The following is a 57671-nucleotide window of genomic DNA, read 5'->3' as shown; positions in this document are numbered from 1 at the left end:
CTCAACGGCATCATGTGGGCGCTGATTATTGGCGGCATTGTTGTCGCTTGGAAAGGTAACTGGATGCTAGGGGGAATCATTTCCGCCGCGATGCTGACTAACTTATTGGTCGCTGGGGTTGCCGGAGTAACGATTCCAATCCTCTTAAAGAAAATGAACATCGACCCAGCTTTAGCTGGTGGTATGGCGTTAACGACCGTAACGGATGTAATTGGTTTATCAGTATTCTTAGGGCTTGCCACAATACTGATTACCTAACTGCAAAAACTAAAAAGCCTGATGAACACATCAGGCTTTTTTAATTCTGAATTAGGAAAGCTTACTCACCCGCAACTTTCATCGCATCCAGTAAGATTGAACCCGTTTGAATTTGCGAGCGCGTTTCAACGTCGCTACCTACGGCAACAATCTTATTGAACATGTCTTTTAGATTACCAGCAATGGTAATTTCCGATACTGGGTATTGGATTTCACCGTTCTCAACCCAAAAGCCTGCAGCACCGCGAGAGTAATCCCCCGTTACCACGTTCACGCCTTGCCCCATCACTTCTGTCACTAGCAAACCAGTGCCGAGCTCTTTAAGCATTTGTTCGAAGTTTTGACCAGTCGATTTCACGTACCAGTTGTGGATGCCACCAGCGTGACCTGTCGGCGCCATCTTCATTTTACGTGCGGCATAACTGGTTAACAGGTAAGTCGCTAGCACACCGTCAGTGATGATCTCACGATCTTGAGTGTACACGCCTTCGCTATCGAAGGGGCTTGACGCCAAACCACGTAATACATGTGGACGCTCCGAGATATTGAACCACTCAGGAAGCACTTGCTTACCAAGGTGATCAAGTAGAAAAGAAGATTTACGGTACAGGTTACCACCGCTGATCGCCATAACAAGGTGACCAATCAAGCCAGTTGCAACATCAGCGGCAAACATGATTGGGTATTTACCTGTCTTTAAGCGCTGCGCATCTAAGCGGTTAATCGTATTCTCTGCCGCCTTACGACCCACTGTTTCTGGTGTCCATAAGTCATCGCGATGACGTGCCACTGTGTAGCTGTAATCACGCTCCATTTCGCCATTTTGACCAACGCCAATCACACAACAGCTGGTACTGTGGCGGCTAGACGCATAGCTTGCTAATAAGCCATGGCTGTTACCATACACTTTTACACCGTAGTGGCTATCATAACTCGCGCCATCACTTTGCTTGATTGCACTGTCATAACTTAACGCTTCTTTCTCAGCGGCGATCGCCACATCGGCAGCATAATCGGGATCAGGGGCGTCTGGGTGGAAAAGATCAAGCTCAGGGATCTCTTGCACCATGTATTCTTTGGCTGCGGGCCCTGCAAATGGATCTTCAGATGTGTAATGTGCAATATCCAGCGCCGCAATAACGGTTTGCTCGATAGCAGCTTCACTTAAATCAGACGTGGAAGCACTGCCTTTACGTTGACCTCGGTAAACGGTAATGCCCAGCGCACCATCGCTGTTGAACTCGACATTTTCTACCTCGCCCATGCGAGTAGATACACTTAAACCAGTGCTTTTGGTAATTGCGACTTCGGCGGCGTCAGATTTTGCCGATGCAAGCTTTAAGGCTCTTGCGACGGCTTGCTCTAGCTCGGTACGTTGCTCAGCAACCTGCTGTTTAATATCCATTGTCTTTCACATCTTGTCTTTGATGAACAATAGGATAACAAGAATTTCGCTTTCTCCCCACGATTCTTGTTAAAATAGTCATAATATTAATCAAAACACAGGCAACTGAAATGGCACGTAAGAATCAAAAAGCGCCATGGGAACCAGAAGAAGAGATCATCTGGGTAAGCAAATCCGAGATGAAGCGAGACATGGAAGAACTGCAAAAGCTAGGTGAGGAGCTTGTCGGCCTCAAACCTGCAGTTCTAGAAAAGTTTCCATTGAGCGAAGACCTGCGAGAAGCAATTGCAGACGCACAACGCTTTAAAAACGAAGCACGTCGTCGCCAATTACAACGTATTGGTAAGTTGATGCGTTATGAAGATCCAGAGCCAATCCAAGCGGCGTTGGATAAGATTCGTAACAAGCACTCTCAATTAACGGCGGTATTCCACAAGCTTGAAGCTCTGCGTGATCGCGTGGTGGAAGAAGGCGACAAAGCCATTGATGACGTAATGGAAATGTACCCAGAAGCGGATCGTCAGCGTCTACGCCAATTGGCTCGCCAAGCAGCGAAAGAGAAAAAGGCTGGGAAACCAGCAAAAGCGTACCGCGAAATCTTCCAGATCCTAAAAGGTCTGAACGAAGAAGAGTTTTAATTCGACGGTTCGATGCCAACGAGCATTCAATTAACGAAAAAAGCAGACATGATGTCTGCTTTTTTATCTTTTACTTAATCAGCGTTACACCAAGCGATTAATACGCTCTCCGCGCTCGAAAGCGTTAATGTTCTCAATCAAGATTTCCACTAAACGTTGAATTGATGAGTCGCTGCCCCATGCAACATGCGGTGTAAGTAACAAATTAGGTAAACCCATATTGGCAATCAGCGGATTGCTCTCATCAGCTGGTTCTTGGGTAAAGACATCAAAGCCAGCCGCAGCGATTTCTCCCTGCTTTAGGGCATCCACCAGTGCTTCCTCATTCACCAAGCCTCCACGCCCCGTATTAATTAGAATGGCGTTGGACTTCATTTGTTGCAACTCTGCTTGACCAATTAAATTCTGAGTATGCTCGTTGAGCGGACAGTGCAAAGTCAACGCATCAGAACGTTTCAACACTTCCTCAAGCGGTACATAACCAGGTCGACATTCCGGTGCACCTTTACGCTCAGCAAAGATCACCTGCATGCCTAGCGCATTCGCTAACTGTGCTGTCGCTTGCCCTAAAGCGCCGCTGCCAATAACACCTAGTGTGCTACCACCTATATCCCCGATTGGGTGCGTAAAAAAGCAGAACTGCTTATTACGCTGCCATTCGCCAGCGGCAATATCTTGATGGTAACCAAATAAATTTCGGCGTAAAGCAAACAGCATCGCAATCACGTGCTCAGGCACCGAACGCGTCGCGTAACCACGTACATTGGCAACCGCAATATCATGCTTAGCACAGTAGTCTACATCGACGTTGTTAAAACCAGTTGCGGCAACCGCGATCATCCGCAATTGTGGTAGTTGCTCTAATATATTTTGGTCAAGCAGGACTTTATTGCTAATCACGATATCTGCACCTGCTAACCTTTCTATTACCTGCTCTGGCGCGGTTAAGTCGTACTCACGCCAGTAGTGCTGAAAGCTAGGTCGTGGAATCTCAATATGTTCTGGGATGGTCGCACGGTCCAAAAATACGATGGTCGGCAAAGACATAACAACTCCTTGTTCACGGCTGAAAGACAGGATACATCAACCACAGTAACGAAATAGCGAACTAGAAAGAACCGTTGTTGACTGCGGTTGGCATTAAGGGTGTGGCAACGTTTTATAATCAGGCAATGTACGTTCTGGCGAAAAATAGTTAAAGATCGCCGCCTCGGCTTCAGGATAAAAGTCACAAGGTACAAAAATACTACTCAGCTGATCCGTGGCTGGGTGATAAAAACTTAGCTCCGCAGCGTGCAACTCTAAACGTTCTGAAAACTGATACGCCTCTTCGCTTGCATAAAACTCATCACCCACAATCGCATGACCAATCGCCATCAAATGCACGCGTAACTGATGCGATCGACCAGTAATGGGCAGTAGTCGCACAACGGTTGTATGGGTGCCATCAGGGTGCACTTCACGCTTCACCACTTGGAATAAAGTTTGAGATGGTTTGCCGTCGTCGAAGCATACTTTTTGTCGCGGACGATTTGGCCAATCACAAATTAATGGAAGATCAATATTCCCTTCTTGCGGCTCAACATGCCCCCAAACACGTGCGTAATACACCTTGTGGGTGAGACGATATTGGAACTGCTTTTTTAATGCTCGCTCCGAAGGCTTGTTTTTCGCCAGCAGCATCAACCCTGATGTCGACATATCCAAGCGATGCACTACTTGGATTTCTGGATGCACTTCCTTGAGGCGGCTCCACATGCTGTCGTAATGCTCTGCAAGTCGACCAGGAACAGACAGTAACCCAGATGGCTTATTCACTGCCAGAATGTCGTCATCCTCAAAAACGATATCGACCCAAGGATCGGTGGGAGGGGTATATTCAAGCATTGCCATGGGAGATCTCTACAAAATAAAAACGCCGCGATTATATACCCAAATAGCACCCAAATGCAGGGTGCTGAAGAAAAGTTCAAACCAATAAAACAAAGTCAATCCTTTAGCATAAAAACTAAAAATAGCACGTTGTAAATTTAGTTTGACAACAAGACGCATAACTGAATAGAGTGCTAGATGCACACAGCATGATATTCGCAAAGAATACTTAAAATAAATACATCAAAACACAGCATTTAAAAGACATTACCGTTGCGCAGTATAGGGCGAGCGCTCAGCTTGTCATGTACTGCGGTATGTATCTCTTTAGAAAGATACATAAGATAAAAAGGACAATAAGCAATGGACTCCGCCGTTATAGATAAACCCCAATCCAAACTTTCCTTATTTTTTCGTTCGCTAGGCCCCGGCATATTAATGGCATCTGCTGCGGTCGGTGGCTCTCACCTCGTCGCATCAACCAAAGCTGGTGCGATTTATGGCTGGCAACTGGCGGCGCTGATTCTGCTCGTAAACCTGTTTAAATACCCTTTTTTCCGAGCGGGCGTACAGTACACCATGGGGACAGGGCTCACCTTGGTTGAGGGCTACGCGAAATTAGGTCGGCCTTATCTATGGCTATTTCTATTTCTGAGCGTGGTCTCAGCCGTAATCAATACCGCCGCTTTGTTGATGTTTAGTGCTAGCTTGCTGGGCTACTTCATTCCGTTTTCACTATCAATGGCATCACTCAGTATCATTGTGATTGTCACCTGCCTGATCATATTATTTGCTGGTCATTACAAAGCGCTCGATACGTTATCTAAGGTGATCATGTCGGTGTTAACCATCGCGACTTTACTTGCCGTTTCTATCGCCTTTGGTAACCCTGTTGAGCAAGTGGCCAACTTCGAGCCACCGTCACCTTGGTCGATTGCGGCAATTGGCTTTATCGTCGTAACAATGGGCTGGATGCCAGCACCGATAGAGATCTCCTGCTTGACCTCTGCGTGGTTAAAACGCCAATCAAGCCAGCAAGAAGTAACGTATCGCTCTGCTCTATTTGACTTTAATGTCGGTTACATTGGCACGGCTTTTCTTGCCATTATCTTTGTATCGTTAGGTTCTTTGATGCTCTATGGCTCTGGCGTTGCACTTGAAAGCTCAGGCGTTGGCTTCTCCCACCAATTGGTTGGCTTATATGCGGCAACAATTGGCGAATGGTCTCGTTACTTAATCGCGGTAATTGCGTTTTTCTGTATCTTTGGCAGCACGATTACCGTTATTGATGGCTACTCACGCGTTATTTCTGACTCTCAACGTCTACTGCGCTCACAACCAGACACTAACCCTAAAGCCACGTCAGCGATCATGCTGGTGGTCGCCTTACTTGCATTAGGTATTGTGGTTTTCTGGGCTTCTGCGTTATTGCCTATGCTGAACTTTGCGATGATCCTCGCCTTTATGACCACGCCATTCTTTGCTCTGCTAAATTACACATTAGTGAGCAAAACCGAGTTACCTGAACCTTTGGCTGTTGGACCTAAATTGAAGTGGTTGTCGATTGCAGGCCTGATTTACTTGTTTGGCTTCTTGGCTGTATTTATCTGGTGGAAATGGTTGATGTAAATGAGTTAGCTATGAGTGAGTAATGCATTCTGCATAAAGAAACTAAACCGCAAATAAAGAAAAAGGTCTTCAACTGAAGACCTTTTTTAATGAACAATAAATGCTTACTTAGTTGTGGCTCACCACAATCAAACGTAGCGAATCGAGCTGCACTTGAGCTTGGTTGATGTAACCAGTGAGCTCCTTAATTTGTGCATCAATGGCTTCAATTTCTTCATCACGAATATTTGGGTTTACCGCTTTCAGTGCTTGCAAACGCTCAAGTTCTGCATTCAAGCTATGCTGCATATCTTGATGAGCTTGCTTGCGTACTTCCTCAACCTTCGCTTCGATAAGACTATCCCCCGCTTCAATTAAGCGGTGTACGTCTTTCTGTACCGACGTGACCAACTTGCTACCTAAGTGACGGTTTACAGGACTGAGTTGGCGGTTAAAGCTTTCAAACTCCACTTGAGCAGACAAATCATTACCACGCGAGTCCATCATTAAACGGATTGGCGTTTTCGGTAAGAAGCGCGCGATACCACTGCGTTTTGGCGCTTGCGCATCTACCGCGTAAATCAACTCAAGAAGAATAGTCCCGACTGGTAACGCTTTGTTTTTCAGTAGAGATACCGCAGACGTCCCCACTCCTTCACTCATCAGAAGATCGATACCACCCTGGATCATTGGGTGCTCCCAACTGATAAAGTGCATATCTTCACGAGATAAAGCCGTATCACGATCAAACGTGATCGTCGCCCCTTCGTATGGCAGGCCTGGGTAGCTTGGTACCATCATGTGCTCAGATGGGGTCACAATCAGTGCGTTTTCACCTTTGTCGTCTTGGTTCAAGCCAATCGTATCAAAAAGAGAAAGTGCGAAGGTGACCAAATTGGTATCGCCGTCGGTTGATTCAATTTTCTCAACGATTTGTTGTGCTTTTTCCCCGCCATTTGAATGCATTTCTAATAGGCGATCACGGCCTTGCTCTAATTGGGATTTCAGCTCTTTATTCATTTTTGCTGACGCTTCAATAATCTCATCTAGCGTGCTGGTATCACCAGAAGCAAGAATTTCAATCAGATCATCAGAGTACTTATCGTAAACAGCACGGCCTGTTGGGCAGGTTTCCGCAAAAGCGTTCAGGCCTTCATCGAACCAACGTGCTAGGATCGCTTGCGATGTGCCTTTCAGGTAAGGAATATGAATGTCGATGTCACGGTTTTGGCCGATACGGTCCAAACGACCGATACGTTGCTCAAGCAAATCTGGGTTGAATGGCAAGTCGAACATGACAAGTTGGTTGGCAAACTGGAAGTTACGGCCTTCAGAGCCGATTTCACTACAGATAAGAACCTGTGCACCACCTTCTTCTTGCGCAAAGTAAGCGGCTGCTTTGTCACGCTCAAGGATCGACATACCTTCATGGAAGACGGTCGCACGAATGCCTTCACGCTCACGCAGCGCTTGCTCCAATTGCAGAGCCGTACTTGCACGAGAGGCAATCACCAGAATTTTCTCGCTGCGCTTCTCTTTTACCTTTTCAAGTAACCAATTCACGCGCGAGTCAAACTGCCACCAGCTTGCATCATCGCCTTCAAATTCTTGGAAGATCTCTTCTGGGTAAAGGTTCTTCATTGCACGTGCTTCCGAACTCATCTTACCGCCGATCATCCCAGCAACACGCATTGACGTGGTGTATTGCGGTGGAATATCCATTGGCATCAGGTGCACGTTACGCGCAGGGAACCCTTTGATAGCCGCACGTGTGTTACGGAACAGAACTCGTCCCGTACCGTGACGATCCATCAAGTTGTCGATCAACTCTCGGCGCGCTGACGCTTTCGCTTCTTCGTCCGCTTCACTTTCGATAATGCGGAAAAGTGGTTCTACGTCTTGTTCAGACAACAACTCAGTAATCTGGTTTTTCGCTTCATCAGGCAGTTTTTCACCAGAGAAAAGTGAAGTAATCGCATCCGCTACAGGTGCGTATTGCTCTTCTTCCTCGACAAACGCTTCATAATCGTAGAAACGGTCAGGATCCAGCAAACGCAGACGAGCAAAGTGGCTCTCACGACCAAGCTGTTCTGGCGTTGCCGTCAGTAGCAGTACGCCCGGAGTGCGTTCAGCCAAGCCTTCCACTACTTGGTATTCACGGCTCGGTTTATCTTGGCTCCACTCAAGGTGATGCGCTTCATCGACAACCAGTAGGTCCCATTCGCCTTCCAGTGCTTGTTCAAAACGCTTGCGGCTCTTGCGTAGGAAGTCCAAAGAACACAGCACGTATTGCTGGGTATCAAATGGGTTTTCTGCATCCGCGAATGCTTCGATACAGCGCTCTTCGTCAAAGATAGAGAAATGCAGGTTGAAACGACGCATCATCTCAACCAGCCATTGATGTTGCAGTGTTTCAGGTACCACAATCAAAATACGTTCTGCACGGCCAGACAGCACTTGCTGGTGGATGATCATGCCCGCTTCGATGGTTTTACCCAAACCAACTTCATCCGCCAGTAATACGCGTGGCGCGTGGCGACGGCCAACTTCGTGCGCGATGTAAAGCTGATGAGGGATCAAACCTGCACGCATACCACATAGGCCACGCATTGGGCTCTTATGCTGCTCAAACTGGTTGGTCAGCGCACGGTAACGCAGAACAAAGTTGTCCATGCGGTCGATTTGACCGGCGTACAACTTATCTTGAGGTTTATTAAAACGAATTTGGTTGCTCAGAAAAATCTCACGCAGAACGACGGCGGTTTCTTGCGTGTCTTCACGAGTACCGAAATAGGTGTATAGACCTTCATCTTCCAGTACTTCTTCAACTTTTAGAGACCAACCTTCTTGGCAGTCGATGACATCACCAACGTTAAAGGTGACTCGGGTAACAGGTGCATCGTTACGTGCGTAAACTCGGTTTTCCTCTGACGCTGCAAACATCAATGTCACAGTACGAGCATCCATTGCTACAACGGTACCTAAACCTAAATCGCTTTCCGTATCGCTAATCCAGCGCTGCCCCAAAGCAAATGTCATGAATTGACTACCTCGTTATTAGTTCTTGATTCGTGTTTCTTGTTGGTCTACTCATGCCCGTAGGCATGGGTAATAGTTTAGATCTGATTCTGGCTTCTGCTATGCCGATAGCATTCGTCATTCCAGTATGAACTGAGTATTTTTAAGCCAGCTCAACATGATAAATCGGACGTAGCCTATACGCAGAAAAAGGTCGCTAATCTTACTTGAAGCTGTGATTTAGGTCACGCCGAAACCGCGTCAAGCGGAAACTTTTTTTCCCAAACTATAAATGCAATCAAATTGTAAAATACTCATGCCAATTATTAAGTTGTAGAACGTAAATATTACGTATACTTCTAGTGAGGGGCGTTTAAAACCATTGCATATGATTTAAGCGCGTTAGTACACGATTAGGATCAACACGGGTTTGCAGTAAGTTGTCTTGCTACTCGGTTGCACACTAACCGACATCAGCCCGACAACCTCTATTGCAAGCAATCAGAGTTAGGCCGCTTCATACCTATTTGAGAACGACCTAACCACTCGCATGCAGAGCCGTATTACGGCAAGGAGACGCTATGGGCGATACCGATCGGAAACTGTTTGTACTTGATACCAACATTCTTCTTCATGAACCCTTTGCCATCTTCTCTTTCCAAGAACACGATGTCGTTATCCCCATGACCGTGTTGGAAGAACTCGACCGAATCAAAGACAGCAAACGCGATGTCGCAAGAGACGCTCGCGTGGCTATTCGCGCTTTGGAAGATTTGTTTAAAGAAGCAACGCCCGATGAAATTTCTGAAGGTATTCCTGTTTCTAAAGACAGCCCCGACCAAGGCACCATTTCCATTTTGGCGGATTTTGAACTGCAGGAAACCGTCAAAGCCTTCGCCGACAAAGCCGGTGACAACCGCATACTCAATGCGGTGCTTTATCTGCAAAACAAACGAGCACCACGTGAAGTGGTACTGATCACGAAAGACATTAACATGCGTCTGCGCGCCAAAGGCGCTGGCGTACGTTTTGTTGAAGACTACCGAACCGATCAACTGATTGACGACATTCAATACCTCACCAAAGGTTTTCAATTACGTGAGGGGAACTTCTGGAATGATATTGAGGAAGTAGAAAGTTATGCACTGGGCGGAAAAACCTATCACAAACTCAGTCGTGAACCTTTTGAACCAACCTTTATTAACCAATATGTGATTGATGAAGACAGCGACTTTGCTGGCCGCGTGGAAACCATCAATGAAGACAAATTAACGCTACTCGACCTGAGCCGAGAACGCATGATGCACCGTAAGGCTTGGGACATCACACCAAAAAACATCTACCAAGGAATGGCGTTGGATGCCTTACTTGACCCGGATATTGACCTAGTGATTTTAACTGGTGCAGCAGGTAGTGGTAAAACGTTATTAGCCATGGCAGCAGCACTGGAGCAAACCATTGAAAAAGGCATGTTCGATAAAATTATCGTGACGCGTAACACGCCAGATATCGGTGAATCCATCGGCTTCCTACCCGGCTCAGAAGAGGAGAAGATGATGCCGTGGTTAGCGGCGGTGACCGATACCTTGGAAGCGCTACATAAACACGATCACTGCACTGAAGGCTCACTGAAGTACATCTGCGATAAAGCCAATATTCAGTTTAAATCGATCAACTTTATGCGTGGCCGTTCGATTCAAAATGCGTTTGTGCTGCTTGATGAGTGTCAAAACCTCACCGCTTCACAAATCAAAACCATCATCACCCGCTGCGGCGAAGGAACCAAAATCGTCTGCTCCGGTAACTTGGCGCAGATTGACTCCCATTACCTCACCCCTGTGACCTCAGGTTTGACCTACATGGTTGAACGCTTCAAGAACTTTGAAGGCAGCGCGAATATTCACCTTAACGGCGTGGTTCGTAGCCGCTTGGCAGAGTTTGCCGAAGAGAACCTCTAGTCGACATCGACTCACAAAAACAAAAGAGCGCTCTAATGAGCGCTCTTTTTATAACGATTCGAATGAGTTACTCAGTACCACCCACCGTCAGTGAATCCAATTTCAAGGTCGGCTGACCAACGCCAACTGGCACACTTTGTCCAGCTTTACCACATACGCCAACGCCCTTGTCGATACTTAAGTCGTTACCAACCATCGACACTTGTTGCATGGCTTCAATACCAGAGCCAATCAACGTCGCACCTTTAACAGGGCGCGTAATTTTGCCGTTTTCAATTAAGTACGCTTCCGATGCGGAGAACACAAACTTACCCGAAGTAATGTCCACCTGACCGCCACCAAAGTTTGGCGCATACAACCCTTTCTCTACCGTCGAGATGATTTCTTCTGGCGTATGTTCACCTGGTAGCATGTAGGTGTTGGTCATACGCGGCATTGGTAAATGTGCATAAGACTCACGACGACCGTTACCTGTTGGGTTCACACCCATTAACCGCGCGTTTAGCTTGTCTTGCATGTAACCTTTCAGCACGCCATTTTCGATGAGCGTGTTGTACTGGCCATTCACCCCTTCATCATCCACATTCAGTGAACCACGAAGGTCTTTTAATGTACCGTCATCAACAATGGTACACAGTGAAGACGTCACTTGTTGACCCATTTTGCCAGAGAAGACCGAAGATTCCTTACGGTTAAAGTCACCTTCTAGGCCATGACCTACCGCCTCATGTAGCAATACGCCTGGCCAACCTGAGCCCAATACCACTGGCATCATGCCTGCTGGTGCGGCTTCTGCTTCAAGGTTTACCAACGCCATTCGAATCGCTTCGTCTGCGTAATGGAAAGCTTGTTTCACACCATTGCTTTCCGTTAAAAAGAAATCGTAACCGAAACGGCCTCCGCCACCAGCACTACCGCGTTCACGTCGTTCGCCTTTTTGTGCAAGCACACTAATAGACAAACGCACCAAAGGACGAAAATCGCCTGCATAAGTACCGTCTGTTGCCGCAACAAGCATCTGCTCATGCACACCGCTGATGCTGATCGAGACTTCTTTAATCAATGGTTCTTTAGTGCGGATGTAAGCATCTAGAGATTTGAGCAATTCTGTTTTTTGCTGCTTTTCCCACCCAGCTAATGGATTCACAGCGGCGTAGTACGCTTGGTTTTCGGTGCGTTTAAACGCTTGGACTTTACCATTCTGCCCTTGTTGAGCAATACCGCGCGCCGCCATTGCACTCTGCTTCAGACCTTCAGGCTGGATTTGATCAGAGTAGGCAAAGCCGGTTTTTTCACCAGTTACCGCACGGACACCAACACCACAATCAATGTTAAAAGAGCCATCTTTGATGATGCTGTCTTCTAGAACCAGAGACTCGTGCCAGCTGGACTGGAAGTAAATGTCCGCATAATCGATCTGGCGTGTCGCAATGCTGGCAAGCGTGTCAGCAATGTCTTGCTCTGTCAGACCATTTGGGGCAAGGAGTGCCTGTTCTATTTGGTTTGTGCTCATAGTTAGCTCTTTTATTTCCGTCTCAATTCATTTTGAAAGCGACTGTGTTGAGTCAGCGGCATATTCTGCCTTACTTGTTGGCTCTGTGACAAATCTATCTCTGTCACCAATAAGCCTACTTCATCCTGAAGCTGTTTATGAATACGTCCCCAAGGGTCAACGACCATTGAGTGTCCCCATGTTTTTCGTCCACATGGATGCGTTCCAGTTTGTCCGCTCGCCAAAATCCAACATTGTGTCTCAATCGCTCTAGCTCGCAATAATACTTCCCAGTGAGCTTGCCCCGTCACAGCGGTAAACGCAGCAGGCACCACAATGATATCCGCGCCTTCTTGGCGTAATACTTTATAAAGCTCAGGGAAACGAAGATCGTAACAGATGCTCAATCCAACGCTGCCGATATCGGTTTCCGCCACGACTATTTGATTACCCGCCATAAACGTATCCGACTCACGATAACTACCATAACCATCGGCTACGTCGACATCAAACATATGCAGTTTGTCATAGTGAGCAATGCATTTACCGTGCGGCGGCAATACAAGCGTTGTGGTCGTGACACCTTTTGCGGTTTGAATGGGCATGCTTCCGACAATCAGTGTTAACTGGTTCTTTCTTGCGATTTCAGAGAGCCGCTGTTGAATCACGCCACTCCCAAGTGGCTCTGCATGTTGATGGTACGCTTCGCGGTTGGCAAACAGCACCGTATTTTCAGGGGTAAGGACAAGCTTGGCACCTTGCTTACTCGCCAAAGCACACTGTTTTTCAATAAAGTCCAGATTCGCAGTGATATCTGGACCCGATGTCATTTGAATAATGCCAACACGTTCCATGTGTTTCCTCCCTATTCCATTTTAGTCGGTGAGTTATTTCGCCTGTTCACGCAGCTTTTCTGGTAGTTTGTATTCACCTTTACTTCGCGAAATTTCTTTTACCGTTGGTGAGTCTAGTGGGCCTTTCACTTCATAATTGACTTGAGTGAAGACCTCAACCACCGGAGAAATCACTGTTGAGATGGCTAAAACATACAACGCGGTTTGTGGCGCTACTGCAAACGCGGTCAGCATTGGTAGGCCTGATGTGATGTCTGGGGTGAACTTCACTTCCGCATCGACCATTCTGCTGTTCATATTGGCGATGCCGCGGATCTGCATTTCTCCTGCTAAGGCATCCATCACGATATCGTTGGTGATAAACACGCCATCTTGGATTTTGCCCGTGCCCGTGATCGAGTTAAACGCCATGCCTTTATCGAATACGTCGGTAAAATCGAGCTGCATCTTACGGATGATAGAATCCAAACTGAACAAGCCTAACAAGCGTGCCGCACCACTGACTTCACTGATCACGCCTTTACCAAATTCCGTTGAGACATGCCCTTGCAAGGTTTGTGTCTTCATCGACCAAGGCGCGCCGTCCCATTCCATATTGGCGTTGATCTCAAATGGTGCCTGCTGAATACCCGATGTGATACCAAAGCGCTCCATAAGGTCAGAGTTGTTATCACCTTTCATTTTCATGGTTAAGTTGGAATGGCTACTCTCTTTTGTCAGGTCCCACCAACCGCTCATATCAATGCGGTTTTTGCCGCTGCTAAAGGTGATATTTTTCCACTCCAAACGATTCTCGCGACGCTGCAAATCAACATTCACCTTCCCCACTTTGTAACCTTGCAACCAAAAATCATCGATGTTCAAAGTTAAGTTTGGCATCTCAGCGTGAAACTGGCGGTCAAAATTGGTAATCAAAGGCGCATTTTGGTCTTCACTGGCAAAGAGCGAGCTGCGCTCTTTGGTCATCTCTTCAAACCCTGGAATATACAGGTGCAAGTGCTCCAAAGAGACCGATAAGTCATAAGGTTTCAGATAGTTAGCCTTACCCTTAACCTCTTGACTGTCCACATCGAGTTGCCAGCTCAAATTCTTTTTGTTTGCGGAGAAGTCCACATCATGAAACTCAATCCCACCAAGCTGCAAGTTTGGCGTTTCAACATCAATCCGTGTCGGCAATGGAATACTCGGCGTCTTCATGCTTGCCAGAACAGACGATGACGGCTTACTTTCTGAGCCCTGAACCAGCTCTGCCCACTGGTCTAAATTAAGCTCACCGACACGCACTGATGCATCGTGTCCGACAATAGGGCTGATCCTGAAACCACCTTTACCGACCATTAAATGAGTCGCCGTCAGAACAGGTACGTCGCCAGTTATATCTATCTCGGTTTGATACTTAGCATTTGGGATCTGTAATCTTGCGGAAATGCTTTCTTGGTTGCCGGATGCCTGCAGTTTTGCTTGCCCGGACTCGCCAACTTGTTTCGCTAGCGGATAGGGATATTGACTCGCTAAACGATTTAGCTGCGCCAACACATCAAGTTGATAGGTGAAGCCTACATCATTAAGTTGTAAATCAATGTCCATTTGCCACGGCGCATGCCCAGAAACAAGCTTTAACCAACGCTCACCAACATAAGGTTTGAGAGGCTCAACGTCCCAATCCCCTAATGTATTAATCGTCACATTGTAGCCCTGTTCCGCACTCTCACCACGAAAATCGAGGGAGATAGGCTGGGTAAGCAACTCTGCAGACAAACCCGATGTGGTGACCACATCATTATCGAAGTGGATACGCCCTGTGGCTTTCTCCAGCGTCATTGGCGGCGCTTCAATATCGACACGGTTTTCTGTTAAATCGGCATAACCCCAAGCACGGGACTCTTTTTCAAAGTCAAACGGAATGTTGAGCTGGAACTCAGAGTAAACCGGACCACTCACTTGCAGCGCCGTCAACGCTGCCCCGACCGAGTCCACCAATGGCGTCGCCATCATGTAGTCACGAACTTCATTGCCCGGCGCGCTCGCTTTAGCTTCAATCTCAATGTGTCCACCTTCCGCCAACTCAGGGATTCGCCCAGTAATACGCTTGGCATGAACACCATTTAGCGTAGCGGACTTTGAATCCAAATACATGGCATCATTTTCAAACAGCAAGTCCAGCTGCAGATCAGTGATGGTTGGCCACGCCGTATCAAAGCTAAATTTCGCGTCTTTTAAACCGACCCACGCCTGAAACATGCCATTATGATCTTTGTAAGGAAAATCCCCTAACTCGCCATACCACAGCAGCTTAGCCGTATTCACTTTACCGCCTTGAATCGCAGTCGATAGGTAATCCGTTAAGTCTTGTCCAAGTGCCAGAGTCGGCAGGTAACGCCATGTTTCACCTGCGTTATAAAGATCCGCCTCAGCATAAAACGATAAAAATGGGCTTTGTTCTTTTGGAAAATCAAGACGGAATGCTCCTAGTACTTGAAGATCCGGTGTCGCTGCCGTCACTTTATCAGACCACAAGCGCCAGCCACTCTCATCTTGTTGCCAGATAATATCGACTTCACCTTGTTTGATATTCAGCGGAGCTTGAAATACATCACCGTACGGAAATACATCATCAATGACGGTTACTTTCGCTTTTGCCTGATCTAAATCACCAGATACACTGCCCTGTACATGATGGAATCCTGGTAGCAGTTCCCATTGCGTCATCGCAAGTTCATCCAGTTCCGCGGAGTAGCGTAACGTGTCTAAACCACCGTTCATGGACAAGCGAACATCTTCAACTCGGCCTTTCGGTGCCAATTTGTTGATAAGGTCACTGGTCGACTCCGACTCTGGAGCCAATTTGATGAGCGGAATAAGTGCTTCTATATCGAGTTGAGAAAGGTTGAGCATCCAACCATTCGGTTGCCAATCAAACGCTGCGTCTAATTCCGGCCAAGGGGTGTTGTCGGTTCGGATCCGAAGTGAGTGACCATTTACTTTCCAACCTTGTTTATCTGGTCGAAGATTGAAAATACCTGACTCGATAAACAGCTCATGACGACCGTTTTCATTCCACACGAGCTCAGAAGGCAACAGTTCAACATACGCATCATTCGGTTGGCTGTGTTTCAGCGTCAGCCAAGTGTTTAAGCTGACCTTACCCGATTCAGCACCCGACTCTTCTTGCATATAAGTGGTTAACCAAGGCGTCACTGAGACATCTTGGGCACTCACGTAAAACTCACCAGACACATCACGCAGCGAACCATGGTCTTTAAAGTTAGCGCTCACTAACAATGAATTCAGACGAACATCGGCAATGTTCACGGTGCCTTCTGCTAAGTGGTGCTTGCCTTGGTTGCTCCAACGGAGCTGCTCGATATCTAAACGGCGAGTCTCACCAGATACCGATTTATACCAAATCCGTGAGTCGGTAATGGTGAAGTCTTCAAACTGACGTAAAAGAAGTGAGTCGAGTTGGTCGATGAGCTTCACTTCGCTCTTGTCCACACTCGGTTCCTGCTCTTGACGACTAGAGGTCGGCAGAATGTCTACGGTGTGAATATCCAGAGCGAGGTTATGGATGGTGAGGTCTGCGACCACCGGTTTGAGTTGCAAAAGAGATTGAATGAGATCGAATTCAATTTGGATTTCTTCAACGGCAAAGCGTGCATCCTGAATATTCGGCAGGTTCGCTTCTAAACCGAGTAGCGCGATGGAGGGGTGATTATTGCGCCACGTCCCTGCGACGTTGGCGATAGAAAAGTCAAAACCTGTGTCTTGCTTGACCCAGGTTTTGATCTCATCTTGGAAGTGGTTAAGTTGTGGCAATGTGACGCGCAGTGTGGTTACTAATATGGCCAATAACACCAGTACAGTAACTAAACTCCACGCACAAAAACGCCCAAAACGGTTAACACCAGAATTCACAAATGTTCCAAATTACATCATTACGACGTCAAACTGTTCCTGAATGTACAGGGGCTCAGCCTGAACTCGCACTTGCTTGCCAATAAATACTTCGAGCTCAGCCAATGCATGAGACTCATCACCCAACAGCGCTTCAGCAACAAACGGCGATGCGTATACAACAAAATTATCGGCGTCGTAAGCACGGTTTACACGAGTAATCTCGCGTAATATCTCAAAGCACACGGTTTCAACCGTTTTCACGCTACCACGGCCCTCACAAGTAGGACAGCCAGAACACAAGATATGTTCAATACTTTCTCGTGTGCGCTTACGCGTCATCTCGACTAAGCCGAGCTGAGTAAAGCCGTTGATGTTGGTTTTTACCCGGTCTTTAGCCAGTGCGGTTTCCAACGAGGTAAGCACTCGCTGACGGTGCTCTTCAGACGCCATATCGATAAAGTCGATGATGATGATGCCGCCAAGATTACGCAAACGCAGCTGACGAGCAATAGCTTGCGTTGCCTCAATGTTGGTATTAAAGATGGTCTCTTCAAGATTACGACGACCAACAAATGCACCAGTGTTGATGTCGATAGTTGTCATGGCTTCAGTTTGATCGATGATCAAGTAGCCACCCGACTTTAGCTCAACCTTGCGCTCTAAAGAACGCTGAATTTCATTCTCGGTGTCGTACATATCAAAGATTGGCTTGTCACCTTCGTAAAGCTCAAGCTTGTCTGTTAACTCAGGTACATACTCAGAAGTGAATTCTTTCAGGTTTTCATATTCGAGGCGGGAGTCGACCATGATTTTATCGAGCTCTGTGCCGACAAAATCACGCAGAATGCGCTGGGCCAAACCAAGCTCACCGTAAAGCGTTGAACGCGTTTTGTATTTTGAACGACGCTCCATGACTTTTAGCCACAAGCGCTTAAGAAATGCCGCATCTTGAGAAAGCTCTTTTTCATCTGCGCCTTCCGCGGCGGTACGAATGATAAAACCACCATGCTCATCACAGTAATGATTCACCACTTTTTTCAGACGCTCGCGCTCTTTCTCACTCTCAATACGCTGCGAGACACCAACATGGCTGGCACCCGGCATAAAGACAAGATAACGTGAAGGTAAGGTGATATCCGTCGTTAAACGCGCGCCTTTCGTGCCGAGCGGATCTTTGACCACTTGTACAACAATGTCTTGCCCCTGACGTACCAGCTCAGAGATATCACGGACTTGAAACTGCTGTTTTTCGTTCTCTGCCACACATTCGGTATGCGGGACAATATCTGACGCATGTAAAAATGCCGCTTTATCTAAACCGATATCGACGAAAGCCGCTTGCATACCTGGCAGTACTCGGCTTACTTTGCCTTTGTATATATTGCCCACAATGCCGCGACGCGATTCGCGCTCGATATGTATTTCTTGTAGTACTCCACCTTCAATCATGGCCACACGAGTTTCACTCGGGGTCACGTTAAGCAGCAATTCTGCACTCATGTGCACACCTCAAAACAATTATAAAAATTCTTGAATTAGCTGATCGGTTTCGAACAAAGGTAAGCCTACTACAGCGTGATAACTGCCTTCGATTCGGGTGACAAATCGCCCTCCGAGTCCCTGAATACCATAACTTCCAGCTTTATCGCATGGCTCTCCTGACTGCCAATATTGTTCGATTTCTTCGTGAGTCAGTTGCTTGAACCACACGTCAGTGGTGACGACCACTGAATGTTGTTGTTCCGATGATACGACGCTCACCGCAGTCATCACTTGATGACGACGACCGGATAAGTCAGTAAGCATACGCTTTGAATCTTCAAAACTTTTTGGTTTTTCTAGCACACGGTCATCGCATACTACGACCGTGTCAGAGCCCAATACAACGGAATCAGGCTTAGCTAATGCTAAGCCTGCCTGAGCTTTTTCCAAAGAAAGACGCAGCACATACTCTCGTGCCTGCTCATTAGCCTCTTTGGCTTCCTCAATATCAGGCAATACGATCTCAAAGTCATAACCTAGTTGAGCAAGCAGCTCTTTTCTTCTCGGAGAACCCGAAGCGAGAACGAGAGATAAGCTTTTCTTCACCGCTTTACCTTACGTGCCATGCACGACGAACTCGTCGCATTAATAAAAACATCCATGGCCAAAGTATACAGTTTATTGCCGCCGTCCACAGAGATAATGGATTAAATACTACGTCCTGGTTCAAATATTCCCCACAGAATATCAAAACTTCCAATAACGCAGTAAAAAAGGCAATTAAAATCGACTGTTGCCACAATGCCATGTTACGAATCAATAGGAAATTCAACGCCACCAGATAGATGACAATCGACATCATCATGCCGCGAATTCCAAGCGTTGAGCCGATCAAGATATCCCATAATAAGCCCAGCACTAGCGCGGTTCCAACGTTCACTCGGTGCGGCAGTGCCAACACCCAATAACACGTGACAAGGAACAACCATGATGGACGTAAAACATCTAACACACCTGGCCACGGAATGGTTTGCAATACCAGCGCAACGAAGAAACTGACACCAATCACCATTCGGCTGCTCACTACATTATTGGCCATCAGTTACCTCTTGTTCTTTTTGCTCTAATCCTTCATCCACATTGGATCGCAGCACTTTGTGTTGACGATCTTCATTCGGCCAAATCAGCAGTAGATAACGTAAGCGATCAAACTCTACAACTGGCTCAGCCTTGATTGACGCAAACTCTTGGCGCGTATCGTGATCCACATTGGTAACCGTCGCGACTGGGTACCCCTCTGGGTAAATCCCACCTAGGCCGGATGTCACCAATAGATCGCCAACCTGAATATCAGTACTGGTTGGAATGTGCTCCAGTTGGATTTCATCCATTTCACCATTGCCCGACGCGATCACTCGAATATCGTTACGGATCACCTGGACAGGAATCGCATTTTTCGCATCCGTTAGCAACAGAACACGTGCGTTGTGCGCTGCGACAAACGTAACCTGACCAACAATGCCTTTTTCGTTGATCACTGGCTGTCCGACGTACACACCGTCTATTTGTCCTTTATCAATCACCACTTGATGACGATAAGGTGAGGTATCAACCGCCATCACTTCTGTTACGACTTTCTTTTCGTCCCGGACAAATGAAGAGCCTAACAATTTGCGTAGACGTTGGTTTTCTTCTTTATATTGATCGAGCAAGATCAGCTCGCTTTTCAGGCGTAGCACTTCTCGCTTTAAGTTGCGATTGCCTTCAACTAATGCCTGACGAGTATTAAAACGTTCAAATACGCCATCGAACATGCTGCGAGGCAAATTGGCTGCGTATTGAATGGGCGCAACCATACTGTTCAATAAGTATCGGACGTTGGAAAACGTATCTAGACGACTATCAGCCAGCATTAAGCTCGCCGACACGATGACAGCAAAAAACAGACGTAATTGCAGAGACGGACCTCTGCCAAAAATCGGTTTCATCTTGTTTTTGACCTGATTGCTTCCATGATTATTGAGCCTTACTTGGCAACCTAAAAATACTTAAATAAATACTTTTAGGTATGGAGCATGTTTGAATTACAGAGAGAGCAGAAATGAAGGTGAAGCCCGACATGAGCTTCACCTAAACCTTTATTCTTCAGAGAACAGATCGCCACCGTGCATGTCGATCATTTCTAGTGCTTTACCGCCACCACGCGCAACACACGTTAGTGGATCTTCCGCGATAACCACAGGGATACCGGTTTCTTCCATTAATAGACGATCGAGATCTTTCAGTAGCGCGCCACCACCAGTCAGAACCATGCCGTTTTCAGAAATGTCTGAAGCAAGCTCTGGTGGACACTGTTCTAGTGCAACCATGACTGCTGAGACGATGCCAGATAGCGGCTCTTGAAGCGCTTCTAGGATCTCGTTTGAGTTCAAGCTAAAGCTGCGTGGCACACCCTCTGCAAGATTACGACCGCGAACTTCAATCTCTTGAACTTCATCGCCAGGGTAAGCAGAACCGATTTCATGTTTGATCTTTTCAGCCGTGGCTTCACCAATCAAGCTGCCGTAGTTACGACGTACGTAGTTAATTACCGCTTCATCAAAGCGGTCACCACCGATACGTACAGACGATGAGTAAACCACACCGTTTAGAGAGATAACCGCAACTTCAGTTGTACCACCACCGATATCGACCACCATTGAACCTGTCGGCTCAGATACGCGCAGACCAGCACCAATTGCCGCCGCCATTGGCTCGTCGATTAGGTAAACTTCACGCGCACCAGCACCGAGTGCTGATTCACGAATTGCGCGGCGCTCAACTTGGGTAGAACCGCAAGGAACACAAACAAGAACACGTGGGCTTGGCTTTAGGATGCTGTTGTCATGCACTTGTTTGATAAAGTGCTGAAGCATTTTTTCGGTTACGTAGAAATCAGCGATTACGCCGTCTTTCATTGGGCGGATAGCGGAAATGTTGCCAGGTGTACGACCAAGCATCTGTTTTGCTGCGTGACCGACTGCAGCAACGCTTTTTGCAGAACCTACACGATCTTGACGAATAGCAACTACAGAAGGTTCATCAAGGACAATACCTTGCCCTTTTACGTAAATTAGAGTGTTGGCTGTACCTAAATCGATAGATAGATCGTTAGAAAACATGCCACGAAGTTTCTTAAACATACTCTTCGCTCATCCTGCAAAAATATAGAAGACAAAAATTGCTCTAAATGTACCAATGCCTCGCTGTCACAGCAAGGTATTGGTACACAAACATGAGCAGAAAGCCTCAATTTATTGCAGTTTCCTAACTTAAGGGCAAAAACCTAAGTTGTTACTGTCCGGTTAACCCTGGCTCACCACGGTAAATCACGCGATCGTTACCACGATGAATACCGAAGGTGACGACGGAGGATGGGTTTTCTTCGGAGCCATCATTGTCCCAATCATATTTGAGCCATGGTAAACCATTTTCAGAGTCATCAAGATCTAACCAAACGCGCGTTTGCTGACGGTATGGCTCAGCTTGAGTTGCAGTTACAGAACGAGAAGAGCCAGAAGACACTTCACCACCAGCTCCTAGTGTAACCGCTTTAGGATCAGCATCAGTACCTGTTGGCCAGATATGCGTTTCAGCGGCAGTGACACCTTTCACATCGGTTTGATTGTCATCAGGGTTGGCGATAAAGCGGCTACCATTCCAGTATTCAACTCGAAGTGGCACATGTAATGTCGTGCCTTGGTTACCACCTACATCATCTAGGTCAACACGACCAAAACGGATGTCGGGTTGCGGAGCCAAAACTGAATCACTCTCGATTACCGTCACAGGATCCTTACTAGCACTTGAGCCTGTGATTGAAATTAATGTGTCCTTACCTTGCTCAAACAAGTTAAAAGGCCCATCAGGGTAATGGGCTCCATTTCCCTTCGCTACAAACAAACCATCACTACTTGAGCCCGTATAAATACCTACACTTCTAGAATCCGCGAGCGACTTACCAGAGCTTTCCTTCCATGTTCCGCTGTACGTTTTCACAGAAGAGAAACGAGACGTGTATGCCCCATTCTCATATAGGTTGAACTTAGCCAACAAAGAATCATCAAAATATGTGTAGTTAGTTAAAGCACCTTTACCCGCATTTAGAGCCTCAACATAAAACTTACTCACTCCAAACGGCTGATTCATATAAGCAAAGCTCTGCGCGTTGGGATAATCCCAGTCCACACTTTCATCTGGGTAAACTTTAAAGTATTTAGGGTAGAATCGACCAATGACGCCTTTCGCGGGCTCAATCACAAATGCTTTACTACCCAAGTAGGCTTCTGGTGGCGTTACTGTAAACTCAAACGCCCCAACCTCGGAGACACTTTGCTCAATTGAATCTTTTGCATTTGTTGGCGTGTCATGATTATACACATCCTTACCTAAAACCCCGGTTGACAAAGCGCCAGCCGTTGGATAAGTCACTTTATGAGCGACAGATAGCCCTTCTTGCTGATAGTTTTTCGCCAATGCTCCGCCAAATTGATGAGCTGTTACGAACATATTGAAAGGTTCACCAGCAGCAACAAAACCTTGAGAACAAGAACCTGAGCTACATTGTCCCCCATCGGTTGACAGCGTCAGATATGCAGGGAAACTAACAAAGCTATTCTGGCCCAAGGAGTCACTTTCATCTTTAATTCTTGCCTTCAGCGCAACCTTGCCAGCTTCAGGGTATCTCAGGTTAAAGTATGCTTTACCTTGGTTATTAAAATAAACATCTGCGATATCAACATCAGTTGTTCCAACACTAACTTCACCACTGAACTTACCATCTCGTTTTTTGAAAGAAACGTAAGCTGGTACTGATACTGCGTTACTTGTCGGCTCTATTCTTTCGATAGACAGCTGAACATATCGATTTTCGCCGTTACCACCTTGCTGACTTGGCAAGCTACAAAACTCTAAATATGGTGAGCTTTGGTTGCTATATAATGCATCTCCGTCAGTGTTAAAGAATGGCTTACCTGCGACTTTATCCGGCACAGTGACCCCTAATGCAGCAGAGTTAAACAAGATATTACAGTTTTGTTCAGATAGCGGACCACCAGCGATACGACACTTCGCACCGTCAAAACCAAACTGCGGAACCGAGCTACTTGCAATCCCAAGTTTTGCGGAGCCTGATTGGAATGCTTGTAACTTCAATGACACTGAGTCAGAGAACGTAACATGATCGCCACCTTCCCATGCTACAAGAGAATCAGATTGAGGTAATAAGGAGACCGTCACTGGGTCAACAACAGCTCCTGGATTCGCATTCAATATTGAAGAAGGATAAGTTTTTGAACAAGATTCATCCATGCAGGCACGAAGCGTAACTTCAGATGCCTGACAAATACTTCCGGTCCCTGCGTAATCAAACTCAAAGTGATGAATACCGTCCGTAATTTTTTGGTATTTATCAGCACAAACTTGGAAGTTATCCATGTCGTGAGTATTAGTATAATCACCAGTAGAGGCTGTAACCGAGATACGGAAATTTTCCGGAGTATAATTAAAACCTCCCTCAGTTAAGACATCAAAGTCGCGAATAACCATACTCCACTGCCCATTCTTGATTTTTCGTTGAACAGAAAGTGTAATAACGCCAGATTTTCGTGAATTTAAAATAACTTTATAGCGATGGCGCTTATTTTTACGATTATCTAAATCACCATTAAATTGCTGACCTTTAATGTATTTATATCCGCGTAACCATTTCCCATCACTATCTTTTAAACCAGCGCCCCGAATACCAACATTGTTAGGAATACCATTGCGAGCTAGATTTTCTCCACCTTCTCGATAAAAGTTACCGTACTCATCGATACCAATACCCAACCAACCACCAGCAAAGCCCTCAACATCTTGTGAGACTTCGTGTGAGTGGTTTTTTCTCAATTTCATACCGTAGCCTAGTGGACCACCAAACGCTCCTGTTTGGGGAGGAACATTAGCATCAGAAATCACGAGAGCTACACCGTCGGCACCATTACGAGAGCTACCATACGCATAGTGATCAAACTCTATTTCTAGATAATTCTCTTTGGATGGGAACAAGTAATTGTATGCCGAAGCCGTAGCTTGACGAGCACGATTATCATTTAACCTGAAGCGCCCATTAATTACTTGTGGCTTAACACTGCTGCCGTAACCAATAACAGACCAGTTATCTACATTAGACGAGCTAAACGTTTCCATCGGTAATAGATTACACTGTTGGACTGGAGGCTGAACTGGACAAGAGTAATCTGGCTTCTTAATAACTACACCGTTTTTCATGGTTAGATGTCGAGACGTCACAGAGCCATGAACAGTTATTGGGTTCTCAAAACTAATGCGATTTGCTAATACAAAGCCATAAAAATCAGGGTTACGAGTTTTGAAAATTATGTTCGCATCAGGAGCATAAATCGTTACATAGTAATGAGTAGTTATCGCAATAGGGTTATTGAAGATTACAGAATCCCCACTGACATTGATTTTCGACTGGTTGAAAAAAGTGTACTTACCATGCCCAGTATGACTCCATTGCCCGAGAGTTACCTCTGCATCTTCGGGAATCACTAGGCGCACATCATCATTTGTCCCGACCTCCATAACTAATTTCTTGATATTAGTTTGATTTGGAAGAATGACTTTCACTTGATCATAAGGTGAGTTGTATTGATTTACATCTAGCGTATCTAAATTCGATGTGACTTGAATTTCGATCCCTGTTTTTCCATCAACTGAATACGTATTAGCCCGGCAAAGACTATTGTTAGAGCAAATCTGTCCTATATTTTCAGCAGTAATACGTAATGAACCATCGCCAAAGTTGGTAGCAACGCCCAGTGGTTCATTCGCTTTGCGGCTTTCTAGGTAGCCATCTTTATTACCCACATCACAGCCAGCATCTGAGTCACACATTGGCTCCATATATAAGCGATCTTGAGCATCCAATTGACTCACCGTGTCAAAGCCCGCCAGAATAAATTTTGATTGTCTCGGAGTAGGCATTGAGCTTGAGTAGCGAAATAAATCTTGTTTATCTGTAACGGTATAGTAAGTCTTGTAGTCTTCTGACCAACCTAACGCACGCGCAGATTTGTTTGGCACAACAAGGGTGTTACTTGTAACGCCTTTCATGCCTTGAATAGGTTCTGGGAAATACTGACAGACATTATCAGGTATTTCAGGCTCAACAGGGTTAGGTTCGTCACCACCACCACAATCTACGTTGCTTGGGCTGCCAGAATGAACAAGGGAAAGTTTACCATTTTTCAAATCAACGCCAGATTGGGTTTCAATAAGTAGCCAGTGACTCTCACTAGCAAACTTGCGGTAATACTTCAGGGTCGCAGATGATACAGAGTAGTCAATACGAATATTATAACGCTGACCTTCTAACAAGTTTGGTTCATAAAAGTAATGATTTGAATTGGAAAGACGGTCCGTTGTGTACCAAAGAACTTCATCAGGGTGATTACCATTGTGTTCAAGAAGCACATAACTATTATGCGCAGGACCTACGACATCAAAAGTAACTTCAAAGTTTTTATTCCCCCAAAACTCACACGTCCCAGCGAAAGCAGGAAATACAAGTAAGCAAGCAATGGTAGCCACTACCAAATTAAACAGTTTTTTCATTATTATTTACTCCCTAACCCAAATCTCTTGTTGTCGCTGTACTTGTGCAACCCCGGAACCACAAATTGCTGTGGCTTGCACTCTAAATAGAGATTCAGCTTCAGAGGTACCCGCGTTAAAGGTACCAATGTTTGAACATGTCATAGCACGTAATTGACAACTAGTGCCTTGTGTAACATTTGGTGTAGCACCACTTACCGTATTGGCACAAAAATCGGCCACATCTGGAGTAGTGTCGTTTAAAGGATAGAGCTGGGTTAGTGCCCACTCATTGGCAGATTGTGCAATAAACCAAGCTTTAGTTCCTAAGAATTCTCTGGTTAACGTACTTTGGTTTGACCAACTCACCTTCATTAAAGATGCGGCTAGATAGCCCATCACAATAATGACGAACAGTACGACGATCAGGACATTACCTTGCTGAGCTTTTTTATGGGACATTGAGCACCTGTACGTCTTGTTGGTAAACACTACGCTCCCCGTTTTGAGTGAACTCTAAATTGATATGCACGATACCGCCACGTTGAAGTGTTGGCTCGAGGTAATGCATATTGCTTTTAGCGGCATCGACACTTTCAGCGACAGTAGCAGGACTATTTGCTGTCGCATCTTGACGAGTCACCTGACCATTATCAAAGCAATACGTAATCTGAGAGTTATCTTTATAGATATAATGACGGCTAGATATTGAATTCGCATCAATATCATCGGCTGCGTCCTCAACAACAAACGGTTCTCCGGGAGCCTCTCTTTTTATACCAGTAAGCTTTATGCGCTGCGATATAGCAGAACTATCGGAGCCATCCGGAAAGAGGTCATAATAACGACTCGGGTTGATGACCATCCAATTTCCATTTGGGAATGTATTTGAAGATATATCATTACCAAGAAGAAACTCTAAATTTCCATCACTTAAATTGTAAAAACCAGAAAACTCGATAGGCACAAACGCTAAACAATTACTTGAGGGTTCATAAAAGCTATTTGGCACGGCATGACGAATTTCTCGCGACATTTTCTCTAGCACAAACTGCGCTTGCGTTTGCATTCGTTGGCGATCAATCGTGTCTGCGTATCCCTTCATACCTAACTGCACATAACCAGCAATACCAAGCATGATGAAGCTACCAATTACGATGGTGACGATCATTTCCATTAAGGTGAAACCACGAATTTTCATCAGTAATTACCTCTTATTGCTGTTAGTGTCAGAGGTTGAGTATTACTAGCAAAAATCGTAATCGTGACTTTTTTGTAGTTAGTGACTCCTGTCGATGGAGTAGAAGTCAGATCATCATACGCAACGCTAACTTCAACTCGGAAGTTACGGTATTTATCTTCGCTACTTGCGCCCAAGATATCTGAAATATTGCCACGGTTTGCCCCTTGGCATTGACTCGCCGTCGTTGGTGTACTCCAACAACCGATGTAATCATCAACATCGTCAAAGTTTTCGGGAATAGACTCACCAGAGTCAGGACCAAGATTGGCCGGTAGGGTGCAGGAAGTCGAGTTCTCCCCACAACGTAATAGGCCACCATCAAAGTCGCTGTTCTCATCAAAACCACGCGCCAAAATTTGCGACATAAAACTTTGCCCAAGCGCGGTTGCTCGGGTTTGGTAATGTGGCATTGCAGAGTCGCGAATTTGAGGAACAAGAAAAGAGGTAAACGCAACCATCGCAATGCCCATTAGGACAATAGCGATGATCATTTCAGCTAAGGTCATACCGAGTTGCTTTCTCATGAGCATGAACCCTCAGAGACATAACCTTGAGAGTTAATCAGCACTCGACATTGGCTTTGACCGTTTACATCACGGATAAGAATAGACACGCCACCAGAAGCAACACTCAATGGATTCCCTAACAAATCAAAGCTAATTGGGCTTGTTGCTCCAGTTAAACTGAACGTTGCAGAGTCATCTTCAACTAAATCACTTCGAGCCTCTTTCGCACTACCAGTTAATGAACATGCCTCCACTGAACCAATACAATTAGAAGAGACTTGTAACTGAAAATTATCATTGGCGGTTGAGGTATTTGACTGCATGCGATTCACCTGTACTTGGCGAATCACTGAAATAGCCTGCTCTTGAAGCGCAAACGCGGAGACACTACCTTTACCCATAAAGCGGCTAGCAGCGTAGAGAGAAAGAATGGAAAGGAGGACGATCACTAGGATCAGCTCCATTAATGTAAACCCTAATGTAGAGCTGCGAATTTTCATAACCCAACCTTAGGCTTAGGACAAGCGAAGTAAGTATACGATGAAATTATGAGAATAATGATAGGTTTATAAGTTTTAAATTCGAACTGTGAGCAAGTGTACAAATAACCGCCAAAGGTCATTTCTCTCCTTTTGAGCGCTCCAATTCTTCTTCAATTCGATCGTAAGTTTCTTTGTTGCTTAGCGTCTCAGAAACATGCTCAGCGGTTTGCTTGGTTTGCTCCCACTTCGCTTCATAAGTTTCTGGCTCGAAGCTGATAAATCTTGGTAATACCACATAACCGATCACACCTAAGATAATCAGCACAACCACAAACTCGATTGCACTTAGACCCGATGATTTACGCATATGTACTATTCCGAGATTAATCAAAATAAGGAAATAAAGGCCAGACTAGCTGACCTTTTAAAGTCAATTAGTTACATGCATCCGCTGCAACATTATTTTCTCCAGGAGTGATAACTTCACTAAATGCAGGAGTATTAGCATTAACAGCTTCAGTGTAGCGAACACAACTACCATCAAAATTTTCAATACCAATAATTAGAGTTCCTGGAGTTGTTACTGTACCAGCATCTTCATCAATTTCACGAGGGGTCGCAGTTCTGACATCCCAATCATTCTCAACACCCTGAGTTGCTTCAACGATACCAGCAGCATCAGCCGTTGGGTAACCAAGAAGAACAGTAATCCCTTCAACTTCTTGAGTTGGATCTACTGAAGCCTCTACACCGTTAATTGCAGACTTACCAAATACAATACCGGCAGCTCCATCCATAGCACCTTTTAAGCCTTGCAGTGCTGAGTTACGAGCATCATCTTGTAGGTTAAGGAAACGTGGTGCTGCAGTTACCGCTAGAATACCTAGGATTACAATTACCACTACCAATTCGATAAGGGTGAAACCACCTTGTCTTTTCATTGTTTACTCTCTCTATGTAAGCATGCAGTACAACTGCAAAGTTTCGTTTAGGTCACGCGACCATTTTGGATATTGTCAAAACGGTTTGGGGCAGCAACGTTCACTAAAACTGACCGTGAAGTGGATACTGTATCTACCGCTTGAGCAGAATGACGATTCGCCATTATTCAGTTCATGCTGCAATGAGAAAAACACATTATTGTTTACCCTCTATTACAGCGTCTTACTTATGGTAATGATTGCATTATACCGACTTTCATTACCAATTATAGTGATTAGGTGTCAAAAAATTCACTCCGCCGACATTCCGACGTCTATTTTCAGCTGATTAGCTGTTGAAATAACTATAATCGACTGACCATTTTCATAAGTATAGTGACAGACATAACGATCAGTTTTGATGGCTCCACTGATATCTATTAACTTATTGGTCATTATTTTACGTTGTGGGTAATGCACCGCTAACCAATAACCACAATCTAAAACACCTTGTTGAGTAAAGGGGGACACTAGCCCGCCCTCAGTCATGGTAAGGTTAAAACCATCCATCAGCATATGTTCTGGTTCGCCTTGTACGAGCCAAGCTTGACGATAACGCTGAACACTATCTTGCATCCAAACTCTCGCCAACTTCGCTCCGGTCACTTGCGCCTGCTCGGTAACAGGACGTAATTTGACCGCCAAGCCAACAGCAATGATGGTAGCAATTACCCCAAAAACAATTAGCGTCGCTCGACTTTGATTTTCAACCACCTATTAGCCGCCTTTGATGATGTCTAGCATTCCCCACATTGGCAAGAAGATACCCAGTGCTAGCACCATGACCATGCCTGCGACAATCACCAAAAGTAGCGGTTCTATTCTTGCGGTCAGTGTTTTTAGATCGTAATCAACTTCTCGATCGTAAAAATCCGACACTTCTAGCAGCAGCTCATCAATACGACCGGTTTCTTCCCCTACTGCAATCATCTGAATCACCAAAGGGGTAAAGATTTTACTGTTGATGGCTGTTACTGAGATGGTGCTGCCCGCTTCAATCGCGGATTTCATCTCAAGAATTCGATTTTCTAAAAAGCGGTTCCCCAGAGCTTCCCCGGCTAAAGCTAAAGACTGGTTAAGTGGAACGCCTGACTTCAGCATCAACGAGAAGGTTCTGGCAAAACGGGAAAGCTGCGCGCGATTAACGATATCGCCCACAATTGGAAGCCGAAGCCGAAACTTATCGAACTTTTCCCGACCATCAGCCGTCGCCACCCAGGCTCTGAAAACCGCAAACGCGCCAATCATTGCCACAATCAACAACACCCAATAATTAACAAAGAAATTAGAAGTAGCGATCAAAATACGCGTCGGCAGTGGTAACTCTACACCAAAGCGCGTAAACATCGATGCAAACTCAGGGATCACCAAGATATTCAATATAAACATGGCGATGGTAATAAAGATAATCACAAACGTCGGATAACGCATCGCCGCTTTGATGCGTTTGCGAGTCTCGAGTTCCTGCTCGTAGTAATTTGCCAGTTGCAATAGCGCTTGATCGAGTCGACCCGTATTCTCACCTACGTTGATCATAGAAACGAACAGTGGGCTGAATACTTTGCTGTGTTGCTGCATCGCAGAAGACAAACCTCGACCATTACTCAGTTCAGAAACGACATCTTCCAGTGCCTCTTTGAGCTGTTTGTTTTCACAATTTTGTAGCAGGCCACGCATAGAACGCAGCAACGGTACGCCCGCTTTAGTTAAGCTAAACAACTGGCGAGAGAAAAGAATGATCACTTCCAATGGAATGGCTGGCACAAATAGCTTAGACAAGCTCATTTGGCTTTTTGCCGACTCTTTCTCTAACCGCACATTGAGCGGGATGATCCCTTTGTTCATCAATGCTTCCGCCGCAGCCTCTGAGTTCACTGCTTCGATTTTGCCGTTAGTGGATGAGCCGTCTAGCGTGCGGCCTTGATAACGAAAAGTTGGCATTCACTTACCTATATGAAAATGGGATCAGTCTTACCAGAAGCGTCACCTTCACCTAGGGTCATCACTTCATCCAAACTGACGGTACCTTGTAGCGCCAGTTCCATTGCAGAAGCAAGCAGTGGCTTATAGTTTTCTGAGCGACGCGCGGCTTGGGCAAAGCCAACCGCATCATTGGCGCGCAATTTATCCATCATTTCTTGCTCAAGTTCGAGCATTTCAAACACACCAATTCGGCCTCGATAACCAGTCAAGTTACAGTTTTGACAGCCTACACCTTTATAAAAAGTGGTCCCTACTTGGTTTGGAAAACGCCCAGCTAACCACTGTTGGCGTGACTCGTCTAGATGGTCTTCTGTTTTGCAGTCTGGACAAACACGGCGAACAAGACGCTGCGCCACCACGGCTCTGACCGCACTGGCAACCAAGTAACCCGGTGCGCCCATATCGATCATGCGTAACGCACTGTCGACAGCATCATTGGTGTGAAGAGTGCTCAATACTAAGTGACCCGTTAGTGCAGCTCGCAGACCAATTTCTACCGTCTCTTGGTCACGCATCTCACCAACAAGAATGATGTCTGGGTCTTGACGCAAGAAGGTTCGAAGCACACGCGAGAAAGTCAGATCGATCTTACTGTTTACCTGTACCTGAGTGATGCGAGGCAGACGGTATTCGACCGGATCCTCTGCTGTAATGATCTTTTTCCCTGGCTCGTTGAGCTCACTTAATGCGCCGTAAAGCGTGGTGGTTTTACCTGAACCTGTCGGCCCCGTCACCAAGATCATGCCGTGCGGACGAGCCAACTGTCGACGTAAACGAGCAAGCAAATCTGGCGGCAAACCTGACTCTTCTAATGGACGCAAACCAGCAGACTGGTTAAGCAGACGCATTACCACGGACTCCCCGTATTGCGTTGGTAGCGTCGACATACGAATATCGATTGATTGACCACGCACTTTGATATTGAATCGGCCATCTTGTGGCAAGCGCTTCTCAGAGATGTCTAGGTGCGCCATCAACTTCAATCGAAGAACCAAAGCCGATGCGATATTCACTTCATTCAGGATGGTTTCATGAAGTACACCATCAATACGCTGGCGTAAGCGCAAAACCTGATCGTCTGGCTCAATATGAATATCCGATGCCCCGACTTGTACCGCATCTTCAAACATGGAATTAACCAGCTTTACAACGGTAACTTCCTCGCTGTCGGTTCCATCAATACCATAATCGAAGCTTTGCTCGTCTTTATGCTCTTCATGCAACTGTTCCGCGAAAGATGCGATTTCTTTGGTGCGGCGATAATAACGGTCAAAGCTTGAAATGAGTTGGCGCTCTGAAGCCACGATGAACTCAAGGTTGTATTCACCTAGCAAATTCATCAGTGACTCTTGGATGAATAAGTCCGCAGGGTCACTCATAGCAACGCGCAACGTGTCCCCATTTCGAGCAACCACCATCGCACGTAAGCGACGTGCGTGTACCTCTGGTAGAATCTGTACCGCTTCCGCATCCACAGGGGCGCGACCAAGATCGATCAATGGCAAACCAAGTTGTTGGGACAAGAAGTCCAACATTTGCTTCTCAGTAATAAAGCCGAGATCAATTAACGCATCGCCTAGCTTCTGCCCGGTACTACGTTGTGCGTTTAGTGCTTGCTGGATTTGTTCTTCAGAGACGATGCCTTCTTCAACCAGAAGATCGCCTAAGCGTTTTCTCAACTGAATTTTCATTGTGCATTCTCCAGCTGTTTCAAGATGCTCAAACGGTCACGAATAAACGCTTGCGATTGATTCGAAATGCCAACTTTACCCAGAGCTTGGTTGTACGAGTTGATCGCGGCGGTAAACGTCAGCGCGCGCTCTTGTTGAATCGCTAAACCTAGCCACCAGCGCGCATTTTCCGGCTCACGTTGAGTAAGGAGTTGATAACTCTCAAGCGCAATATCATTCTGCTTGTGTTTTTGTGCCAATGCCGCACGCATCGCCAAGTAATCTCGACTTGGTATTGGAGGCAAATGCACAAGCGGACTCAGCGCCGCTTCAGGTTGATTAGCTTTCACTAACAACTTAGACAAGGCCAAACGAAGTACTTGGTTGTTCGTGTCAAGGTTGATCCCTTCTTGGATAATCTCATACGCTTTACGCGTGTCGCCTTTGCCAAAGTACAACGCCGATAATTTTTGACGCGTGTCTGCATTCATTGGCTCATAACGTAACGCCTCAGCATAAGCCGACAACGCCGTTTGCATATCGTTAGCATCCAGTGCTTTTTCCGCTCGGCTAACCGCTTTAAGAGATAACTGGCGGTGCGTCAGCTCAACCTGCTCAATACGCATTGAACTGTTTTCTGCTGTCGTGCGGGTTACGTGATTAGATTGCTCATCGCTTGGCATCGTTGCCACTTGCGCGAGTAGCACTGCATCTTCAGAGACCGCATTTACCTCCGCTCTTGGCGTGAACCTATCAGTCTCAGGCATATGAAGCTGTTGCGCAGCCGGTTGTGTCACTGGCTTCGTGTAAACCACATGGGCTGTCTCGGGCGTCATTTTACTCGTTGGCGAATGAGTACGCTCTGATGATGTGATTGACGAAGCATTCACTGACGACAATGGCATGGTTTCTGTTTGAGCAGATGAAAGCTCGCCTGAAGGGATAGGACCGCGAGAGACCGCCCAGCCGCCCACCGCAAGGCTTAACGAGAAACCAGCAACGAGCCAAAGCCAAGGTTTACTGCGTGAAACGTTGGGAATGTCCGCACGAGTAAGCTCTGACGGTGATGTTTTTTCAGCGAGTTCTGATAATGCTTTATTGATGGCACTCAAGGTTGACTCCATCCCCAAAATACGGGTGTTTTAAACTTAGGTTTACGGGCATCAAACGTATCGTGCATAGCTGCGTAAACGTGATGATTTTTTAATAGTGTGCAACGATCATTAAATGCCGCAAGCAACGACTTGTGGCTAATTTGGTTGATCAAACGTGGAATCCCCATGGATGAACGCCAAATCGCTTTTTTCTGCTCAATAGAAAAAATGTGCGCTCCATTGCCTGCCTTGTCTAAACGATTATTGATGTAAGCCACGCCTTCATCGATAGAAAGAGGACGCAGCTGACAACTAAACGTAATACGTTGACGAAACTGCCTTAGCTCGTGGCTGGCTAACCGCTCATCCAACTCAGGTTGTCCGAATAACACCAGTTGAATGAGTTTATCTTGTTCCGTTTCTAGGTTACCGAACAGACGCAATGTTTCTAAAGCTTGTGGAGAAAGAGCTTGCGCTTCATCGACGATCAAGACGGTTTTCTTTCCCGCAGAATGCACTTGAATCAGGTGTTCTTGAATGAGAGAAACAATACGTAGCGGGTCATCGTTCTCGATGCCTAACTCTCTGGCGACAGCAAACTGCAACTGCTCTCCATTCAAAACTGGATTAGGTAAGTAAATCAGCTCGACTTCAGATTCAATCTGCTCAATTAACTTACGACACACCATGGTTTTTCCGGTGCCGACTTCTCCCGTCACCTTAATCACCCCTTCTCCCATTTGCACAGCGGCTAAAATGGTTTGGATCGCCTCATAGTGAGGGACTAACCCCAAGAACATTTCTGTGTTTGGGGTTAACGAAAAAGGCTGAACTCGAAATCCAAAATGTGACAAGTACATACTCGAATCACAAACTCATTGAAAAACGGAACCTTTCCCCGCGCTTATTGCGCATCTGGGAACCACTCTTGCAGCAGATCACGAGAGCGCTCTAGCTCTTTCTGCCAAGAGTTCACACCAACTACGGTCGGTTTTAGCAAGATGACCAATTCTGTTTTCTCAGTCACGTTATTTACGTTGCGGAACAAATGCCCCAATGCGGGCACATCGCCCAAGAATGGAACTTTAGAAACAAGCTCACGATTTTGCTGTTTCATCAAACCGCCGATAACCACAACATCGCCATCTTTAGCACGAATAACCGAGTCTGATTCACGAATAGAGCTTTTTGCCAATGGCAATTGGATGTTTTGGAACTCACCGCCCAAGTTCAATTTCTTCACTTCTTCCGAGACTTCAATAACCGCAGGGTGAACATGCAGGAACACATTACCTTTGTTATCAATTTGCGGAGTCACATCGAGAGAGATACCTGAGAAGAATGGTGTCAATTCCACTTCTGGAACGGCATTTGAGTTTTCACCGTTGCCTGCATTGCTCGATAGCTCGGTAACAAAGTACTCATCGGTACCCACTTTGATGACCGACTTTTGGTTGTTGGCAGCGGTAATACGAGGGCTTGAAAGAACGTTCAAGTCACCTTGCGTAGACATAAAACTCAACACAGCATTGAAGTTGCCATCAGAGATAGTCACGTTGGTTTGGCCACCCAATAGCGTGCCAATCGCATCCAACGGTGGTAATGCCGACGCAGGGCGGTTCACGACGACACTACCCGAGTTACCAATTGACGCCGATAAGTTCGACCAGTTGATGCCTTGTTGGTAGCCATCATTCAACGTCACTTCTAGAATTTTAGCTTCAAGAATGACCTGACGCTGCATGCGCTCCTGCGATACACCTAAGAACTCACGGACTTCTCGAATATCATCTGGAAACGCTCGAACCGTAATCACTCCTGCTTGAGGTGTTACGACAACGCTTTGTCCTTTGCCTGAACCAATTAGATTCGCAACGGCTTGCTGCAGCATCGGCCAGAAGTCACTTTCAGTGATGGTTTCGATGCGCGTACCGCCCGTAGAAGTCGTCGAGCTATCGCCGCTGTTACTTCCATTGTCAGAGTCTGATGAGTCAGAACTGTCTGAGCTACCGCCAGAATTAGACGTACCAGCCGAGGTCACTGAGCCCGTGACAATGCTCGTCAATGATCGACCAGAGCGTTTGAACTGGAGGTAATCAACAGGAATGGTTACCGTACGCATACCAGCAGGGTAGATTTGAATAACTTTGCCAGACTTCACCACATCATAGCCATACATGTTCTGTACAACGTTCAGGACTTCATCCAACGTAACATCTGACAAGTTGACGGTGATATTACCTTGTACCGCTGGATGAATCGCCACGCTGTACTCAGTGCCTTTGACTAGCGAGGCAAAAAAGCTTCGTGCATCGACCGCATTCGCTTGAATACGGAAACGCTTCGAGGTACCTTGCTCTGAAGCAACATTCGAATCTAAGTTAGGCATCAGGTCCGCTTCGACAGAAGAAGGAATTTCTTCTAACGTGCGGCTGTTCGCTTGATTGATAGATTCATTGAGCGCTTCTTTGACTTCCACTGGGTCACGATGACCCATTGAACATCCCATTAAAGAAGCAATCGTTATTCCTACAACTAATTTGCGCATATCTGATCAGGCTCTGGTTATTATTTTTTTACGTTTAAACCAAAAAGCTCTAGGTTCCACTGACGGTTACCACGCTTTAAAGTTACAAATTCACTATTAATGCTCGCGACGCGATAACCTTTAAATAGCTCGCCTTTTTCAACAAGCTTGTTATCCATAATCGCGACACAAGCAGTACTTGGCTTACACACAATACTGTTGAGCGTAGGCAGTCGGTACTGTTTTGCTTTTGGTTTCGCTGACGTTTCAACCGCAGGCTTTTCCCAGCCAAGTGGTGCCGTTGGATCTTGGTTCGCCCAAGCAGTTCCTGCCGCAGCCATGACAAGTAATGAGATGATGAGTTTTTTAACCACCAATAAACTCCTCTCGAGATCCTAGTGTGTAGACTTCCAACACAAGCTTCGCTTTCGGGTACTCTTCGACTTTGTAACTAAAGCTGCGCCAATAATAACTGGCAGGAAGGCTCTCCAACTTATTTAGATAATTGGCAATAGAAAAGTAGTCGCCAGTCAGCTCCATGCGTACAGGGTGCACGTAGTAACCAGAGTATTGCGATGCTTCTTTATCTTCCGTAATTGGCTCAGATGGCAAAGTTTGCAAAGACAAAAGGTGAATGCCACTTTGCTGCTCTAATACATTTTCCAGCAGCTCAGCCATTTGCGAAGGTGTAATAAGGTGTTCGATGATCTCCGCTAGCTGCATCGAAAGGTGCTGACTTTCTGTTAGCAGGTTAGATATCGCGCGATCAATCTCAGCGTTTGGATCTTTCTTCAGCTGCGCTTGAATACGTAGCGTGTCGATTTCAATCTTTTGATTGGCTTGCTTTAAATTGCTTAGTTGCCTCTCATTACTGATGATCTCGTTAAGCTTTGGTTCCAGTACCAGCGTAAAAAGCAACATGATCACGACAACTAAACCACACAGCGCGATAAGCACTTTTTCACGCGCGCTCATTTCGCCAAAGCGCTCTTCTAATGAGAGCCAGAATTCGTTCATTTCTCTTTATCCTCGCGCGTTTTTAGTTCAAACGTCACAATATCCTTATCATTTCGGCCAATTTTGACGTCGTCAAATGTCCGGCCAACCAAGCTAATTTCATTTTTAAATTGGTTAACCCAACTTGGTACTGAGCTCGGTTTTTTCGCCAGTCCCTTCAGATCTAAGGTATAGTTATTGATTCGAATTTCGGACAAAGAAATTTCTTGGTTTCCTAGCTTCGCTAATGATTGCATCACGCCAGAGTAACCCGTGCGCTGCGAATCATCGTATTTCCCAACGGCTTTAAGCGAGTCTCGCTTCGCCTTGACTTCACGCTCTAAGCGGGCTTTAGCTGCCAGCTTATTATTGTCGGGTTGATGCTTACGTAGCTTGACTTGATAGCGTTCAAGCTCTGACCTCATGATATCGCCTTTGCTTTTTACAATAGCAATTTCATCTTCTAAACCACTGCTCTGCCAAGTCACATAGCCGTAAGAGAGTAGAATGGCCGCAGCCGCGACACCCCAAGATAACGCGATATTTTTTAGTGTCAGGAGCTCTTTTTTCGGCTTTAAGTAATCAGGATATAAGTTAACGCGTCGAGTATTAGAAGCCGCAGCGGCATCTGCTAAAACGTGCCCTGACAGCTCATGTTCTGGTGGTAATAACGGAGAAACTTTAGTGCTTAAACGGTAGTTTAGAGACTGAACAAGCTCACTCTCATCCTCCTCATCACAACACACTTTCAATTGATGCAGCTGCACATGGCGCAACTGAGAAGAAAGATAATCAATCGAACGTTGCAGTTCTAACGAGAGGCTATCCATCTGTAACTCGCTAGACGGAACCCCCGTTAACGGTGGCGTCACACTTCGAATCGAACGATGAAACGCGATAGTATTTTCGACAAAAGCGCTAATACGGAAGTGACCACGCACACTGCGTTGTAATAATAGGAAGTTACCTAGTTCACCTGCGGTCTCTCCCCAAATGTCGTCTTCAGGAAGAATAGCTTCTAATGGCAACTGGGCGCGACTAGCCAGTAACACGATCTTATCCAACATTTTTCGAGATAAGACGTAAGCTTGCACTTTGGTTGAATTGGGTAGCTCTACCGCATCGGCAATAATGTCAACGGCACGCTCAGAGATCAGTTCTTTCAACAAAAACGGTAATGCTGCAGGCCATTCTTGGCGCGGCATGACAGGTTTGTCGATTTGATACATCTGATAATAGTTATGAGAAAGGACAACCGTCAGAGAATCATACGCACTCGCAGCAACGCTCAATGCTTGCTCTACGGCTTTCTCCCAATTGGATTCAGAAATATCAAATTGGTATGGGCGGCCACTTTTTATTGAAGATGATAAATAAACGCCGTCTGGCTGAATAACCAAAAAGCAGGAACGACCACCACCAGATGATCGTTTGAGCTTGTCGAGTAGTGCTTTGAAATCCATGATTATTATCTTTATTTTTTACGCCAGCGATTTCGTCTTCCCAATTTCACTTGGGATTCTGATTGAGAACTTGGCAATGCTTGTGGACGAGGAAGAAACTGCTGCTCTGCAGAAAAGTAGCGCCCTTGCCCACCATAAACCCCGAGCTCAATTAACGTGTTGAGCTCGTTTTGATTCTCAATTCCCACTGCTATGATTTTAGTTTTACTGTTTGCCGCCGCACCTAGCATGCTGCGGACAAATAGCTGGTTCTCATGTCGCTGGTCGATTTTTGCTACTAAACTGCGATGAAGTTTAAGGTAACGAATATCCACTTCTTTTAAATAGTGAGTGCTGACGATGGTTCGTCCAGCCTGCCCAACCATTAAGTGGCACCCTAAACCGGCCAGCATTTTAGCGACTGGTCGCATAAAGTCTAAGTGTCTTACAAATTGTGCTTCAACAAACTCAAAACTGAGACACTTTCTCTGTTCACGTGACAACTGTAAGAGTTCATCACGAAACCATTTAAAGTACTCTCGGTTAGAAAAAGGCGTTACATTCAAATTGAGCGCATACGATCTTGAGTTATCAAAATTATCCTTAAATTCTCTTAAGAATTTATTAATAACTGACTTATCCATTTGCGCTTCATAACCAACCTGTCTGATCGCAGAAATAAACCGAGACGCTTTAACAATGCCATTCTCAGGATCGCGAATCCGACATGTTAACTCTTCATATAATGATTTTTTATGCGTCGCGTCACTTATTGGGTACACAGATTGTGCGTAGAGTATCACACTTTCTGGTGTAAGTGCTGTGTCAAATAACGTTCTCCACCTCACACTTCCGCGAGCTTCTTCATCGTGGTTCCATTTTTTGAAGCGACTCCAATTATTGTTATTTTGTAGTTGCGCACTACGCAAAGCTGTCTCTGCTTCATCGATGATTTGGCTGTGTCGCTCACCCTCTTTATAAGTAGTGATGCCGATATGGCACCAGTTGTCTGGATCAAGTGGCTCTGGCGGCATTAATTTTTCTAACTGGCGAATGCATTGTGATGCCAAATTAGCCACATCTTTGGCACTTTGATGCGGCAGAAATAACGCAAAATCAGCATCGTAATAACGAGAAAACACAACATCAGGGTATCGCTGAACTAAGTTGGATAATAAACTCCCAACTTCAACAATAAACTCATCCGTAATTTGCTTATCTTGCTCTTCTTCAACCAACTTCCAATCTTGAATGCGCACCAGCAACACGGCACCGCGAGCCCCACTTTCTAGCAACGCCGATTCCAGTTTGCTATCAAACAGCACTCGATTGGCGGTACCTGTTAACTTATCAAGGAAGGTTTGAGTTCGAATAAAGGTATCAAATCGGCTTCGCTCTTGACGCGCATCTTGTAACTCTTCAATTAATACATCGAGCGCTTCACTGGCAGTATAAGGCCATTCTTTTTTGTCACCTTTTGCATACTGCTCTACCCGACCAGCAAGGATCATCCTGCCTCGCTCTTCGAGCATTTCAGAGCCTTCTAATTGCTCCTTAAGCCACGCAACACCGCGCATTAAACAGAAGATGATCAGGATAACGGCAAGCGTGATCGACCAAAGCGCCTGCATTGAGTAGCTGTAACCTAAGTAAGGCGGGATCGCTTTAAAATGAATCGTGTAATCTTGATTGTGAGTCAGTTGGTATTCTGTCTCAAACAAGACTGACGCTTCCATTTGATGAGAAGTATCTTTGAAGCGATAAACAACCGCATTGTTGGTCGACAATGTCATTTCGACAATATTGGAAGCCTGCAGCATTTTCGGCATCCAGCGCTGCATAGAATAAGCGGCGTCAGGATCTTCCATCTCCTTGTCGACCACCTCTACGATCCCTTCTAAATAATGGGTGAGATATTCCTGCCCAAGACGTTTAAAAGAGAGGGTGCCACCGACAAACAAGATAAACATGGCGCAGATGACGATCATGGTGACAAAAGCCACCAGCCGTGTGCTTAACTTAAGAGTTGGGGTATACCTCATGAATACCAAATTCCTTTTTTATTCATCATATACCTTATTGAAATATTTATACTTGATAAGAGTTCATCAAACAATCGGATTCGTCTGATAGTGAGAGGCTGGAGCATAAAGAACATCACACTCATTGATAAGTTTTATTGTTACGCCTAACCTTGCTGAGATAAGCCTTTGAGATCATTAGATAGTGACAATAAAAAAGACCGCGATATTCGCGGCCTTTTCGATTCAAGCATAAGCAGAATTTAGAACGGGATATCGTCGTCAAAATCCATTGGTGGTTCATTGTACTGCTGCTGTGGTTGCTGCGGAGCCTGCTGTTGTTGCTGTTGCTGAGGCGCATTGTACTGCTGCTGAGCTGGTTGTTGAGGCTGACCCCATCCACCTTGCTGCTGCTGTTGACCGCCCATTGGTGCGCCGCCACCTTGACCACGGCCGCCAAGCATTTGCATCACGCCGTTGAAGCCTTGAACAACGACTTCAGTTGAGTAGCGATCTTGACCGCTTTGGTCTTGCCATTTACGAGTTTGCAGTTGGCCTTCAATGTATACTTGAGAACCTTTACGCAAGTACTCACCTGCTACTTCCGCAAGTTTGCCGAACAACACAACACGGTGCCATTCCGTTTTTTCGCGCTGTTCGCCAGTCGCTTTATCACGCCATGAATCAGAAGTCGCAATAGTAATGTTTGCTACTGCACCGCCGTTCGGCATGTAACGAATTTCAGGGTCGTTACCTAGATTCCCCACCAAAATAACTTTGTTAATTCCACGGCTGGCCATGATGTGCTCCGTTTCACTCTGGATATATAAAATTTTAGCGCATTAGAATAGCACGCTTTAATGTTTTGATTAAAGTCTAATACCATTGTGATCTAATGAGTCACCTACTAGAACCCAAATCGCATTTCAACTTACGCCTGTAGCATTTTTGATTCGCGTTGCAGACATCGTTTCGTGAAGCTTTGAATTCGAACGCATTTATTCAGTAAAGCTATGGTTATAACCTCTCTTTAATGCCAACTTATGGCCTTTATTGAACGCTGGGAGATTTGAACACGTGAGAAAGTCGGCTTACGCAAGAAAGCTATTTCTGATCAGTATGGAAGATAATGCGCAAAAAAAGGTGGCGGCACTCGAAAAATACATTGATATGAGCATCCCGGTGATTTCGACCGAAGCACTCATGGAAGCTAAGCCACAGCATCGTAATAAAATCCTACTGATCGACTTCAGTGAACATAAATCACTCGTTCAATCGATCAAAAACTTACCGCTGGTATGGAAGAACTTTGAAACCGTTGTGTTCAATGTCCCTAAAAGGCTGACCACGGATGAGCTTCTTTCATTTGGTCAACTAAAGGGGCTGTTCTATTCCGAAGATACGCTAGAGCAAATTGGAGAAGGATTAAAAGGCATTGTTAACGGTCAAAACTGGCTGCCGCGTAATGTAACCAGTCAACTTTTACACTATTACCGTAACGTCATTAATACTCATACTGCCCCAGCTACGGTAGACCTAACCATTCGCGAGCTGCAAGTACTGCGTTGCTTGCAAGCTGGCGCCTCAAACAGTCAAATGGCCGAGGAATTATTTGTCAGTGAATTCACCATCAAATCGCACTTGTATCAGATATTCAAAAAGCTATCAGTGAAGAATCGCGTTCAGGCAATCGCGTGGGCAGATCAAAACTTAATGTCATGATGCGATGCCGCGACTCTTATGACTAAAATGACGAGTCGCTCATCTTTTTTCCGCACTGAGTCTCACACTTTTTCCTACTTTATTCATGATTCATTGACGACTCTCGTGTTAAAGTTATGCGCAGATTCTTGATAATAACGAGATAGGATATTCCCCCAATGATTAAAAAATGTCTGTTCCCTGCTGCAGGCTATGGCACTCGCTTCTTACCGGCAACGAAATCTATGCCAAAAGAGATGATGCCAGTCGTGAATAAACCGCTTATTGAATACGGCGTTGAAGAAGCAATTCAAGCTGGTATGAACGGCATGTGTATTGTGACGGGTCGTGGCAAACACTCTATCATGGACCACTTCGATAAGAACTACGAACTGGAACACCAGATTAGCGGTACCAATAAAGAAGAGCTATTGGTAGATATCCGTGAAATCATTGAATCTGCAAACTTCACTTACATCCGTCAACGCGAGATGAAAGGCTTAGGCCACGCGATTCTGACCGGGCGTGAACTGGTGGGTGACGAACCATTTGCCGTCGTTCTTGCTGATGACCTTTGTGTCAACGAAGAAGAAGGCGTGCTAGCTCAAATGGTGGCGCTATTTAAACAGTTCCGTTGTTCTATCGTTGCCGTACAAGAAGTCCCAGAAGATGAGACTCACAAATACGGCGTTATCTCTGGTGAAATGATCAAAGATGACATCTACCGCGTAGACGACATGGTAGAAAAACCTGAGAAAGGCACGGCACCAAGCAACCTTGCGATCATTGGTCGCTACATTCTGACCCCTGATATTTTCGAACTGATTGAAAATACAGAGCCAGGTAAAGGTGGTGAAATTCAAATCACTGACGCGCTACTTAAACAAGCAAAAGCGGGCTGTGTCTTGGCTTACAAATTCAAAGGCAAACGCTTTGACTGTGGTAGTGTTGAAGGTTACATCGAAGCAACCAACTACTGTTTTGAAAACCTTTATCTAAAAGATGAAAAAGCTTCAGAGTTAGGTAAACACGCAACACAAAAAGCGGTATAAAGCATCGTCGTAGTACGAAATTATTGTTTCTAAAGCCCAGCATTATGTTGGGCTTTTATTTTTACTGTTTTTTTATCCAGTAATTTTCTTTGCACATTTCTCACACTATGTAATACTTGCCCCACTTGGTTATACATAGAGCAAAAACGATGGATAAAATAGAAGTTCGCGGTGCCCGAACCCATAACCTCAAAGACATTAATCTTACAATCCCTCGCGATAAACTGATTGTCATTACTGGACTAAGTGGCTCCGGTAAATCCTCTCTCGCTTTCGATACATTGTATGCAGAAGGCCAACGACGCTACGTAGAGTCTCTCTCTGCCTACGCTCGTCAGTTTTTGTCTCTGATGGAAAAACCCGATGTCGACCATATTGAAGGGTTATCACCCGCGATTTCTATTGAACAGAAGTCTACTTCTCATAACCCGCGTTCAACCGTCGGTACAATTACCGAAGTCTACGACTACTTGCGTCTGTTGTATGCTCGTGTAGGCGAACCACGCTGTCCAACGCACCATGCCCCTCTTGCCGCACAAACCATCAGTCAAATGGTGGACAAAGTTTTGGAGATGCCAGAAGGCAGCAAAATGATGCTGTTGGCCCCTATTGTCAAAGAGCGTAAAGGTGAGCATGTTAAAACGCTTGAGAACCTGGCAGCTCAGGGCTTTATTCGTGCGCGTATTGATGGAGAGACATGCGATCTATCTGATCCTCCAACGCTAGAGCTACATAAAAAGCACACCATTGAAGTCGTGGTCGACCGTTTTAAAGTTCGTCCAGACCTGCAACAGCGCTTAGCCGAATCTTTCGAGACAACGCTCGAATTATCAGGCGGAATTGCGGTTGTCGCGCCAATGGATGGCGACGGTGAAGAGATTATTTTCTCCGCCAACTTCGCTTGTCCACAATGTGGTTACAGCATGCAAGAGTTGGAGCCGCGACTTTTCTCATTCAACAACCCTGCTGGTGCGTGTGGGACTTGTGATGGTTTGGGTGTGCAGCAATATTTTGATCCAAGCCGAGTAATTCAAGATGATTCATTAAGCTTGGCACAAGGTGCGATTCGCGGTTGGGATCAAAAGAACTATTACTACTTCCAAATGCTCACCTCATTGGCTGATCATTATGGTTTTGATCTCCATGCACCTTTTAATTCTCTGCCAAAGAAAACGCAAGATGTCATTCTAAAGGGCTCAGGTCGTACTGAGATTGAGTTTAAATACATCAACGATCGTGGCGATATTCGCGTTAAGCGCCATCCATTCGAAGGTATTCTGAATACACTAGAACGTCGCTATCGTGATACAGAATCCAACTCTGTCCGTGAAGAGCTTGCGAAATACATCTCCACTAAATCTTGTTCAAGCTGTGGTGGTACTCGTCTTCGCCTTGAAGCACGTAACGTGTTTATTGCTGATACGACACTGCCTGAGATTGTTGAACTTAGCATTGCTGATGCATTGGAATTCTTCCATTCCTTGAAACTTGAAGGTCAACGAGCCCAAATCGCTGAAAAAGTGATGAAGGAAATCAACGACCGCCTGCAATTCTTAGTTAACGTCGGTTTGAACTACCTAAACTTATCACGCAGTGCTGAAACTTTATCAGGCGGTGAAGCTCAACGTATTCGTTTAGCGAGCCAAATTGGTGCTGGTTTAGTAGGGGTGATGTACGTTCTGGATGAGCCATCGATTGGTCTCCACCAGCGTGATAATGAACGCTTATTAAAAACGCTCACTCATTTGCGTGATTTAGGTAACACCGTACTTGTGGTAGAGCACGATGAAGATGCGATTCGCTGTGCGGATCATGTCATAGATATCGGTCCTGGTGCTGGCGTACATGGTGGTAATGTTGTTGCGGAAGGCACCATGGAAGAGATAATCGCGAACCCGAATTCTCTGACAGGTCAGTACTTAAGTGGCGTTAAAGAAATCGCAGTACCGAAAGATCGCACGCCGCGAGATCCGAAAAAAACGGTTGAGCTCTTAGGCGCAACAGGTAATAACCTTAAAAACGTTAATCTTTCAATTCCTGTTGGGTTATTCAGCTGTATTACAGGGGTATCTGGCTCAGGTAAATCAACGCTGATTAATGATACTTTCTTTAAAATTGCGCATACCCAACTTAACGGAGCGACAACAGCTCAGCCTTCACCTTATAAGTCGATTAAAGGTCTAGAGCACTTCGACAAGGTTATCGATATCGATCAAAGCCCAATTGGTCGTACACCTCGCTCCAACCCTGCTACCTATACGGGGATCTTTACCCCAATCCGTGAGCTGTTTGCAGGCACACAAGAGTCGCGTTCTCGCGGTTACAAGCCGGGCCGTTTTAGTTTTAACGTACGCGGTGGTCGTTGTGAGGCCTGTCAGGGTGATGGTGTCATTAAAGTTGAAATGCATTTCCTACCAGACGTTTATGTGCCATGTGATGTATGTAAAGGTAAGCGCTACAACCGTGAAACACTTGAAGTACGTTACAAAGGCAAAACCATTGATGAAGTGCTAGAAATGACGGTCGAAGACGCCCGAACGTTCTTTGAACCCGTACCTGCTATAGCACGTAAGCTACAGACTCTAATGGATGTTGGCTTGTCTTACATTCGCCTAGGTCAAGCGGCAACGACACTTTCCGGTGGTGAAGCTCAGCGTGTGAAACTAGCGAGAGAGCTATCCAAGCGTGATACAGGAAAAACCTTGTACATTTTGGATGAACCAACAACCGGCCTGCACTTCCATGATATCCAGCAGTTGCTCACTGTATTGCACAGACTTCGCGACCACGGAAATACTGTCGTGGTGATCGAGCATAACCTAGATGTCATTAAGACTGCGGACTGGATTATCGATCTAGGGCCTGAAGGGGGACAGGGTGGCGGCGAGATAATCGCTCAAGGCACACCTGAAGATGTGTCGCAAATCGAGGGTTCGCACACAGCTCACTTCCTTAAGCCTATGTTGAAGTAGAAAAAACAGGTAAAGTACCGAGACCAGCAAGTGCTGGTCTTTTTTCATTCAAAACAACGCAATAACTATGGCTACTATACATGTAAGTGGAACAAAGCTTTCTCCCGAAAAAGTACAGGTTCCCCTCAATCGCAAGTTTCTCATTGCCTTGGCAACACTATTTGTGTTGGCAATGCACTTTTTCATGCCCAACCCCGGCGGTTCAGGGCTTTCACTTTCCTTCAATGCGACAACTTGGATTGCTTTTAGCTTTGCATTAGGCATTGGGTGCTACCAACTCGCGAATAATCGAGCGCTACGTTACTCAAAATTAACCATCGGCTTGTTCATTAGTGCTCTTATCATGACGGTGCCCATTCTGTACCCAAATGCGAATAGCAGTTTGGCAGCCAACAAGCTCATTGGTCTGTGGTGTGGCGTCCTGTTTTTTATTGTCTTACAACAATTTCATTTCAGTAATAAACATCGCCAACGCCTGTTATGGTTCATTGTCCTTGCGGTTGTTATCGAAGCCATTTTTGGTCTGACACAATATCTGTATCTCAAACCAGGCAATCCGTTTGGCTACGACACGATGGCCAATCGTCCTTATGGTATTTTCCAACAGCCTAATGTAATGGCCAGTTTTCTTGCGACAGGATTGGTGATTGCCAGCTATTTACTTGCACGTCAGCCCTACAAATACGACCGTAAGTTAAGCGATGTTTATCTTCTCTATGCCGTGCCAGTTTTAACCTTACCACTAATTGTGGCGTTGGCTTCACGCACTGGTTGGTTAGCCTCGGTCATCGCCGTGTTGTTGGTCATCCCATATATGTACCGCTTTGCAACCAAAGGGCGCTTTATCCGCTGGGTTACGTCGCTTGTCACTGGGCTCGCACTCTCAATTGTTGTCATGTATCTTGCCTTTCCTGATGGAAGTGGGTTAGCCGCAGAAAAAGTAAACATGGAGTCTCCTCGAGCGTATACTTTTCCGCAAACATTAGACATGGTGATTGAAAAGCCTTTTACTGGCTATGGATATGGCAAGTTTGAATCTGAGTACATGCTGTATACGGCTCGTCAACATTCCCTAAATGAGAATTACCCAGCTGGTTTGCCAGCCATGGATCATCCGCATAACGAGCTGCTTTACTGGGGAGCCGAAGGTGGTTTGCTGCCAATACTCGGCATCTTCTTAGCGATGGCACTGGTACTGTATCGAATCTATCAAGCCAAACGCGGAACTCGTCTTGCGTTGCTGGCCTTGTTTATACCTATCGTATTGCACTCACAACTGGAATACCCTTTCTACCACTCTCTCGTGCATTGGTTGATCTTCGTTATCCTGCTGTACTGGGTCGATCAGCGCGTCTCTCGTTATCGACAAGTTGGCTTTAGTAATGTGACCAAAAGCTTGCTGCGTGTTTTTAGTTTGGTACTTCCCGTTGCATTTACATTTTACATGGTAAGCGCATTACATACGAACTATGTATTAACGAAGTTTGAGACCACTAGACCAACTAACCCTGATATTCTGAATCAAGTCAGTAATCCTGTGGTTTGGAAAGACAGATTTGATTGGGATGTCTATAGCACGTTTTTAAACATTGGGCTGTACCAACAAGACGCAACCTTGATTCAGCCTTATATCGATTGGTCGCTAAAAATCATCAAAGATAAGCCTCGCCCTGCATTTTATAATAATTTGATTTTGGCCTACCAAGGCTTAGATGACTCAAGTAAAGCGGAGCAAATCAGAGCTGAAGCGCAGTTTTTGTTCCCGAAGATTGATTTCAGTGACGTCAATTACCGACCACCTTCTCAAGCAATCTCTGCCTCACCAGCACCCACTTCAAGAGCTGAGTAATAAGTACAAAAAAGCGAAGGGATGACCTTCGCTTTTCTTTATCTCATTGCGGTATAGTTTTATTCAGTGAGTGACTCTTCTAATGCTTTTAAGCACAGCGCAACGTTTTCAGGTCGAGCGCCGTAACCCATTAAGCCAATACGCCACGCTTTACCGGCTAATGCCCCAAGGCCTGCTCCAATTTCTAGGTTATAGGTTTCTAGCAAGTGAGCACGAACTTTTGCTTCATCAATTCCTTCAGGCACGTAAATCGCATTTAATTGTGGCAACCGATGGGCTTCGTCCACAACAAATTCAAAGCCTAACTTTTGTAAGCCATTTTTGAGTTTTTCATGCATCAGTTGATGACGAGCCCAAGCGTTTTCTAATCCTTCATTTTTCAGTATCAATAAAGCTTCATGAAGCGCATACAAGCTATTAACTGGCGCCGTATGATGGTAACTACGCTTGCCTTCTCCACTCCAATAGCCCAACACTAAACTCTGATCGAGGAACCAACTCTGTACTGGTGTTGTTCTTGCTTGAATCTTTTCAATTGCGGCAGGAGAAAACGTCACGGGTGAGAGCCCTGGTACACATGACAAACATTTTTGACTGCCAGAGTAAACCGCATCCAGTTGCCATTCATCCACTTTTAACGGTACACCACCAAGTGACGTCACCGCATCAACAATAGATAATGCATTATGCTGTTTCGCCAGCTTACCCAATGCTTGAGCATCACTGACTGCACCAGTTGAGGTTTCGGCATGCACAAAAGCAAGAATTTTTGTATCTGGGTGCTGTTCGAGTGCTTGCTCGACTTTATCAATGGAAACAGGCGTCCCCCATTCATCATCGACGATAACAACTTCACCACCAGCACGGACGACATTTTCACGCATGCGTTCACCAAACACACCGTTACGGCAGACGATCACTTTATCGCCTTCCTCGATTAAGTTTACAAAGCAGGTTTCCATCCCTGCACTACCTGGCGCTGAAACTGCAATAGTGAATTCATTGTCAGTTTGAAAGGCATACTTCAATAGCTGCTTGAGCTCATCCATCATACCGATAAACAGAGGATCAAGGTGACCTACCGTAGGACGGCTTAGTGCTTGTAACACTTGAGGATAAATATCAGAAGGACCAGGTCCCATTAAAATACGGTGAGGTGGAATAAAGCTTTGGATCGACATGTCAGCTCCTTGATTATCTTTTATCCTGAGCATTCTAAAAGTTCTATTCAATAACATGGCTCAGGTGTAGGGTTCTTCACCCTAATAGATTTTTCCTCTATCAGCAATTAGCCGTAAGTATGGAGGTCAAACCAGTGTCACAAAATCGTTAATAAAAAACACCATAAAGGTTGAAATATTGATTGACATTAAGGCCTCAAAACCGTTCAATGTTTGAGCTTTATGTAGAAGAGGAGCGCTACCCAGGTAGATGATTTGTGGAACCGCAATTCCAACACCAATCATTGAGGGGGAGTAGTGCCGAGGTAAGTCAAAGTTGCAGGATTTGACTTGTCGGTTGAATTGGGCTGAATCCCATCAACTGTCATCAGCGCAGTCTGATGAAGGGCTTCTGAGGGTAAATTTTTCAAATAGCATTCTAAATACCTCTCTTTTTGCTCTGTTCCTTTTCTCACTAAACATTGGATGTACAATTTTTTAGGAAGTCGTGGGAGAACGCAGTGAGCGCATTTAACGTAGCTAAATTCGGTGGAACCAGTGTTGCCAACTTTGAGGCAATGAGTCGTTGCGCCACCATTATCGAAAACAATCCAAATACTCGCCTGGTCGTGAGCAGCGCTTGCTCTGGCGTCACCAACCTATTGGTAGAACTCGCCAACGGTGTTCAGGATCAAACGCACCGTACTGAGCTGCTGCAAAATCTGGCCAACATTCATGACGCCATTTTAACTCAGCTCGAAGACAGCACGAAAACTGCTGCCGAGGTGTATGGCATATTAGATACCGTAACCAGCCTGGCCGAGGCTGCATCTATCCAAGCTAGTGCGAAGTTAACCGATCATTTAGTCGCATGTGGCGAACTCATGTCGACGCATATTCTAACTCAGTTAATGTGTGAGCGAGGCATTCAAGCTGTGCGCTTTGATATCCGCGATGTGCTGCGTACTGATGACAACTTTGGTCGCGCGGAGCCAAACATTGAAGCAATTTCGACGCTTGCGCAAGATAAACTCGTACCACTTTGCCAACAATCCGTTGTTGTTACTCAAGGCTTCATAGGATCTGACGAAGCCGGTAATACAACAACACTAGGTCGAGGAGGCAGCGATTACAGCGCCGCCTTAATTGCTGAGAGCGTCAAAGCGGCAGGGTTAGAAATATGGACTGATGTTCCGGGCATCTACACAACAGACCCGCGAATTGCGCCAAAAGCCTCACCAATTCCTGAGATCAGCTTTAGTGAAGCTTCAGAAATGGCTAACTTTGGCGCTAAAATCCTTCACCCTTCTACGCTAGTACCCGCATTACGCCACGACATTCCGGTATTTGTAGGGTCATCGAAAGAGCCTGAAAAAGGGGGAACTTGGATTCGCCACCAAGTCGAAAGCTCACCGTTATTCCGTGCGCTAGCTTTGCGTTGTAACCAAACCATGGTAACGCTACGCAGCGCCAATATGTTCCACGCATACGGATTCTTAGCGAAGGTTTTTGAGATCCTTGCAAAGCATAAGATCTCTGTCGATTTGATCACGACATCTGAAATCAGTGTATCGTTAACACTTGATCAAACTGATACCTCTGGCGGAGCACCACAGCTGCCGCAAGCTGTACGAGAAGAGTTAGAAGAGTTATGTAAGGTAGAAGTTGAACATGACCTATGCCTCGTTGCTCTAATTGGTAACAACATGAGTGAGAGTAAAGGCTACGCGAAACAGGTTTTTGGCACGCTAGAAGATTTTAACCTACGAATGATTTGTTATGGCGCTAGCCCTCACAACTTATGCTTCTTGCTCCATGAATCGGTATCGAAACAAGCCATACAAAAACTCCACACCGAGTTGTTTGAGAAGTAAGTTCAACTTAATAAAACAAAGGGCTGCGTATCTGCAGCCCTTTGCTGTTTCAATAGTTGTTACATTTGAACGAGGTAAACATCAATTTAACCGTTAATGTTTGGCCCTAACCATTTTTCAGCCTCGATCCTATCCCACCCTTTGCGATCGGCGTAGCTCTCTAGCTGATCTTCTTGGATCTGTGCGATCGCAAAGTAACGTGAGTCAGGATGAGAGAAATACCAACCAGAGACTGACGCGCCCGGATACATTGCATAGCTGGAGGTTAGAGTCATACCAATATTCTCTTCCACATTAAGTAGCTCCCAAAGCGGTCCTTTTTCAGTATGCTCAGGGCACGCTGGGTAACCCGGCGCAGGGCGAATACCTTGGTATTTTTCACGAATGAGATCATCGTTAGATAAATCTTCATCCTCAGCATACCCCCAAATTTCTTTACGGACACGCTCATGCAAATACTCAGCAAACGCTTCGGCTAGGCGATCCGCCACCGCTTGAATCATAATTGCGTTGTAATCATCTCCCTGCGCTTTGTATTCATCAGCAAGCTCTCTTTCACCAATACCACCAGTGACAGCAAATGCCCCTATCCAATCATGTTTACCCGACTCTTTAGGTGCGATGTAGTCAGATAAACAATAGTTGAATCCTTTTGGTTTCTCAGTCTGTTGACGCAAGTTACGCAGTACTTTCACAACGTCGGTACGAGTTTCATCAGCATAAACTTCAATGTCGTCCCCCACGCTCGCAGCAGGGAATAAGCCACACATTCCACGCGCTTTTAACAGGCCTTCTCGCTCAACTCGATCAAGTAACTCGTTGGCATCTTCGAATAAACGTTTTGCTTCTTCACCAACTTCTTCATGTTGGAAAATTGTTGGATACTTACCCACAAGTGACCAAGTCATAAAGAATGGTGTCCAATCGATGTATTGACGTAATATAGCCACATCAAAATCATCGAAGATATGAATACCAGGCTTAACAGGCACTGGAGGGGTGTAAGCTTCCCAATCGATAGCAACTTTATTCGCTCGAGCTGCTTCCAATGTCACTGGTTTGGTTCTCGGTTTCTTTCGATTATGTTGATCACGTACTCGGTCGTAATCAGCTTCAAGTTTTTCAACAAATTCAGGACGACGTTCATCTGACAATAGAGAAGTACATACGCCCACCGCACGTGAGGCGTTATTCACGTAAACAACTGGATGCTTGTAATTTTGCTCAATCTTAACTGCTGTATGAGCTTTTGACGTTGTTGCGCCACCGATGAGAAGAGGTAAGTTAAAGTCGAGACGCTCCATCTCTTTTGCAACATGCACCATTTCGTCTAATGAAGGCGTGATCAACCCTGACAAACCAATAATATCGACGTTCTCTTCTTGCGCTACTTTTAAGATCTTTTCGCAAGGAACCATGACACCAAGATCGATGATTTCGTAGTTATTGCACTGCAATACAACGCCTACGATATTTTTCCCGATATCGTGTACATCACCTTTTACCGTCGCTAACAAGATCTTACCGTTTGTTTGTCCCACCTGCTTTTCTGCATTGATGTAGGGCTCGAGATGCGCTACTGCTTGCTTCATCACTCGGGCAGATTTTACGACCTGAGGAAGGAACATTTTACCTTCACCAAACAAGTCTCCGACGACGTTCATCCCATCCATGAGTGGGCCTTCAATCACCTCTAATGGCTTTGAAGCATTGACACGAGCCTCTTCGGTATCATCAACGATAAACTCGGTTATTCCTTTCACTAACGCGTGTTCTAAACGCTTTTCAACAGACCAAGTTCTCCACTCAAGTGCAGAGGCATCCTCCTCTTTACCTACCCCTTTGCCTGCGTATTCCGCCGCGATATCTAACAACCTCTCAGTGGCATCATCGCGACGGTTAAGAACGACATCTTCCACAGCCTCACGCAGCGTTTCAGGCACGTTATCGTAGATTTCTAACTGACCCGCATTCACGATCCCCATATCCATACCATTCTTAAAACAGTGGTAGAGGAATACCGCATGAATCGCCTCACGCACATAGTTATTCCCTCGGAAAGAGAACGAGACGTTAGAAACCCCACCCGAGATCATCGCGTGCGGTAAATCACGTTTGATATCGCCAACGGCTTCAATGAAATCCACCGCGTAGTTATTATGCTCCTCGATACCCGTAGCAATGGCAAAAATGTTCGGGTCAAAGATGATGTCTTCTGGTGGAAAGCCCACTTCATCAACGAGAATTCGGTAAGCGTTGGTACAAATTTCTACTTTGCGCTCACGTGTATCTGCTTGTCCAATCTCATCAAACGCCATCACAATCACAGCCGCACCGTAACGGCGGATCAACTTAGCTTGTTCAACGAACTTCTCTTTACCTTCCTTGAGTGAGATCGAATTAACAATACCTTTGCCTTGGATACACTTAAGACCGGCTTCAATAACTTCCCACTTGGAAGAGTCGACCATGATTGGTACTTTTGAGATTTCAGGTTCTGACGCACAAAGGTTTAAAAACCGAACCATACAAGCTTGTGCATCCAACATGCCTTCATCCATGTTGATATCGATAATTTGAGCGCCATTTTCAACTTGTTGACGAGCCACATCGAGCGCTTCATCGTACAGTTCTTCTTTAATCAAGCGCTTAAAACGCGCAGAGCCAGTTACATTCGTACGCTCACCGACATTGATGAATAAAGAGTCTTTATCAATGGCGAGCGGCTCTAAGCCAGACAAGCGACAAGCAACGGGAAGGTCAGGCAATTGACGAGGGGCGACATTTTCAACCGCGAGTGCCATTTGGCGAATGTGCTCTGGAGTTGTGCCACAACACCCACCAATCAAGTTTAAAAAGCCACTTTGAGCCCACTCTTGAACATGCTTAGCCATATCTTCTGGCGATAAATCGTATTCGCCGAATGCATTCGGAAGCCCGGCATTTGGGTGAGCGGAAACAAAAGATTCTGATATACGCGAAAGCTCTTCAACATAAGGACGAAGCTCATCTGGGCCCAGCGCACAGTTCAAACCAAACGAAATCGGTTTAACATGACGTAATGAGTTGTAAAACGCTTCTGTAGTTTGACCTGATAATGTTCTACCGGAAGCATCAGTAATAGTCCCCGAGATCATCACAGGTAACTCAATACCCATCTCTTCAAACACACTTTCAACAGCAAATGAACAAGCCTTAGCGTTAAGAGTATCGAAGATGGTCTCGATAAGAATAAGGTCAGAACCACCTTTAATCAGCGCTCGAGTCGATTCAGAGTAAGCCTCAACTAACTCGTCGAAAGAAACATTTCGATATCCAGGGTCGTTTACATCAGGAGAGATAGAACAAGTGCGGTTCGTAGGCCCTAAAACCCCTGCGACATAACGCGGTTTATCGGGTGTTTTTGCGGTCCATTCGTCTGCAACTTCACGTGCAAGCTTGGCAGCAGCAAAGTTAATTTCTTCACTTAGGCTTTCCATCTCGTAGTCAGCCATCGCAATGGTTGTAGCGTTAAACGTGTTGGTTTCGAGAATATCTGCACCCGCTTCTAAATATGCAGCGTGAATTTCCTTGATAAGTTGAGGCTGACTTAGAACCAACAGGTCGTTGTTACCTTTTAGATCACAATGCCAATCCGCAAAGCGCGTTCCTCGATAGTCTTGCTCTTCAAGTTTGTATCCCTGAATCATGGTTCCCATACCGCCATCAATCAAAAGAATACGTTGCTTCAATTGAGCTTCAATCTGTTGTCTTACGTTACTTCCCACAGTACAGCCTCATTCCTTTAGTTATCTTTCCATCCTATCACACAAACTTCAGGAGTCTAGACGTCTAAACTTGGAATTAATGATTATTTTATCTCCTTCTTAACTTACAAAATAATCGCGAAAAAATGTTTGCTATTTAAGCAGCATCAGTCGAGAATCCCATTCATAAAATGTTACAAATAGAGAGCTCTATGTCGGTCTATCATACTTTATGTTTTCTATCCGCAGCTGCGATGCTAATTGCTTTTGTAAACAGCAAGATAGGAAAGATGCAAACCACCATTGCGATTACCGCAGGTTCAATGGTGCTTTCACTTCTAATCTTAATTGCGGGCCAAAACAACTGGTTCCACCTCACCGAAATTGCGACAGAAACGGTCACAAGGATCAACTTCGAAGATTTCTTGCTCAAAGGCATTCTTGGCTTCTTACTATTTGCGGGTGGATTAGGCATCAAACTCCCGAACCTTAAAGATCAAAAATGGGAAATTACCGTTTTGGCTCTCGGAGCCACCCTGTTTTCCACTTTCTTTATCGGGTTTGCGCTCTACGGATTCTGTCAGTTAATTGGCATCCAATTTGATTTAGTCTACTGCTTACTTTTCGGTGCACTTATATCGCCAACTGACCCAATCGCTGTACTCGCTATAGTTAAAAAGCTCGACGCTCCCAAGCGTATCTCCACCCAGATTGAAGGAGAGTCGCTCTTCAATGACGGCTTCGGTTTGGTTATCTTTGTCACTCTATTTACGATTGCATTTGGTACTGAGGCACCAACTGTAGGTAGTGTCACCTTACTCTTCATCCAAGAAGCTATCGGGGGTATCACATATGGTTTCGTCCTCGGTTTGCTATTCCACTACTTAATCAGTGCCACCGATGATCACTCAATGGAATTGTTACTTACCATTGGTGTCCCAACGGCAGGTTACGCATTTGCTGAATACATCCATGTATCAGGCCCACTCGCGATGGTTGTATCCGGTATTATGATTGGCAACTGGACACGCTTTATCGGCTTTTCAAAAGAGAGTGAAGACCACCTTGACCACTTTTGGGAGCTCGTCGATGAGTTCTTGAATGGCGTGTTATTCCTACTGATCGGTATGTCGATGCTGCTATTTGAATTCCACAAAGAAGACTGGATCATGATGGCTATATCAGTCCCTCTTGTACTAGCAGCTCGCTATCTAAGCGTATTTCTCTCGTACATTGGCTTTAAGCGTTACAGAAAATATAACCCGTGGTCAGTACGTATTTTGACGTGGGGCGGCTTACGCGGGGGCCTTGCATTGGCAATGGCACTTTCCATTCCATCAGGTATTTGGGTGATTCAAGATAAGTTAATCGATGTAAAAGAGATTATTCTTGTAATGACCTACTCCGTCGTTGTTTTCTCTATCCTCATTCAAGGCTCAACAATCACCCCAATGATTGAAAAAGCAAAAGATGAAGAGAAGAAAATGGAAGAGAACAACCAAGCAATAACCACTCCAGAGCATACGGAGCCAGTGGACTCTTAAAGACACGTAACTTAATAGATGAAAAAGCAGCTATCTAGCTGCTTTTTTTATATCTAATCTTCGGACTCCCCTTCAAGAACAAAACGCTTGTTACTCTTTGATATACAGTTAAATATCCGAATAATCGTCACGCTACGGTTTCATAGATACTAACTATTGCCGATAGATAGTATCCATAGAGGGAGTCTTTTAGTTTAAGCATTTTCATCATCACTTCCCTTCCCTTGGCAATATAGGCTCCCTGTAAACACCACAGCTAAACTTCCACAACACTTAACAATGAGCGACTTTGTATTTGTATAGAGAAAGAAGCATTTAGGATGATTGCGAGATCACTCCCCCAAACGGGCTTGAAATCCCACCAAACTAAGGTCTGAGCCAGCACTCAGGTTGTTCAAGCCCTTAGCAGAAGTTTAGAGTCCTCATACTTGATCTCAGCGACACTGAACTTATATTCAAAGTTGTTCTGTTTTCGAGATAGAAACAAAGCGACACCTCGAACAACTAAGTTCTGTTACATAGCTAGATATTTCTAATATGTTATAGAGGAATCTTTGGTAAGCACGTGCTGGTACTCAAAACGAGAGCTCGAGACTGGCATCAACTAGTTCATGACAGGGCTTAGAAAGAATAGCGAGAGAAGAGCCGGCCTCTCGATGCAAGGTTTCAATATAGAAATGGGGGTAAGGGAAGTCGGGTAACCAAAACA

The 57671-nt window shown here is 45.5% G+C and carries 42 protein-coding genes and 1 riboswitch (1 of these 43 running past the window's edge); of the genes, 10 read left to right on the top strand and 32 right to left on the bottom strand.

Annotated elements, in window-relative coordinates:
* Positions 1-258 carry the final stretch of a magnesium transporter gene (mgtE, locus tag LIX84_RS20800; RefSeq protein ID WP_005396251.1) on the top strand. 1101 nt of this gene lie to the left of the window's left edge, so 258 of the gene's 1359 nt are visible here — the last part of the coding sequence; the start codon falls outside the window, past its left edge; the stop codon is at positions 256-258.
* A gap of 61 nt (positions 259-319) precedes the next feature.
* Here the strand turns inward: mgtE and pmbA are convergent, their stop codons facing one another.
* The gene (pmbA, locus tag LIX84_RS20795; RefSeq protein ID WP_005396252.1) at positions 320-1663 is read right to left on the bottom strand and encodes a metalloprotease PmbA; all 1344 of its coding nucleotides are present in this window, start codon (positions 1661-1663) and stop codon (positions 320-322) included.
* A gap of 110 nt (positions 1664-1773) precedes the next feature.
* On the opposite strand from pmbA, the gene yjgA reads away from it, so the two are divergent.
* A complete protein-coding gene (gene yjgA / locus LIX84_RS20790; RefSeq protein WP_005396253.1) occupies positions 1774-2301 on the top strand; it encodes a ribosome biogenesis factor YjgA in 528 nt (175 codons plus the stop codon).
* A gap of 84 nt (positions 2302-2385) precedes the next feature.
* On the opposite strand, the gene LIX84_RS20785 is transcribed toward yjgA, so the two are convergent.
* On the bottom strand, positions 2386-3348 hold the full coding sequence (locus LIX84_RS20785) for a D-2-hydroxyacid dehydrogenase (RefSeq protein ID WP_226422110.1): 963 nt from the start codon (positions 3346-3348) through the stop codon (positions 2386-2388).
* A 93-nt stretch (positions 3349-3441) separates the two neighbouring features.
* Positions 3442-4194 (bottom strand): pseudouridine synthase, encoded by a 753-nt coding sequence (locus LIX84_RS20780; protein ID WP_104969831.1) that lies wholly within the window; start codon positions 4192-4194, stop codon positions 3442-3444.
* Positions 4195-4536: 342 nt separating this feature from the next.
* Between LIX84_RS20780 and LIX84_RS20775 the strand changes: the two genes are divergently transcribed.
* Entirely contained in the window at positions 4537-5802 is a 1266-nt protein-coding gene (locus tag LIX84_RS20775) for an NRAMP family divalent metal transporter (RefSeq protein ID WP_031780527.1), read from the top strand.
* A gap of 108 nt (positions 5803-5910) precedes the next feature.
* Here LIX84_RS20775 and rapA read toward each other — a convergent pair whose 3' ends face one another.
* Complete coding sequence (rapA, locus tag LIX84_RS20770; RefSeq protein WP_226422109.1) at positions 5911-8820, bottom strand: RNA polymerase-associated protein RapA; 2910 nt, start codon at positions 8818-8820, stop codon at positions 5911-5913.
* A 560-nt stretch (positions 8821-9380) separates the two neighbouring features.
* On the opposite strand from rapA, the gene LIX84_RS20765 reads away from it, so the two are divergent.
* Complete coding sequence (locus LIX84_RS20765) at positions 9381-10757, top strand: PhoH family protein (RefSeq protein ID WP_226422108.1); 1377 nt, start codon at positions 9381-9383, stop codon at positions 10755-10757.
* Between the two features lie 67 nt (positions 10758-10824).
* Here the strand turns inward: LIX84_RS20765 and tldD are convergent, their stop codons facing one another.
* From tldD to LIX84_RS20635, 26 genes are all read right to left on the bottom strand, one after another.
* Complete coding sequence (gene tldD, locus LIX84_RS20760; protein ID WP_226422107.1) at positions 10825-12270, bottom strand: metalloprotease TldD; 1446 nt, start codon at positions 12268-12270, stop codon at positions 10825-10827.
* 11 nt (positions 12271-12281) lie between these two features.
* Positions 12282-13103 carry a carbon-nitrogen hydrolase family protein gene (locus LIX84_RS20755; protein WP_085344285.1) on the bottom strand — a complete coding sequence of 274 codons (822 nt, stop codon included), beginning with the start codon at positions 13101-13103 and terminating at the stop codon, positions 12282-12284.
* A 33-nt stretch (positions 13104-13136) separates the two neighbouring features.
* Entirely contained in the window at positions 13137-17018 is a 3882-nt protein-coding gene (locus LIX84_RS20750; protein ID WP_226422106.1) for a YhdP family protein, read from the bottom strand.
* 12 nt (positions 17019-17030) lie between these two features.
* Positions 17031-18500: a ribonuclease G gene (gene rng, locus LIX84_RS20745; RefSeq protein ID WP_005381138.1), complete on the bottom strand. Its 1470-nt coding sequence runs from the start codon at positions 18498-18500 to the stop codon at positions 17031-17033.
* A gap of 18 nt (positions 18501-18518) precedes the next feature.
* Entirely contained in the window at positions 18519-19088 is a 570-nt protein-coding gene (locus tag LIX84_RS20740; protein WP_226422105.1) for a Maf family protein, read from the bottom strand.
* A 4-nt stretch (positions 19089-19092) separates the two neighbouring features.
* On the bottom strand, positions 19093-19581 hold the full coding sequence (gene mreD, locus LIX84_RS20735) for a rod shape-determining protein MreD (protein WP_012841380.1): 489 nt from the start codon (positions 19579-19581) through the stop codon (positions 19093-19095).
* Positions 19571-20470 carry a rod shape-determining protein MreC gene (gene mreC / locus LIX84_RS20730; RefSeq protein ID WP_152815022.1) on the bottom strand — a complete coding sequence of 300 codons (900 nt, stop codon included), beginning with the start codon at positions 20468-20470 and terminating at the stop codon, positions 19571-19573. The genes mreD and mreC overlap by 11 nt, the downstream gene beginning before the upstream one ends.
* 150 nt (positions 20471-20620) lie before the next feature.
* Positions 20621-21664, bottom strand: coding sequence for a rod shape-determining protein (locus tag LIX84_RS20725; protein WP_005381144.1), 1044 nt, complete (start codon positions 21662-21664; stop codon positions 20621-20623).
* A gap of 151 nt (positions 21665-21815) precedes the next feature.
* Complete coding sequence (locus LIX84_RS20720; protein WP_226422104.1) at positions 21816-26141, bottom strand: DUF6701 domain-containing protein; 4326 nt, start codon at positions 26139-26141, stop codon at positions 21816-21818.
* A 6-nt stretch (positions 26142-26147) separates the two neighbouring features.
* On the bottom strand, positions 26148-26582 hold the full coding sequence (locus tag LIX84_RS20715; protein WP_031776236.1) for a hypothetical protein: 435 nt from the start codon (positions 26580-26582) through the stop codon (positions 26148-26150).
* Complete coding sequence (locus tag LIX84_RS20710; protein WP_226422103.1) at positions 26572-27321, bottom strand: PilW family protein; 750 nt, start codon at positions 27319-27321, stop codon at positions 26572-26574. Before LIX84_RS20710 ends, LIX84_RS20715 begins: the two co-directional genes overlap by 11 nt.
* Positions 27321-27887: a type II secretion system protein gene (locus tag LIX84_RS20705; protein ID WP_226422102.1), complete on the bottom strand. Its 567-nt coding sequence runs from the start codon at positions 27885-27887 to the stop codon at positions 27321-27323. Before LIX84_RS20705 ends, LIX84_RS20710 begins: the two co-directional genes overlap by 1 nt.
* Positions 27884-28369 carry a type II secretion system protein gene (locus LIX84_RS20700; protein WP_226422101.1) on the bottom strand — a complete coding sequence of 162 codons (486 nt, stop codon included), beginning with the start codon at positions 28367-28369 and terminating at the stop codon, positions 27884-27886. The genes LIX84_RS20705 and LIX84_RS20700 overlap by 4 nt, the downstream gene beginning before the upstream one ends.
* A 118-nt stretch (positions 28370-28487) precedes the next feature.
* Positions 28488-28718 carry a type II secretion system protein gene (locus LIX84_RS20695; RefSeq protein ID WP_005432800.1) on the bottom strand — a complete coding sequence of 77 codons (231 nt, stop codon included), beginning with the start codon at positions 28716-28718 and terminating at the stop codon, positions 28488-28490.
* 67 nt (positions 28719-28785) lie between these two features.
* A complete protein-coding gene (locus LIX84_RS20690) occupies positions 28786-29292 on the bottom strand; it encodes a prepilin-type N-terminal cleavage/methylation domain-containing protein (RefSeq protein WP_226422100.1) in 507 nt (168 codons plus the stop codon).
* A gap of 291 nt (positions 29293-29583) precedes the next feature.
* Positions 29584-30045 (bottom strand): MSHA biogenesis protein MshF, encoded by a 462-nt coding sequence (locus LIX84_RS20685; protein ID WP_226422099.1) that lies wholly within the window; start codon positions 30043-30045, stop codon positions 29584-29586.
* 3 nt (positions 30046-30048) lie between these two features.
* On the bottom strand, positions 30049-31272 hold the full coding sequence (locus LIX84_RS20680) for a type II secretion system F family protein (protein WP_048626840.1): 1224 nt from the start codon (positions 31270-31272) through the stop codon (positions 30049-30051).
* 8 nt (positions 31273-31280) lie between these two features.
* Positions 31281-33005 (bottom strand): GspE/PulE family protein, encoded by a 1725-nt coding sequence (locus tag LIX84_RS20675; RefSeq protein ID WP_226422098.1) that lies wholly within the window; start codon positions 33003-33005, stop codon positions 31281-31283.
* Positions 33002-34096, bottom strand: coding sequence for a tetratricopeptide repeat protein (locus LIX84_RS20670; protein WP_012841371.1), 1095 nt, complete (start codon positions 34094-34096; stop codon positions 33002-33004). The genes LIX84_RS20675 and LIX84_RS20670 overlap by 4 nt, the downstream gene beginning before the upstream one ends.
* Positions 34093-34938: an ExeA family protein gene (locus LIX84_RS20665; protein ID WP_046873590.1), complete on the bottom strand. Its 846-nt coding sequence runs from the start codon at positions 34936-34938 to the stop codon at positions 34093-34095. Before LIX84_RS20665 ends, LIX84_RS20670 begins: the two co-directional genes overlap by 4 nt.
* Before the next feature lie 44 nt (positions 34939-34982).
* The gene (gene mshL, locus LIX84_RS20660) at positions 34983-36626 is read right to left on the bottom strand and encodes a pilus (MSHA type) biogenesis protein MshL (RefSeq protein ID WP_226422097.1); all 1644 of its coding nucleotides are present in this window, start codon (positions 36624-36626) and stop codon (positions 34983-34985) included.
* Positions 36627-36646: 20 nt separating this feature from the next.
* Positions 36647-36979: an MSHA biogenesis protein MshK gene (locus LIX84_RS20655; RefSeq protein WP_226422096.1), complete on the bottom strand. Its 333-nt coding sequence runs from the start codon at positions 36977-36979 to the stop codon at positions 36647-36649.
* Positions 36972-37622, bottom strand: a complete 651-nt coding sequence (gspM, locus tag LIX84_RS20650) for a type II secretion system protein GspM (RefSeq protein ID WP_104974757.1) — start codon at positions 37620-37622, stop codon at positions 36972-36974. Before gspM ends, LIX84_RS20655 begins: the two co-directional genes overlap by 8 nt.
* Complete coding sequence (locus LIX84_RS20645; RefSeq protein WP_226422095.1) at positions 37619-39064, bottom strand: MSHA biogenesis protein MshI; 1446 nt, start codon at positions 39062-39064, stop codon at positions 37619-37621. Before LIX84_RS20645 ends, gspM begins: the two co-directional genes overlap by 4 nt.
* Positions 39065-39075: 11 nt before the next feature.
* A complete protein-coding gene (gene csrD, locus LIX84_RS20640) occupies positions 39076-41085 on the bottom strand; it encodes an RNase E specificity factor CsrD (protein WP_226422094.1) in 2010 nt (669 codons plus the stop codon).
* A gap of 242 nt (positions 41086-41327) precedes the next feature.
* Positions 41328-41864: a single-stranded DNA-binding protein gene (locus LIX84_RS20635; RefSeq protein WP_012841367.1), complete on the bottom strand. Its 537-nt coding sequence runs from the start codon at positions 41862-41864 to the stop codon at positions 41328-41330.
* A gap of 277 nt (positions 41865-42141) precedes the next feature.
* Between LIX84_RS20635 and LIX84_RS20630 the strand changes: the two genes are divergently transcribed.
* From LIX84_RS20630 to LIX84_RS20615, 4 genes are all read left to right on the top strand, one after another.
* Positions 42142-42786, top strand: a complete 645-nt coding sequence (locus LIX84_RS20630; protein ID WP_005397417.1) for a LuxR C-terminal-related transcriptional regulator — start codon at positions 42142-42144, stop codon at positions 42784-42786.
* 158 nt (positions 42787-42944) lie between these two features.
* Positions 42945-43817: a UTP--glucose-1-phosphate uridylyltransferase GalU gene (gene galU / locus LIX84_RS20625; protein ID WP_005397418.1), complete on the top strand. Its 873-nt coding sequence runs from the start codon at positions 42945-42947 to the stop codon at positions 43815-43817.
* 149 nt (positions 43818-43966) lie between these two features.
* On the top strand, positions 43967-46789 hold the full coding sequence (gene uvrA / locus LIX84_RS20620; protein WP_053809097.1) for an excinuclease ABC subunit UvrA: 2823 nt from the start codon (positions 43967-43969) through the stop codon (positions 46787-46789).
* A gap of 67 nt (positions 46790-46856) precedes the next feature.
* A complete protein-coding gene (locus tag LIX84_RS20615; protein WP_226422093.1) occupies positions 46857-48638 on the top strand; it encodes a PglL family O-oligosaccharyltransferase in 1782 nt (593 codons plus the stop codon).
* 59 nt (positions 48639-48697) lie between these two features.
* Here the strand turns inward: LIX84_RS20615 and LIX84_RS20610 are convergent, their stop codons facing one another.
* A complete protein-coding gene (locus tag LIX84_RS20610; protein WP_047009173.1) occupies positions 48698-49819 on the bottom strand; it encodes a pyridoxal-phosphate-dependent aminotransferase family protein in 1122 nt (373 codons plus the stop codon).
* A 220-nt stretch (positions 49820-50039) separates the two neighbouring features.
* Positions 50040-50218: riboswitch (Lysine riboswitch) on the top strand.
* 101 nt (positions 50219-50319) lie between these two features.
* Between LIX84_RS20610 and lysC the strand changes: the two genes are divergently transcribed.
* Positions 50320-51672, top strand: coding sequence for a lysine-sensitive aspartokinase 3 (gene lysC / locus LIX84_RS20605; protein ID WP_042523508.1), 1353 nt, complete (start codon positions 50320-50322; stop codon positions 51670-51672).
* Between the two features lie 86 nt (positions 51673-51758).
* Here lysC and metH read toward each other — a convergent pair whose 3' ends face one another.
* Positions 51759-55439: a methionine synthase gene (gene metH / locus LIX84_RS20600; RefSeq protein ID WP_226422092.1), complete on the bottom strand. Its 3681-nt coding sequence runs from the start codon at positions 55437-55439 to the stop codon at positions 51759-51761.
* Between the two features lie 191 nt (positions 55440-55630).
* On the opposite strand from metH, the gene LIX84_RS20595 reads away from it, so the two are divergent.
* Positions 55631-56962: a cation:proton antiporter gene (locus tag LIX84_RS20595; RefSeq protein ID WP_041852885.1), complete on the top strand. Its 1332-nt coding sequence runs from the start codon at positions 55631-55633 to the stop codon at positions 56960-56962.
* The last annotated feature ends 709 nt before the right edge of the window (positions 56963-57671 follow it).

It is taken from the genome of Vibrio sp. E14 (genome assembly GCF_020515785.1).
Classification (GTDB): domain Bacteria; phylum Pseudomonadota; class Gammaproteobacteria; order Enterobacterales; family Vibrionaceae; genus Vibrio; species Vibrio diabolicus.
Note: the sequence above shows the minus strand (reverse complement) of the source record. Positions and strands in the feature narration are given on the sequence as shown.

Bases quoted from the DNA above. Each gene is read 5' to 3' on its own strand.
- LIX84_RS20715 (WP_031776236.1), bottom strand. From the start codon at position 26,582: ATGTCCCATAAAAAAGCTCAGCAAGGTAATGTCCTGATCGTCGTACTG.
- LIX84_RS20700 (WP_226422101.1), bottom strand. From the start codon at position 28,369: ATGAAAATTCGCAGCTCTACATTAGGGTTTACATTAATGGAGCTGATC.
- LIX84_RS20645 (WP_226422095.1), bottom strand. From the start codon at position 39,064: ATGGATTTCAAAGCACTACTCGACAAGCTCAAACGATCATCTGGTGGT.
- LIX84_RS20725 (WP_005381144.1), bottom strand. From the start codon at position 21,664: ATGTTTAAGAAACTTCGTGGCATGTTTTCTAACGATCTATCTATCGAT.
- LIX84_RS20720 (WP_226422104.1), bottom strand. From the start codon at position 26,141: ATGAAAAAACTGTTTAATTTGGTAGTGGCTACCATTGCTTGCTTACTT.
- mreD (WP_012841380.1), bottom strand. From the start codon at position 19,581: ATGGCCAATAATGTAGTGAGCAGCCGAATGGTGATTGGTGTCAGTTTC.
- uvrA (WP_053809097.1), top strand. From the start codon at position 43,967: ATGGATAAAATAGAAGTTCGCGGTGCCCGAACCCATAACCTCAAAGAC.
- LIX84_RS20665 (WP_046873590.1), bottom strand. From the start codon at position 34,938: ATGTACTTGTCACATTTTGGATTTCGAGTTCAGCCTTTTTCGTTAACC.
- LIX84_RS20675 (WP_226422098.1), bottom strand. From the start codon at position 33,005: ATGAAAATTCAGTTGAGAAAACGCTTAGGCGATCTTCTGGTTGAAGAA.
- mreC (WP_152815022.1), bottom strand. From the start codon at position 20,470: ATGAAACCGATTTTTGGCAGAGGTCCGTCTCTGCAATTACGTCTGTTT.
- LIX84_RS20705 (WP_226422102.1), bottom strand. From the start codon at position 27,887: ATGAGAAAGCAACTCGGTATGACCTTAGCTGAAATGATCATCGCTATT.
- LIX84_RS20710 (WP_226422103.1), bottom strand. From the start codon at position 27,321: ATGAAAATTCGTGGTTTCACCTTAATGGAAATGATCGTCACCATCGTA.
- LIX84_RS20610 (WP_047009173.1), bottom strand. From the start codon at position 49,819: ATGTCGATCCAAAGCTTTATTCCACCTCACCGTATTTTAATGGGACCT.
- LIX84_RS20635 (WP_012841367.1), bottom strand. From the start codon at position 41,864: ATGGCCAGCCGTGGAATTAACAAAGTTATTTTGGTGGGGAATCTAGGT.
- LIX84_RS20595 (WP_041852885.1), top strand. From the start codon at position 55,631: ATGTCGGTCTATCATACTTTATGTTTTCTATCCGCAGCTGCGATGCTA.
- LIX84_RS20690 (WP_226422100.1), bottom strand. From the start codon at position 29,292: ATGAAAAGACAAGGTGGTTTCACCCTTATCGAATTGGTAGTGGTAATT.
- LIX84_RS20775 (WP_031780527.1), top strand. From the start codon at position 4,537: ATGGACTCCGCCGTTATAGATAAACCCCAATCCAAACTTTCCTTATTT.
- LIX84_RS20680 (WP_048626840.1), bottom strand. From the start codon at position 31,272: ATGCCAACTTTTCGTTATCAAGGCCGCACGCTAGACGGCTCATCCACT.
- LIX84_RS20695 (WP_005432800.1), bottom strand. From the start codon at position 28,718: ATGCGTAAATCATCGGGTCTAAGTGCAATCGAGTTTGTGGTTGTGCTG.
- rng (WP_005381138.1), bottom strand. From the start codon at position 18,500: ATGAGTGCAGAATTGCTGCTTAACGTGACCCCGAGTGAAACTCGTGTG.
- pmbA (WP_005396252.1), bottom strand. From the start codon at position 1,663: ATGGATATTAAACAGCAGGTTGCTGAGCAACGTACCGAGCTAGAGCAA.
- gspM (WP_104974757.1), bottom strand. From the start codon at position 37,622: ATGAACGAATTCTGGCTCTCATTAGAAGAGCGCTTTGGCGAAATGAGC.
- mshL (WP_226422097.1), bottom strand. From the start codon at position 36,626: ATGCGCAAATTAGTTGTAGGAATAACGATTGCTTCTTTAATGGGATGT.
- LIX84_RS20765 (WP_226422108.1), top strand. From the start codon at position 9,381: ATGGGCGATACCGATCGGAAACTGTTTGTACTTGATACCAACATTCTT.
- rapA (WP_226422109.1), bottom strand. From the start codon at position 8,820: ATGACATTTGCTTTGGGGCAGCGCTGGATTAGCGATACGGAAAGCGAT.
- yjgA (WP_005396253.1), top strand. From the start codon at position 1,774: ATGGCACGTAAGAATCAAAAAGCGCCATGGGAACCAGAAGAAGAGATC.
- LIX84_RS20755 (WP_085344285.1), bottom strand. From the start codon at position 13,103: ATGGAACGTGTTGGCATTATTCAAATGACATCGGGTCCAGATATCACT.
- LIX84_RS20780 (WP_104969831.1), bottom strand. From the start codon at position 4,194: ATGGCAATGCTTGAATATACCCCTCCCACCGATCCTTGGGTCGATATC.
- LIX84_RS20615 (WP_226422093.1), top strand. From the start codon at position 46,857: ATGGCTACTATACATGTAAGTGGAACAAAGCTTTCTCCCGAAAAAGTA.
- galU (WP_005397418.1), top strand. From the start codon at position 42,945: ATGATTAAAAAATGTCTGTTCCCTGCTGCAGGCTATGGCACTCGCTTC.
- csrD (WP_226422094.1), bottom strand. From the start codon at position 41,085: ATGAGGTATACCCCAACTCTTAAGTTAAGCACACGGCTGGTGGCTTTT.
- LIX84_RS20785 (WP_226422110.1), bottom strand. From the start codon at position 3,348: ATGTCTTTGCCGACCATCGTATTTTTGGACCGTGCGACCATCCCAGAA.
- tldD (WP_226422107.1), bottom strand. From the start codon at position 12,270: ATGAGCACAAACCAAATAGAACAGGCACTCCTTGCCCCAAATGGTCTG.